This window comes from Pseudomonas sp. GW823-FHT05G12, from assembly GCF_058795575.1.
Genome location: NZ_CM179501.1, coordinates 1,370,001 through 1,426,957, shown reverse-complemented (window position 1 = coordinate 1,426,957; position 56,957 = coordinate 1,370,001). Strand labels below are relative to the sequence as shown.

49 protein-coding genes and 2 rRNA genes (2 of these 51 cut by a window edge) are annotated in these 56,957 nt (G+C 61.1%); 28 read left to right on the top strand and 23 right to left on the bottom strand.

What is annotated here, in order from left to right; genetic code table 11:
* Window positions 1–1,747: the 3' portion of a bifunctional lysylphosphatidylglycerol flippase/synthetase MprF gene (mprF, locus tag AC3RCM_RS06490; RefSeq protein WP_020189841.1), read on the top strand. It extends 896 nt beyond the left edge of the window; 1,747 of the gene's 2,643 nt are visible here — the last part of the coding sequence; its start codon lies beyond the left edge, outside the window; its stop codon occupies window positions 1,745–1,747.
* Window positions 1,747–3,039, top strand: coding sequence for a virulence factor family protein (locus AC3RCM_RS06485; protein WP_064492882.1), 1,293 nt, complete (start codon window positions 1,747–1,749; stop codon window positions 3,037–3,039). The genes mprF and AC3RCM_RS06485 overlap by 1 nt, the downstream gene beginning before the upstream one ends.
* A gap of 48 nt (window positions 3,040–3,087) precedes the next feature.
* Here the strand turns inward: AC3RCM_RS06485 and AC3RCM_RS06480 are convergent, their stop codons facing one another.
* Window positions 3,088–4,998, bottom strand: coding sequence for a potassium transporter Kup (locus AC3RCM_RS06480; RefSeq protein ID WP_064492881.1), 1,911 nt, complete (start codon window positions 4,996–4,998; stop codon window positions 3,088–3,090).
* 448 nt (window positions 4,999–5,446) lie between these two features.
* On the opposite strand from AC3RCM_RS06480, the gene AC3RCM_RS06475 reads away from it, so the two are divergent.
* From AC3RCM_RS06475 to rimO, 3 genes are all read left to right on the top strand, one after another.
* On the top strand, window positions 5,447–5,761 hold the full coding sequence (locus AC3RCM_RS06475; protein ID WP_049587984.1) for a hypothetical protein: 315 nt from the start codon (window positions 5,447–5,449) through the stop codon (window positions 5,759–5,761).
* Complete coding sequence (locus AC3RCM_RS06470; protein WP_049587986.1) at window positions 5,761–6,048, top strand: helix-turn-helix domain-containing protein; 288 nt, start codon at window positions 5,761–5,763, stop codon at window positions 6,046–6,048. The genes AC3RCM_RS06475 and AC3RCM_RS06470 overlap by 1 nt, the downstream gene beginning before the upstream one ends.
* Before the next feature lie 200 nt (window positions 6,049–6,248).
* Window positions 6,249–7,580: a 30S ribosomal protein S12 methylthiotransferase RimO gene (gene rimO / locus AC3RCM_RS06465; RefSeq protein ID WP_129933765.1), complete on the top strand. Its 1,332-nt coding sequence runs from the start codon at window positions 6,249–6,251 to the stop codon at window positions 7,578–7,580.
* Window positions 7,581–7,651: 71 nt separating this feature from the next.
* Here rimO and AC3RCM_RS06460 read toward each other — a convergent pair whose 3' ends face one another.
* The 4 genes from AC3RCM_RS06460 to AC3RCM_RS06445 form a co-directional block, all read right to left on the bottom strand.
* Window positions 7,652–8,401 carry a hypothetical protein gene (locus tag AC3RCM_RS06460; protein WP_336088579.1) on the bottom strand — a complete coding sequence of 250 codons (750 nt, stop codon included), beginning with the start codon at window positions 8,399–8,401 and terminating at the stop codon, window positions 7,652–7,654.
* A gap of 54 nt (window positions 8,402–8,455) precedes the next feature.
* Window positions 8,456–10,147 (bottom strand): DUF5666 domain-containing protein, encoded by a 1,692-nt coding sequence (locus tag AC3RCM_RS06455; RefSeq protein WP_492629439.1) that lies wholly within the window; start codon window positions 10,145–10,147, stop codon window positions 8,456–8,458.
* Window positions 10,144–10,989, bottom strand: a complete 846-nt coding sequence (locus tag AC3RCM_RS06450; RefSeq protein WP_104886575.1) for a DUF6502 family protein — start codon at window positions 10,987–10,989, stop codon at window positions 10,144–10,146. The genes AC3RCM_RS06455 and AC3RCM_RS06450 overlap by 4 nt, the downstream gene beginning before the upstream one ends.
* A 191-nt stretch (window positions 10,990–11,180) precedes the next feature.
* On the bottom strand, window positions 11,181–11,747 hold the full coding sequence (locus AC3RCM_RS06445) for a hypothetical protein (protein WP_492629438.1): 567 nt from the start codon (window positions 11,745–11,747) through the stop codon (window positions 11,181–11,183).
* Window positions 11,748–12,041: 294 nt separating this feature from the next.
* On the opposite strand from AC3RCM_RS06445, the gene AC3RCM_RS06440 reads away from it, so the two are divergent.
* From AC3RCM_RS06440 to tsaA, 4 genes are all read left to right on the top strand, one after another.
* Window positions 12,042–12,497: a GNAT family N-acetyltransferase gene (locus AC3RCM_RS06440; RefSeq protein ID WP_014755577.1), complete on the top strand. Its 456-nt coding sequence runs from the start codon at window positions 12,042–12,044 to the stop codon at window positions 12,495–12,497.
* Between the two features lie 119 nt (window positions 12,498–12,616).
* On the top strand, window positions 12,617–13,327 hold the full coding sequence (locus tag AC3RCM_RS06435) for an rRNA pseudouridine synthase (RefSeq protein WP_010952344.1): 711 nt from the start codon (window positions 12,617–12,619) through the stop codon (window positions 13,325–13,327).
* Window positions 13,328–13,376: 49 nt separating this feature from the next.
* On the top strand, window positions 13,377–13,838 hold the full coding sequence (locus AC3RCM_RS06430) for a YehS family protein (protein WP_010952343.1): 462 nt from the start codon (window positions 13,377–13,379) through the stop codon (window positions 13,836–13,838).
* A 6-nt stretch (window positions 13,839–13,844) separates the two neighbouring features.
* A complete protein-coding gene (gene tsaA / locus AC3RCM_RS06425) occupies window positions 13,845–14,537 on the top strand; it encodes a tRNA (N6-threonylcarbamoyladenosine(37)-N6)-methyltransferase TrmO (protein ID WP_064491547.1) in 693 nt (230 codons plus the stop codon).
* A 148-nt stretch (window positions 14,538–14,685) separates the two neighbouring features.
* Here the strand turns inward: tsaA and AC3RCM_RS06420 are convergent, their stop codons facing one another.
* The 4 genes from AC3RCM_RS06420 to AC3RCM_RS06405 all read right to left on the bottom strand — a co-directional run bounded on the left by AC3RCM_RS06420 (window position 14,686) and on the right by AC3RCM_RS06405 (window position 19,182).
* Window positions 14,686–16,008, bottom strand: coding sequence for a dicarboxylate/amino acid:cation symporter (locus AC3RCM_RS06420; RefSeq protein ID WP_010952341.1), 1,323 nt, complete (start codon window positions 16,006–16,008; stop codon window positions 14,686–14,688).
* Between the two features lie 351 nt (window positions 16,009–16,359).
* Window positions 16,360–17,706: an ATP-binding protein gene (locus tag AC3RCM_RS06415; RefSeq protein WP_064491548.1), complete on the bottom strand. Its 1,347-nt coding sequence runs from the start codon at window positions 17,704–17,706 to the stop codon at window positions 16,360–16,362.
* Window positions 17,703–18,380: a response regulator gene (locus AC3RCM_RS06410; RefSeq protein ID WP_010952339.1), complete on the bottom strand. Its 678-nt coding sequence runs from the start codon at window positions 18,378–18,380 to the stop codon at window positions 17,703–17,705. Before AC3RCM_RS06410 ends, AC3RCM_RS06415 begins: the two co-directional genes overlap by 4 nt.
* 196 nt (window positions 18,381–18,576) lie before the next feature.
* Complete coding sequence (locus tag AC3RCM_RS06405) at window positions 18,577–19,182, bottom strand: outer membrane beta-barrel protein (protein ID WP_010952338.1); 606 nt, start codon at window positions 19,180–19,182, stop codon at window positions 18,577–18,579.
* Between the two features lie 129 nt (window positions 19,183–19,311).
* Between AC3RCM_RS06405 and AC3RCM_RS06400 the strand changes: the two genes are divergently transcribed.
* Window positions 19,312–20,103, top strand: a complete 792-nt coding sequence (locus AC3RCM_RS06400; protein ID WP_004576834.1) for a dienelactone hydrolase family protein — start codon at window positions 19,312–19,314, stop codon at window positions 20,101–20,103.
* A gap of 247 nt (window positions 20,104–20,350) precedes the next feature.
* On the top strand, window positions 20,351–21,052 hold the full coding sequence (locus AC3RCM_RS06395) for a 4'-phosphopantetheinyl transferase family protein (RefSeq protein ID WP_064491549.1): 702 nt from the start codon (window positions 20,351–20,353) through the stop codon (window positions 21,050–21,052).
* A 3-nt stretch (window positions 21,053–21,055) separates the two neighbouring features.
* On the opposite strand, the gene AC3RCM_RS06390 is transcribed toward AC3RCM_RS06395, so the two are convergent.
* Window positions 21,056–22,663, bottom strand: coding sequence for an ATP-binding protein (locus tag AC3RCM_RS06390; RefSeq protein ID WP_104886576.1), 1,608 nt, complete (start codon window positions 22,661–22,663; stop codon window positions 21,056–21,058).
* Window positions 22,660–23,358 (bottom strand): response regulator, encoded by a 699-nt coding sequence (locus tag AC3RCM_RS06385; protein ID WP_019438844.1) that lies wholly within the window; start codon window positions 23,356–23,358, stop codon window positions 22,660–22,662. The genes AC3RCM_RS06390 and AC3RCM_RS06385 overlap by 4 nt, the downstream gene beginning before the upstream one ends.
* 1,226 nt (window positions 23,359–24,584) lie before the next feature.
* Here AC3RCM_RS06385 and AC3RCM_RS06380 point away from each other — a divergent pair.
* The 8 genes from AC3RCM_RS06380 (at window position 24,585) to AC3RCM_RS06345 (ending at window position 33,331) form a co-directional block, all read left to right on the top strand.
* Entirely contained in the window at window positions 24,585–27,464 is a 2,880-nt protein-coding gene (locus AC3RCM_RS06380; protein ID WP_100774421.1) for a ribonucleoside-diphosphate reductase subunit alpha, read from the top strand.
* A 139-nt stretch (window positions 27,465–27,603) separates the two neighbouring features.
* Complete coding sequence (locus tag AC3RCM_RS06375; RefSeq protein WP_003254821.1) at window positions 27,604–27,735, top strand: hypothetical protein; 132 nt, start codon at window positions 27,604–27,606, stop codon at window positions 27,733–27,735.
* A gap of 440 nt (window positions 27,736–28,175) precedes the next feature.
* Window positions 28,176–29,426, top strand: a complete 1,251-nt coding sequence (locus AC3RCM_RS06370; RefSeq protein ID WP_016488688.1) for a ribonucleotide-diphosphate reductase subunit beta — start codon at window positions 28,176–28,178, stop codon at window positions 29,424–29,426.
* Between the two features lie 512 nt (window positions 29,427–29,938).
* Window positions 29,939–30,292 carry a hypothetical protein gene (locus AC3RCM_RS06365; protein ID WP_064491737.1) on the top strand — a complete coding sequence of 118 codons (354 nt, stop codon included), beginning with the start codon at window positions 29,939–29,941 and terminating at the stop codon, window positions 30,290–30,292.
* A gap of 421 nt (window positions 30,293–30,713) precedes the next feature.
* Complete coding sequence (locus tag AC3RCM_RS06360) at window positions 30,714–31,250, top strand: BRO-N domain-containing protein (RefSeq protein WP_104886581.1); 537 nt, start codon at window positions 30,714–30,716, stop codon at window positions 31,248–31,250.
* A 340-nt stretch (window positions 31,251–31,590) separates the two neighbouring features.
* The gene (locus tag AC3RCM_RS06355) at window positions 31,591–31,854 is read left to right on the top strand and encodes a hypothetical protein (RefSeq protein WP_234546500.1); all 264 of its coding nucleotides are present in this window, start codon (window positions 31,591–31,593) and stop codon (window positions 31,852–31,854) included.
* Window positions 31,841–32,575, top strand: coding sequence for an ATPase (locus tag AC3RCM_RS06350; protein ID WP_457251370.1), 735 nt, complete (start codon window positions 31,841–31,843; stop codon window positions 32,573–32,575). The genes AC3RCM_RS06355 and AC3RCM_RS06350 overlap by 14 nt, the downstream gene beginning before the upstream one ends.
* A 426-nt stretch (window positions 32,576–33,001) precedes the next feature.
* Window positions 33,002–33,331, top strand: a complete 330-nt coding sequence (locus AC3RCM_RS06345; RefSeq protein WP_223843555.1) for a BRO-N domain-containing protein — start codon at window positions 33,002–33,004, stop codon at window positions 33,329–33,331.
* 259 nt (window positions 33,332–33,590) lie between these two features.
* Here AC3RCM_RS06345 and AC3RCM_RS06340 read toward each other — a convergent pair whose 3' ends face one another.
* Both AC3RCM_RS06340 and AC3RCM_RS06335 read right to left on the bottom strand, forming a co-directional pair.
* Window positions 33,591–33,920 (bottom strand): type II toxin-antitoxin system RelE family toxin, encoded by a 330-nt coding sequence (locus AC3RCM_RS06340; RefSeq protein ID WP_064492301.1) that lies wholly within the window; start codon window positions 33,918–33,920, stop codon window positions 33,591–33,593.
* Window positions 33,910–34,149 carry a type II toxin-antitoxin system RelB/DinJ family antitoxin gene (locus tag AC3RCM_RS06335; RefSeq protein ID WP_064492302.1) on the bottom strand — a complete coding sequence of 80 codons (240 nt, stop codon included), beginning with the start codon at window positions 34,147–34,149 and terminating at the stop codon, window positions 33,910–33,912. The genes AC3RCM_RS06340 and AC3RCM_RS06335 overlap by 11 nt, the downstream gene beginning before the upstream one ends.
* An 818-nt stretch (window positions 34,150–34,967) precedes the next feature.
* Between AC3RCM_RS06335 and AC3RCM_RS06330 the strand changes: the two genes are divergently transcribed.
* The 8 genes from AC3RCM_RS06330 to AC3RCM_RS06295 all read left to right on the top strand — a co-directional run bounded on the left by AC3RCM_RS06330 (window position 34,968) and on the right by AC3RCM_RS06295 (window position 43,084).
* The gene (locus AC3RCM_RS06330; RefSeq protein WP_198748087.1) at window positions 34,968–36,206 is read left to right on the top strand and encodes an OprD family porin; all 1,239 of its coding nucleotides are present in this window, start codon (window positions 34,968–34,970) and stop codon (window positions 36,204–36,206) included.
* A gap of 384 nt (window positions 36,207–36,590) precedes the next feature.
* Window positions 36,591–37,397 carry an NAD-dependent epimerase/dehydratase family protein gene (locus AC3RCM_RS06325; protein ID WP_064492304.1) on the top strand — a complete coding sequence of 269 codons (807 nt, stop codon included), beginning with the start codon at window positions 36,591–36,593 and terminating at the stop codon, window positions 37,395–37,397.
* 22 nt (window positions 37,398–37,419) lie between these two features.
* A complete protein-coding gene (locus tag AC3RCM_RS06320) occupies window positions 37,420–38,301 on the top strand; it encodes a glucurono-1,5-lactonase (protein WP_198748089.1) in 882 nt (293 codons plus the stop codon).
* A gap of 64 nt (window positions 38,302–38,365) precedes the next feature.
* On the top strand, window positions 38,366–39,337 hold the full coding sequence (locus AC3RCM_RS06315) for a TRAP transporter substrate-binding protein (protein WP_492629437.1): 972 nt from the start codon (window positions 38,366–38,368) through the stop codon (window positions 39,335–39,337).
* Between the two features lie 66 nt (window positions 39,338–39,403).
* Window positions 39,404–39,931: a TRAP transporter small permease gene (locus AC3RCM_RS06310; protein WP_003254832.1), complete on the top strand. Its 528-nt coding sequence runs from the start codon at window positions 39,404–39,406 to the stop codon at window positions 39,929–39,931.
* Entirely contained in the window at window positions 39,932–41,212 is a 1,281-nt protein-coding gene (locus AC3RCM_RS06305; RefSeq protein ID WP_003254833.1) for a TRAP transporter large permease, read from the top strand.
* A 54-nt stretch (window positions 41,213–41,266) separates the two neighbouring features.
* Complete coding sequence (locus AC3RCM_RS06300) at window positions 41,267–42,190, top strand: EamA family transporter (RefSeq protein ID WP_054889666.1); 924 nt, start codon at window positions 41,267–41,269, stop codon at window positions 42,188–42,190.
* Between the two features lie 24 nt (window positions 42,191–42,214).
* Complete coding sequence (locus tag AC3RCM_RS06295; protein ID WP_180688714.1) at window positions 42,215–43,084, top strand: aldose 1-epimerase; 870 nt, start codon at window positions 42,215–42,217, stop codon at window positions 43,082–43,084.
* Between the two features lie 72 nt (window positions 43,085–43,156).
* Here the strand turns inward: AC3RCM_RS06295 and AC3RCM_RS06290 are convergent, their stop codons facing one another.
* The 8 genes from AC3RCM_RS06290 to AC3RCM_RS06255 form a co-directional block, all read right to left on the bottom strand.
* Window positions 43,157–44,053 (bottom strand): LysR family transcriptional regulator, encoded by an 897-nt coding sequence (locus AC3RCM_RS06290; RefSeq protein ID WP_014589967.1) that lies wholly within the window; start codon window positions 44,051–44,053, stop codon window positions 43,157–43,159.
* A 108-nt stretch (window positions 44,054–44,161) separates the two neighbouring features.
* Window positions 44,162–46,198 (bottom strand): pyridoxamine 5'-phosphate oxidase family protein, encoded by a 2,037-nt coding sequence (locus AC3RCM_RS06285; protein ID WP_492629436.1) that lies wholly within the window; start codon window positions 46,196–46,198, stop codon window positions 44,162–44,164.
* A 27-nt stretch (window positions 46,199–46,225) separates the two neighbouring features.
* Window positions 46,226–46,855, bottom strand: a complete 630-nt coding sequence (locus AC3RCM_RS06280; RefSeq protein WP_492629435.1) for a glutathione S-transferase family protein — start codon at window positions 46,853–46,855, stop codon at window positions 46,226–46,228.
* A gap of 169 nt (window positions 46,856–47,024) precedes the next feature.
* A complete protein-coding gene (locus tag AC3RCM_RS06275; RefSeq protein ID WP_064492311.1) occupies window positions 47,025–47,576 on the bottom strand; it encodes a UPF0149 family protein in 552 nt (183 codons plus the stop codon).
* A gap of 91 nt (window positions 47,577–47,667) precedes the next feature.
* Window positions 47,668–48,657 (bottom strand): asparaginase, encoded by a 990-nt coding sequence (locus AC3RCM_RS06270; protein WP_492629434.1) that lies wholly within the window; start codon window positions 48,655–48,657, stop codon window positions 47,668–47,670.
* Entirely contained in the window at window positions 48,654–49,808 is a 1,155-nt protein-coding gene (locus AC3RCM_RS06265) for a hypothetical protein (protein WP_492629433.1), read from the bottom strand. The genes AC3RCM_RS06270 and AC3RCM_RS06265 overlap by 4 nt, the downstream gene beginning before the upstream one ends.
* Window positions 49,809–49,818: 10 nt before the next feature.
* Entirely contained in the window at window positions 49,819–50,715 is an 897-nt protein-coding gene (locus AC3RCM_RS06260) for a nitrilase family protein (RefSeq protein ID WP_020193031.1), read from the bottom strand.
* 551 nt (window positions 50,716–51,266) lie between these two features.
* Window positions 51,267–52,910: an acetolactate synthase large subunit gene (locus tag AC3RCM_RS06255; protein WP_004576806.1), complete on the bottom strand. Its 1,644-nt coding sequence runs from the start codon at window positions 52,908–52,910 to the stop codon at window positions 51,267–51,269.
* A 307-nt stretch (window positions 52,911–53,217) separates the two neighbouring features.
* Here AC3RCM_RS06255 and AC3RCM_RS06250 point away from each other — a divergent pair, with 307 nt between their 5' ends.
* Window positions 53,218–54,273 (top strand): IS110-like element ISPpu11 family transposase, encoded by a 1,056-nt coding sequence (locus AC3RCM_RS06250; protein WP_492629677.1) that lies wholly within the window; start codon window positions 53,218–53,220, stop codon window positions 54,271–54,273.
* An 827-nt stretch (window positions 54,274–55,100) separates the two neighbouring features.
* On the opposite strand, the gene rrf is transcribed toward AC3RCM_RS06250, so the two are convergent.
* A 5S ribosomal RNA gene (gene rrf, locus AC3RCM_RS06245) occupies window positions 55,101–55,216 on the bottom strand.
* A 131-nt stretch (window positions 55,217–55,347) separates the two neighbouring features.
* Window positions 55,348–56,957, bottom strand: a 23S ribosomal RNA gene (locus tag AC3RCM_RS06240); it runs 1,282 nt beyond the window's last position.

Genomic DNA, 56,957 nt, shown 5'->3' with positions numbered 1-56,957 from the left:
GGCCTTTGCCGACCAGCTCGGTGCCGCACCGCTGGCGGCAGCCTTGCTGCTGTACCGGCTGATCTATGTGGTACTGCCACTGCTGCTGGCCTGCGTGTTGCTGCTGGCCAATGAAGCCCGACGCCTGCTGTTTGCGCAACAGGCCATCAAGGCCGCTTCGGGTCTGGCCGCACCGATCCTGTCGATCCTGGTGTTCCTGTCCGGCGTGGTGCTGCTGTTTTCCGGTGCCACGCCCGAGATAGATACGCGCCTGGAGCATATGGGCTTCCTGGTGCCACACCGGCTGATCGATGCCTCTCATTTCGGCGCCAGCCTGATCGGTGTGCTCTGCCTGCTGCTGGCCCAAGGCCTGCGCCGGCGCCTGTCCGCCGCCTGGCTACTGACCACCGTGCTGTTGCTGGTCGGCGCCCTGCTGTCGCTGTTGAAGGGCTTTGACTGGGAAGAGGCTTGCCTGCTGACCTTTACCGCCGCCCTGCTCGCGCTGTTCCGCCGCTCGTTCTATCGCCCCAGCCGACTGCTGGAGCTGCCCTTCTCGCCGGTGTTCCTGGTGGCCAGCGCCTGTACGGTAGGCGCATCAGTGTGGCTTCTGCTGTTCGCCTATCAGGATGTGCCTTACAGCCATCAGCTGTGGTGGCAGTTCACCCTCGATGCCGATGCACCACGGGGCCTGCGCGCCGCCATGGGCAGTGCCTTGCTGCTGGCTGCCGTGGCACTGACGTGGCTGCTGCGTACAGCGCCGCCCGTGATCCACCTGCCTGACGAAGAAGAGTTGCAACGCGCCAACCGTATCCTGCAGGCCTCCGACCAGCCCGACGGTGGCCTGGCGCTGACTGGCGACAAGGCGTTGCTGTTCCACCCGCGTGATAACGCGTTCCTCATGTATGCCCGGCGCGGCCGCAGCCTGGTGGCGTTGTACGACCCGATAGGCCCGGCCCAGGAACGCGCCGAGATGATCTGGCAGTTCCGCGACCTGTGCGACCTGCACCACGCACGCCCCGTGTTCTATCAGGTGCGCGCAGAGAACCTGCCGTTCTACATGGACATCGGCCTGACCGCATTGAAGCTCGGTGAAGAAGCCCGGGTCGACTTGCGCCGCTTCGACCTTGAAGCCAAAGGCAAGGAGATGAAAGACCTGCGCTACACCTGGAACCGCGGCGGACGCGATGGCCTGAGCCTGGAGATCCATGAGCCCGGCCACGCCCCGCTGGCTGAGCTGAAGGAAATTTCCGACGCCTGGCTCGGCGGCAAGAACGTGCGCGAGAAAGGCTTCTCGCTGGGGCGCTTCAGCCCAGACTACCTGCAGCACTTCCGCATAGCCCTGATTCGCTTCCAGGGCCGCCCGGTAGCCTTCGCCAACCTGCTGGAAACCCATGGAAACGAACTGGCCAGCCTCGACCTGATGCGTGCGCACCCCGAAGCGCCAAAGCTGACCATGGAATTCATGATGATCGGCTTGATCCTGCATTACAAAAGCCATGACTACGGGCGTTTCAGCCTGGGCATGGTACCGCTGTCCGGCCTGCAACCAAGGCGCGGCGCACCCTTGACCCAGCGCTTGGGTTCGCTGGTGTTCCGCCGTGGTGAGCAGCTTTACAACTTCCAGGGGCTTCGACGCTTCAAGGACAAGTTCCAGCCGGACTGGGAACCCCGCTACATGGCCGTGCCAGCCGGGCTCGACCCGCTGGTGGCACTGGCCGACACCGCCGCCCTGATTGCAGGCGGCCTGACTGGATTGGTGAAACGCTGATGACCCGACGCTTTTGGTTGTACCTGCTGGTTCCCCTGCTGCTGGCCGCCCTGGGTGGTGCGCTGGCCTTCTGGCTGTGGACGCGCCCGGCGCCCGAGGCGCGCCTGGAACAGTTGAGCATCAATGACACCAGCATCACCCGTGTTACCCCTGGCGTGCACCCCAAGGCCCGGGTGGCCATCGGCGTGCCACAAGACCAGGCACTGACGGGCAAGCAACTGCTCGACCTGAGCCAGGCCGGTGAAGCCCAGCTGGTGCAGGTGATTCTGCCGCCTGGCGACTGCAGCAAGCAGCAACAGGCCATGGACCAGGCGCTGAACCAACTGCAGGAAAAACCGACCTTGGTCGCCGGTATCGGTCCCGGTGCCGCCCAAGCCTGGCGCTGGCTGGCCAGCCAGAACGATGACAAGGCCCGGGCCATTTCCGTGGGCTTCACCCTCGAACAGCCTGACTGCCAGGCACCGCTGCCCAAATCGGCTGCCCATGGCCACTGGAACGTCGCCTGGAACGACAACCCGGATGACGCCAGCGCCGCCTTCGTGCGCGACCAGGCCAACGCCGAAACCAGCATCAGCGACTACGACATCCACTTGCCACAAGTGCTCAAGGCGCAACTGACCCAAGCCCTGGTCGGCCGCGACGGTAACGCACTGGCCATCCCGGTGGTCGAAGTGCCGGCCGGGCAAACCACAGACACGGTTACCTTGTTCCTCTCTGGTGATGGCGGCTGGCGCGATCTGGACCGCGACGTGGCCGGGGAAATGGCCAAGCTGGGTTACCCGGTGGTGGGCATCGACACGCTGCGCTACTACTGGCAGCACAAGACCCCGGAACAAAGCGCCGCCGACCTTTCCGAGCTGATGCATCACTACCGGCAGAAGTGGGGTACCAAGCGCTTCGTGTTGACCGGGTATTCGTTCGGCGCCGACGTGCTGCCGGCGATCTACAACCGCCTGCCCGTCGAGGACCAGCAGCGTATCGATGCGGTGATGCTGCTAGCCTTTGCGCGCAGTGGCAGCTTCGAGATCGAGGTCGAGGGCTGGCTGGGCAAGGAAGGCCAGGAAGCGCCAACCGGGCCGGAAATGGCCAAGCTGCCGGCGTCCAAGGTCGTGTGCGTATATGGCGTCGAGGAAACCGACGAGAGCGGTTGCACGGAAAAGACGGCAGTAGGTGAGCGCCTGAAACTGCCTGGCGGGCACCACTTCGACGAGAACTACCCGGCACTCGCCAAGCGGTTGATTGGCGAGATCGAGACGCGCCAAGGCAAGTCCAGCGTAGCTGAGCAGAACTGACAAGGCTCAGGGCCGCTCTGCGGCCCTGAGCCTGCTGTATAAACCCATTCAGATCTCGACCTGGGTCCCCAGCTCGATCACCCGGTTCAACGGCAGGTTGAAGAAGCGCAAGTTGCCGTTGGCATTCTTCAGCAAGAACGCGAACAGGTTGCCCCGCCAGCGCGACATCCCCTCCAGCCGTGACGCGATCACCGTCTCGCGGCTGAGGAAGTAAGTGGTGCGCATGGGCGTGAAGTCCAGGCCATCCAGATGACACAGCTTCAACGCGGCAGGCACGTCCGGCTCATCCATGAACCCAAAGTGCAGCAACACCCGGAAGAATCCGTCGCCATAGGCTTCCACCTCGAAACGCTCATGTTCCGGCACACGGGGCCGGTCCTCGCTGACCACAGTCAGCAGCACCACTTGGCTGTGCAGCACCTGGTTGTGCAACATGTTGTGCAACAGCGCATGCGGCACGGCATCGGAGCGTGCAGTCAGAAACACCGCCGTACCCTCGACCCGGTGCGGTGGCTGAATGCGGATGCTGCTGATGAACAATGGCAATGGCAGCGCCCCTTCATCGATGCGCTCGACCAGAATCTGCTTGCCGCGCTTCCAGGTGCTCATCAGCAAGTACAGCACACCACCGGCCAACACCGGGAACGCACCGCCCTGAGCGATTTTCGGCACGTTGGCGGCGAAGAACAGCCCGTCGACCAGCAGGAAGCCGACCAGAATCGGCACTGCGAGCAGCGGCGGCCACTTCCACAGCAGCAGCATCACCGCTGACACCAGGACGGTGGTGATCAGCATGGTACCGGTCACCGCAACCCCGTAGGCAGCCGCCAGTGCGCCTGACGACTCGAAACCGATAACCAGCAACACCACGCCCACCATCAGCGTCCAGTTCACCGCACCAATGTAGATCTGCCCCTGCTCATCGCTTGAGGTGTGCTGAATCTGCATGCGCGGAATATAGCCCAGCTGGATGGCCTGGCGGGTCAGGGAGAAGGCCCCGGAAATCACCGCCTGCGAGGCGATAACCGTGGCCATGGTGGCCAGCCCGACCAACGGCAGCAGCGCCCAGCCCGGCGCCAGCAGATAGAAGGGATTGCGCGCGGCCTCCGGGTTTTGCAGCAGCAATGCACCCTGGCCAAAGTAATTGAGCACCAGCGCCGGGAGCACCAGGATGAACCAGGCCCGGGCAATCGGCTTGCGGCCAAAGTGCCCCATGTCGGCGTACAGCGCCTCGGCCCCCGTCAGCGCCAGCACGACCGCGCCGAGAATGGCCACGCCGATACCGGGGTGCACCACGAAGAAATTGACTGCCCAGGCCGGGTTGAACGCCTTGAGTACTTCCGGGCTCTGCGAGATGCCATGCACACCCAGCGCGCCCAGCGCCAGGAACCAGGTAACCATGATAGGACCAAACAGCTTGCCGATCTTCTCGGTGCCGTGCCGCTGTACCAGGAACAGTGCCACCAGCACCACCAGCGAAATTGGCACCACCCAGTGGTCGATACCGTCGAAGGCCAGGCCCACGCCCTCCACCGCCGACAGCACCGACACCGCCGGGGTGATCATACTGTCGCCATAGAACAGCGAAGCGCCGATCAAGCCACAGATCACCATCAGTGTGCGCAGCCGCGGGTACGCCGCCGTGGCCCGCCGCGCCAGTGCGGTCAGCGCCATGGTGCCGCCCTCCCCCTGGTTATCGGCGCGCAAGATGAACATCACGTACTTGAACGACACCACCCACAGCAGCGACCACAGGATCAGCGAGAGGATCCCCAGCACGCCATCATGGTTGACCGACACACCGTAGCCGCCGGTAAAGACTTCCTTGAGGGTATACAACGGGCTGGTGCCGATATCGCCATAAACCACCCCGACCGCCGCCACCAGCAGGCCCACCGACCGTGACGCACCCTGCTTCCCCTCGTGCCCGCCCTCAGCGTGACTGCTTGCCTGAACCATCGACCACTCCCGCAAACGGCCTTCACGGCCCTTGGTAATCACTCTGCCACCAGGCCCTGGAAGGTACCCCGGCACAACGGCGCGAAGCATAGCGCAGCGTTCGTCGTATTTCTGCTGGTCAAGCGCCCTTGCGCTCGCTAGAATTGCGCACTTTTTGATCAGAGGCGCCAAAAGCGCCCGTCAAGTTCGCCCCCGATTCCGGCCGGGCGACCTGCATTCAATACCGAGGTTAGTCATGCCCACCACACCCGCCACCCCCAAGGCAGGTTTCGGTTTGGAAGGCCTGGATTGCCCTGATGACTCTCAATCCATACTTGAACGTTGATCTCACCCTATACCGCTCATCCCCTGATCAAGAAGAATCACACGCTGACACAAGCGTCACCTTGTACAACGTAGATGAGCGCCCTATCATCCAGCTACGCCATTGACGCATAGCAGGGACTGCATGATCTTCATCGAGACCCCAGTATTCACCTCCGATCTCAAGGAGCACCTGGATGATGAAGAATACCGGGCTTTGCAGGCCTATCTGGCCGAGCATCCCGAAGCCGGTTCTCTCCTGGAGGAAACCGGCGGCCTCAGAAAGATCCGCTGGGCAGCCAAGGGCAAGGGCAAGAGTGGGGGTGTACGAGTGATCTACTACCACGTCACTGCAGCCCACCAGATCCGTATGATTCTGATCTATCGCAAGGGCATCGTAGATACCTTGACAAGCAGTCAGAAAGCGCAGCTTCGCGCACTAAACAAAGGGTGGAAATAATGGAAAAGCATCTCTTCGATCGTCTTGTGGAAAGCATGACTCAGATGGATGAGATCGATCGCGGTGAGCGTCAGCCCTCGCGTGAGTTCCACGTAGACGCACTTCAAGTCAAAAAGATTCGTCAAGCCACTGGCCTTTCCCAGGCTGCGTTTGCCAAACGTATCGATGTCGCAGTAGGAACTCTACGAAATTGGGAACAGGGCCGTCGCGAACCTGAAGGACCAGCTCGTGCCTTGCTTCGAGCGATTCATAACGATCCCGAACATGTACTTGCGGCCTTGAGCTAAGTACACGAAAGCCACCAGGCCCTTGAAGGTACCCCGGCACAACGGCGCGAAGCACAGCGCAGCGTTAGTCGTATTTCTGCTGGTCAAGCGCCCTTGCGCTCGCTAGAATTGCGCACTTTTTGATCAGAGGCGCCAAAAGCGCCCGTCAAGTTCGCCCCCGATTCCGGCCGGGCGACCTGCATTCAATACCGAGGTTAGTCATGTCCACCACGCCCGCCACCCCCAAGGTAGGTTTCGTAAGCCTGGGTTGCCCAAAAGCCCTGGTCGACTCCGAGCGCATCCTGACCCAGCTGCGCATGGAAGGCTATGAAGTCGTACCCACCTACGAGGACGCCGACGTGGTGGTGGTCAACACCTGCGGCTTCATCGACAGCGCCAAGGCCGAATCGCTGGAAGTGATCGGCGAAGCCATCAAGGAAAACGGCAAGGTGATCGTCACCGGCTGCATGGGCGTCGAAGAAGGCAGCATCCGTGACGTGCACCCAAGCGTGCTGTCGGTCACTGGCCCGCAGCAGTACGAGCAGGTAGTCAACGCCGTTCACGAAGTGGTGCCGCCGCGTCAGGACCACAACCCGCTGATCGACCTGGTGCCGCCACAGGGCGTCAAGCTGACCCCGCGCCACTATGCCTACCTGAAGATCTCCGAAGGCTGCAACCACAGCTGCAGCTTCTGCATCATCCCGTCGATGCGCGGCAAGCTGGTCAGCCGCCCGGTGGGTGAAGTGCTGAGCGAGGCCGAGCGCCTGGTCAAGGCCGGGGTCAAGGAAATCCTGGTGATTTCCCAGGACACCAGCGCCTACGGCGTCGACGTCAAGTACAAGACCGACTTCTGGAACGGCCGCCCGGTCAAGACCCGCATGCTCGAGCTGTGCGAAGCACTGAGCAGCCTGGGCGCCTGGGTACGCCTGCACTATGTGTACCCTTACCCGAACGTTGACGACGTGATCCCGCTGATGGCTGCCGGCAAGATCCTGCCGTACCTGGACATCCCGTTCCAGCACGCCAGCCCGAAAGTGCTCAAGTCGATGAAGCGCCCGGCCTTCGAAGACCGCACCCTGGCACGCATCAAGAACTGGCGCGAGCAGTGCCCTGAGCTGGTGATCCGCTCCACCTTCATCGTCGGCTTCCCGGGCGAGACCGAGGAAGACTTCCAGTACCTGCTGGACTGGCTGACCGAAGCCCAGCTCGACCGCGTGGGCTGCTTCCAGTACTCGCCGGTAGAAGGCGCCCCGGCCAACGACCTGGGCCTGGAAGAAGTACCGGACGACGTCAAGCAAGAGCGCTGGGACCGCTTCATGGCCCACCAGCAGGCCATCAGTGCTGCCCGCCTGCAATTGCGCATCGGCAAGGAAATCGACGTGCTGATCGACGAAGTCGAAGAACAAGGTTCGGTTGGCCGCAGCTTCTTCGATGCACCGGAAATCGACGGCAGCGTGTTCATCGATGGCGACCATGGTTTCAAGCCAGGCGACAAAGTGCGTTGCCGTGTGGTGGATGCCGACGAGTACGACATGTGGGCTGAACCCGTCTAAACCGGCTGAAGCCTGCAAAGCCCCTGCCCCGGCGTTCTCCATAGGGAATGACCGGCGCAGGGGCTTTTTTGTCAGAACGTGTGGAACAGCATCAGGCCGCCCTCGGCATCCGGGCTGGCATCCGAGAAGCCTTTGACTGCATAGAGTTGGACTTTCCACTGCTGGCTGAGCTTGTGGGTGAGGAACAGGGTAAGCTCCTTGATCTGCGCCCCGGTCGAGACCACTTTCTGCCGCCAATCGTAGGAGGCGCCGGCCGAAGTACCGACCGCCACCGGCAGGGCAAAGCCGAGACTGGCAAATACCGGGTCATCGAAGTCGCTATCGGGCGGGTCACCGAACTTCTTCCAACCCAGTGTCGCGAAACCGGTGACCGGGCCAAAGCCCTTGGCTATGTCGACCTGGGTGGTGTAGTCGTACTGGCCGGTGCCCAGGCACTGGTCTTCATCAGCGGTAGGGAATTTGACCTTGCCGATCAGGTCCAGCATCAGGCCGCCGTCACTACCATCGAGCAGTGCATAGGCGACGCTGGCAACCGTGTCACCCAACCCGCTTTCCACGTCTCGGCAACCACCGGGCAAGGGGTCACCATTGGGGCCGACTTCGGGGTTGGTGATACGCAACCAAGGCACGGTAACCTTGTAGGTCATGGGGCCGCTCTCATACTTGCCGACTACCGGCACATACCAGATTTCCGAAGTGGTGCCGGTACCATAGTCGCCACTTGAATAATCCATGCCAATGGCGGCACTGAAGGTATCGGCCAGCGCCGACACGCAGGTGCACGAGAGCAAACAGGCGAAAAGAGGGAGCGTGGGTCTCATTTGCAACTCAGTACTCTTTCGGGAGGCATGGCCAGACTTACCCAGCCTAGTTGGCTAACGCCCGGATCGCTCTGGATGCTCGACTTTTTCCACCGTCTCTGCCTTTTCCGGCCTCTCCACCTTTTCAACTTTCTCTGGTAACTCCAGCTTTTCGACCTTTTCGACCCGTTCAGGCTTTTCTACTTTTTCTACTTTCTCGACTTTCTCGGGCTTCTCGACCTTCTCGACCTTCTCGACCTTCTCGACCTTCTCGACCTTCTCGGGCTTCTCGACTTTCTCGACTTTCTCGACTTTCTCGACTTTCTCGACCTTCTCGACCTTCTCGATCTTGTCTACTTTTTCGACCTTTCCGGTGTTTTCGACTTCGACCTTCTCAACCCGATCGGAGCTTCCACTGTTACTGCGCGTCGATTGCTCCAATGCGTCGAGGTGTACCGACTTTCCCGACTTGTCACCGCTGCCATGGTCACTCGAGCCGTCAACGGCACTGCGCCCACTGTGATCATCACTGTTTTCATCGCGACCGTTGGCCCCATCGCTTGCGCCATGACCGCTGCTGGAGCCGCCGGAGCTGCTTCCGTCATGCTCACCACCGTGCCCCGACTGGCTTCTGTCAGTATTGTCGACACGGTCGTCCTGGAATTCCACGCGGGTTGCCCGCAGCTCGTGAGTTCCATTGAGCACCCCGCTCACCCGCACACGTTGATCAAGCGCCAACGCCGCTGGCTGCCGGCCGACAATTACGGTGCCCTGCCCCAATGTCACATTGAGACCTGCAACCACCAACTGCCGAGCTTGTGTGCGCTGTACCAGCCCTTCAACCACCGCCTGCTGGACACGACCAGCAAAAGGCAGGCTCGGGTCTGGACGGGTTTGCGCCACTTCAAGCTGGCGCCCGGTCCACTGGCCGCGCACCAGCACCTCACGAGCAGGCGCCACACGGGTACCCAACTTCAACCCCTGAAGGCTGCCAGTGCGATCAACCGCGCCGATGGCGCTGGCCTCCCTCAACCCCGGTGCCCGTTCGATACGGGTCGCCACGACTTCTCCCCGGGCATCGCGCAGGCCGCTGACCCTCACGGGCTCACCCGGGCGCAGCCCTTCAGCCACCCGCGCGCCAGCGGCCAGCCGCACGGGTTGCCCCATGACCCGCAGCGGGGCCGAGGCATTGGGCAGCGCCGTCAACGGCCCTTCGAAGACGTTGAGGATCGAAATGCGCCCCGCTTGCAGGCCGCGCTGGGTGGCGAATGCCTCCACCGCCACCACCTGCCCGATCGCCAGGTGACCACTGCTGGCAGGCGCACCGTTCTGACTCACCGGTACGTCCTTGCCATAGTGCACTTCCATGCCATTGACGCAGATCGAGGCGAAGCCGGTGATGGTACCGACGATGCCTGTACCCCCAGTACCACCCGGGCGCAGGATCGGCGTACCGGTACCACCTCCCCCCCCGTGGCGCTGATCAAAGTAGGTGCCGTCCACACCCTCCGCCACCGCGCCCGTGCCGCCTGTACCACCCGGGCGTTGCTGGACTGGGGCACCGGTGCCACCGACGCCGCCATTTTCATTGCGCACACCGGTGCCGCCCATACCGCCGGGAAACTGCAGGCCTGCGGCACCGGCCATACCCATCTCGTCACGGCTGACACACACCGGCGCTGCGGCCACCTCGGCCGGGGCCATCAGGTTCCCCCCGAAAACCAGGGCAAACATGACAGCACTGAGGTAGCGCACAAGAAGTGTCATGGGCCGGGTGTCTTCGACGGATCGGAATCGGTAGCTTCAGTGTAGAAATAAAGCCCGACAGTGATGCGCTGACGTTGTTCGATACCGGGCTCATCAGCACTCTCCAACGCTGCTGCAAGCCGGCTGAAGGCAAGTAGTGTCTGCATGCCATCTTTGGCCACCACATCTCGCAAATGCTCGACGCTGGCCGGGCTCAAGGCATCGTAGTGCACGCTACGCTCAAAAAATGGCGGGCCTTCGCCGCTGACGTTGTGCACCGCCGCACAGGCATGGTCATGCAGGTTGTGGCCGAAGTACGCAGCCTTTTCATCAAAACCCTTCTGTGGCACGAATGCATGGGCTTCCAGGTGCACGCAATCCTGCTCATCGAGCCGCACGACGCCCAGGCGCAACCATTCGTCCAGCACCACCCGGCCGCGAATATCGGTGCTGACCTTGGCGACCAGGGCGTCGAATGAGCAATCGCCACCCACACTGGCTAGCCGCGCAAGCGCCCTCGCCTGGCCGGGTGCCGAGCAGAATGGTGGGGTGTTGGTCCATACATTGACCAACTGTGCACCTAGCGTGATGTTATCCGGCAGGGCCGCAATTGCAGTGTCACCCTCATTACGCAGCCGCCGGACATCTTTACGATGTACGCCGGTAAGCAGGCTGATGCGGCTATCGGTTGGCGCGGTGTCGTTCAGGCGAAACTCGCGATGGGCCACATCGACGAACACCTCCTTGAGCAGGTCGGTGAACATCGTGTAGGTAACCCCTTTGCGCAGCATCAGGCGCACCAGCGGGCGCATCACACGCCGCAGCGCACTCAGCATCGACGGGGGTAAGACAGGCGATTGCATCGAGGGCATTCCTTGACAGAGGCACCCAGTATAAGACGCGGGAATTAATCCCACGCAAACCGCAATCATATCCCGGCATGGACGAGGAAAAAGCTGTCAGCACTCATTGGAAATGACGTGATAAAGGCAAGACAGGCCAGAACCTGCTCATACAAAACCCGTCCGCTGGGTTTTGTATGGGCCACCTCGGGTCAGCGCCAATCAGCTTCTGCTGTTGTCATCCCCGGCCTCGCCGCCGGCATGAACACCGTGGTCATCACCCGGTTCGCCACCCACATGGTTGCCGTGATCGTCACCAGGTTCACCACCAACATGATTGCCGTGATCATCGCCAGGCTCACCGCCGACATGATTACCATGATCATCCCCGGGTTCCCCACCCGCGTGATTGCCATGATCGTCACCCGCTTCAGCATGGTTACTGCTGCGCCCAGCGTTCGAATTACCGTCGTGGCCACTGCCGCTGTTGCCGGCATGGCCACCACCGTCACCGCCGCTGCCGTGGCCACCACTTCCGCTTCCGCTACCATGGCCACCGCCGCCACCACTTCCACCACCACCGTGGCCACCGCCACCGCCGCTTCCACCGCCACCGTGGCCACCGCCGCCGCCACTTCCACCGCCACCGTGGCCACCGCCGCCGCCACTTCCACCGCCACCGTGGCCACCGCCGCCGCCACTTCCACCGCCACCGTGGCCACCGCCGCCACCGCCACCGCCACCGCCACCGCCATCTTTAGCGTAGGCACTGAAGCCATGAGAAATCGAGTCAGGGATCAAGGCAATGGACATCGACAACACGCCAGCTACAGCAGCCGCGAGTAAAGCCTTCTTGAAAAGCAGGTGGATTTGCATAGTCCGTCTCCAGGTCTTCGCCACGAGAACGCTAAATCAGTCAGTAATCTTGCTTCAGATTGAACTTATACTTACGTGGGATTTTTTCCCACGCTTAATTAATAGACCGTCACTCCCCAGGTCTCAAGCGCCAAGCGAACCAGCCGACCGGTGGTTGGCCTGCTATGTTTTCCCTATCGCCCCAGAGGAACACCGGCATGGCTGCGCTACTGACGCTGCAAACCCCGCGCTTGTGCGACTACAGCGAGCTGGTACAGGTGTGGGAGGATTCAGTACGCGCCACCCACGACTTTCTGCCAGAGGGCTATATCCTGCTACTGCGCGAACATGTGCTGCGCCGCTACCTCGACGCAGTGATGCTGATCTGCTGCAAGGACCGCCAGCGCATCTGTGGCTTCGCCGGTGTCGCCAACGGGCGGGTGGACATGCTGTTCGTCGCACCTGGCTACCGCGGCCAAGGGGTAGGCAAGCGCCTGCTGCGCTATGCCATCAGTGAGCTGAATGCCGAGTACCTTGACGTCAACGAGCAGAACCCGAAAGCGCTGGGCTTCTACCTGCATGAAGGTTTCGAGGTCATCGGCCGTTCGGAAACCGACGGCCTGGGCCAGCCCTATCCTCTGCTGCACATGAGGCTGATGCGCACAGTGCCTTGAGGCGGCGCCTGAATGTGCCGCGCTATGTGTCCAAAATGGCGCATCTGACACAGATTCCCATCATCTACCGCTTGCAGGCAGGTACAATGGAGGCCTTTCCCTGCCTTGCGAATTGCCCCATGTCCGAACCCGTCCGCCTGTCCAAACGCCTCATCGAGCAGCTCGGCTGCTCCCGCCGCGAGGCCGAGCAGTACATTGAAGGAGGCTGGGTAACGGTCGATGGCGTGGTGGTCGAGCAGCCGCAGTTCAAGGTCGAGCAGCAGCGCGTCGAGCTGCTGCCAGGTGCCCGTGCCGAAACCCTGGAGCCAGTGACCCTGCTGCTGAACCAGCCAGCCGGCATGGACAGTGAAGATGCCCGCGCCAGCATGAACATGGGCAGCCTCAGCGAAGCCCACCGCGAAGGCGTGCGCGCCCTGCACGGGCATTTTGCCCGGCAGGCCTGCGTGGCACCGCTGGAGCGTGGCGCCAGCGGCCTGCAGGTGTTTACCCAGGACTGGCGGGTATCCCGCAAGATCGAGGCCGACCTGCGTCGCCTGGAGCAGGAGTTCATCATTGAAGTGCGCGGCGAAACCACCCCCCAGGCGCTGGAACGCCTGGCGCGTGGGGCCATGCGCAATGACCGCGAGTTGCCCAAGGCCAAGGCCAGCTGGCAGAACGAGACACACCTGCGCATGGTGTTGAAAAACCCACAACCAGGGCAGATTTCCGAGCTATGCGCCTACCTGCGCCTGGAGCTTTTAGGCATGCGACGCATTCGCCTGGGTGGTGTGTCGATGGGCAAGCTGCCCTTGGGCCAATGGCGTTACCTGGCTACCTCCGAACGTTTCTAAGCAATACGCCGCGCTGGAATGCGCGGCACCTGAACAGGATTCTGCTGCAATGAACCACAACGACGTCCTGCGCAGCCTGCGCTACATGCTCAAGGTGAACGACGCCAAGATGGCCGAAATCATCGGGCTCTCTGGCCTCGAAGTGCATCCTCTGGTGCTGGCCACCTACCTGAAAAAAGAAGAAGAGGAAGGCTTCGTGCGCTGCCCGGAACGGGTGATGGCGCACTTCCTTGACGGCCTGGTGATCTACCGCCGTGGCAAAGACGAGAGCCGCCCGCAGCAGCCGATCGAGCTGCCGGTAACCAACAACCTGATCCTCAAGAAGCTGCGTGTGGCCTTTGAGCTCAAGGAGGACGACCTGCACGCGATTCTCAAGTCGGTCAACTTCCCGGTCAGCAAACCGGAGCTCAGCGCGCTGTTCCGCAAGGCTGGCCACGACAACTACCGCCCGTGTGGCGACCAGTTGATGCGCAACTTCCTCAAGGGCCTGACCCTGCGCGTGCGCGGCTGAGTGGCCATGCAGCATACGGTTGTCCCGGTCGGCATCGTCCACTCCTGTTTCAAGGAAAAGTTCGCCATTCCGCGCCAGCCGCAGCTGGCGCCTGCCGCCCGTGGCGTACTCGAACTGTTGCCGCCGTTCGATCAAGGTGACGCGGTCGAGGGCCTGGAACAGGTCAGCCATGTCTGGCTGCTGTTCCTGTTCCACCAGGCCCTGGAAGAAAAGCCGCGTCTGAAAGTGCGGCCTCCGCGTCTGGGCGGCAACAAGAGCATGGGGGTGTTCGCCACCCGCGCCACCCACCGGCCCAACGGCATCGGCCAGTCGGTGGTACGCCTGGAGGGCGTGGAGCCCGGGCGCCTGCTGCTGTCCGGGATCGACCTGCTCGACGGCACGCCGGTGCTGGACATCAAGCCGTATGTGCCCTATGCCGACAGCGTCGCTGGCGCCAGCAACCAGATGGCCAACGCAGCGCCTGTGGCAATTGCCGTGCAGTGGGCGGACAACGCCTTGCTCCAGGCCCGCGAGCATGCGCTGCGTTTGAATGAGCCGCTGGTGCAACTGATCGAGCAATGCCTGGCGCAGGACCCACGGCCGGCCTACCAGATACCACCGTCCGAGCGGGTGTACGGGGTGAAGTTCTGGGATGTGCAAGTAAGGTGGCATTACCCGCAGCCGGACGTCATCCGGGTGTTGGAAGTGGTACTGGGCTGAGGGCCACGGGCTTCGCCCGTGTTCGCGGGCAAGCCCGCTCCCACAGTCCAATCGCGCCAGCTTTTCGAAATTGAGCAAGGCCCACACAAGGGACCGCGCTAACACGAAAAAGGCGACCTTTGGTCGCCTTTCTCATTTCAACCAGCTATCAACGAGCCGGGCCTTCAGCCACGCCCAGGTCGTCCGTCGGGCGGGTATCGATCAGCGGAGCACCACCGGAGTCCAGTTCCGAAGCCAGCTTGTCGTTGTCCATTTCCTTGACCCACTTGGCCACTACCACGGTGGCAACGGCGTTGCCCACCAGGTTGGTCAGGGCGCGGGCTTCGGACATGAAGCGGTCGATGCCGAGGATCAGCGCCAGGCCGGCAACCGGCAGGTGGCCAACAGCCGACAGGGTCGCGGCCAGCACGATGAAGCCCGACCCGGTAACGCCGGCAGCCCCCTTGGAAGCCACCAGCAGCACCAGCAGCAGGGTGATCTGGTGAGTGATGTCCATGGTGGTGTCAGTGGCCTGAGCGATGAACACCGCAGCCATGGTCAGGTAGATCGAGGTACCGTCCAGGTTGAACGAGTAGCCAGTCGGGATAACCAGGCCCACTACCGATTTCTTGGCACCCAGGCGCTCCATCTTGGCCAGCATGCGTGGCAGGGCCGACTCCGAGGACGAAGTACCCAGCACGATCAGCAGTTCTTCACGAATGTAGCGGATCAGCTTGATCACGCTGAAGCCGTGGGCACGGCAGATACCGCCCAGCACCACCAGCACGAACAGCAGGCAGGTGATGTAGAAGCAGGCCATCAGGTAGCCCAACTGCACCAGCGAGCCGACACCGTACTGGCCAATGGTGAAGGCCATGGCGCCGAAAGCGCCGATCGGGGCCAGCTTCATGATCATGTTGATGATGTTGAACATGACGTGGGCGAAGCGGTCGATCATGTCCAGTACCGGCTTGCCGTAGCTGCCCAGGCGGTGCAGGGCGAAGCCGAACAGTACCGAGAACATCAGCACTTGCAGGATGTCGCCGTTGGCGAAGGCGCCGACGACCGTATTGGGAATGACGTTAAGCAGGAAGCCGACGGTCGTCTGCTGCGCGCCGGCGGCGGCGTAGGCAGCCACGCTGCTGGCGTTCAGGGTGCTGACGTCGATGTGCATGCCAGCGCCTGGCTTGACCACGTTGACGACGACGAGGCCGATGATCAGGGCGATGGTGGAGACGATTTCAAAGTACAGCAACGCGTAGCCGCCGGTTTTGCCGACCGACTTCATGCTCTGCATGCCGGCAATGCCGCTGACCACGGTACAGAAGATGATCGGGGCGATGACCATCTTGATCAGTTTGACGAAGCCGTCACCCAGGGGTTTGAGGGCAACGCCCGTTTCCGGGTAGTAGTGGCCGAGCAGGATACCGATGGTGATGGCGACCAACACCTGGACATACAGGGATTTGTACAGCGGCTGACGTGTCGTCATGGCTAATTTTCCTCAAGTGTGCCGGTTCACCCTTCCCAGGGTGATGGGGGCACCTGAATCGCTAACCCTCCTGCACTTGGAGGGATTTGTCGTTGTGTTCGAGCTGCCTGGGCAGGCCTCTGCGAGGATCAATAGCAAGGGTGGTGCCAAAATGCCCATGAAGGGTGCAAGGTCCGTATTTGCTGGGGATAAATGCCCAACGACAGGGCGATACTCCCGGGACGGATTGGCGGATTTCCGCCCGATGGCGGAATTTGTACAAGGAGGAATGGCGGAAATCCGCCCTTTGTGGATTGCCTGTGCCGGCCCATTCGCGGATTGACCTGCGAACGGGCTGGTACAGGCTACGAATCAATCCAGGTGGAAGGTGATCCTGAACGCAGCGCCCCCCAGCGGCGAATCGCCAAGGCTCAGCTCGGCGTCATAGCTGTCGACGATATCCTTGACCACTGCCAAGCCGATGCCCTGCCCCGGGTGCTGGCTGTCCAGCCGCTCCCCACGCTCCAGAATGCGTTCACGCTGGTCGACGGGCACGCCCGGCCCGTCGTCTTCGATGCACAAGGTCAGATACCCCGGCGCCTTCACCAGGCTCACCCGCACTTGGCCCAGGCTCAGCCGGTAGGCGTTCTCCAGCAGGTTGCCGAGCATTTCCAACAATGCGCCCTGCTCCATCGGTACCTGCGCCGCGTCCGGCAACTCCAGCACCACGTCCACACGTTTTTCCCGGTAAACCTTGGCCAAGGTGCTGCACAGGCTGTCGAGCATCGGCCGCAGCAATACGCTGTGGCGGACCAGGCCACTCTTGCGCAGGCTGGCGCGTTGCAGCTGGTAGTCGATCTGCTGGCTCATGCGCTCGATCTGGCTTTGCAGCACCCGCGCCTGCTCGCGCTCGCCGCTGCGTTGCTGCAAGCTTTCACCCACACCCTGCAACACCGCCAGCGGCGTCTTCAGGCTGTGCGCCAGGTCGTCCAGCGAATCACGGTAGCGCGTGCGCTGCTCACGCTCACTGCGCAACAGACGGTTGAGCGAGCGGGTCAGGCGCAGCAACTCGCGTGGGTGCTCGCCGCTCAGGCCGTCACGTGCACCGGATTCCACTTCATCCAGTTCGTGGCTGAGGCGTCGCAACGAGCGCAGCCCCCAGGTCAGGCCTGCCCACAACAACACCATGAGCGCCAGCAATGCAGCGCCGAACCCCAGGTAGAGCTTTTCGCGCAGGCCATTGAGGGTGGCCTTGTACTCGCTCACGGGCTGCAGAGCGACAATGCTGTAGGCGGCGCTCTGCCCGCCCAGCAGCTTTATCTCGACGTCGTACACGAAGAACTCTTCGCCATCGGACTGGTGAATGCGGTCGAACTCGTTGCCGCGCCCGTCATAGCGCGGCTGGTAGTTGATGTGCCGGTCGGCGGTGGCACGCGACTGCCAGACCAGTTTGCCGTCGCGGTCAAAGATATAACCGAGCAGGCCTGTGTAGGGCAGGTTGTAGCGCTCGTCCGGCAGCAGCGTCGGCATCTGCAGCTGGCCATGCTCGATACGCGCAGCGGAAATCAGCGTGGTCACATCCGAGGCCAGACGCTGCTCGATCGATTCCTGCAGAGCCAGGCTGAAGGCCTTCTGCAAGGCCGGCAGCAGCGCCAGCATGAACAGCAGCGCCAACACTGCGGCGGCCAGCATCAGGCGCACCCGCAGCGAGCGGATCATCGGCAGCGCTCGGTGAACAGGTAGCCCAGGCCGCGCACCGTGTCGATGGGTTTGAAGCCGCGCTCGCCTTCAAGCTTGCGGCGCAGGCGGCCAACCAGCACTTCGATGACATTGGGGTCGCGCTCTTCGTCTCCTGGGTACAACTGCTCCATCAGGCGATCCTTGGCCACCACCTGCTGGTGATGGCGCATGAGGTATTCGAGGATGCGGTATTCGTAGGCGGTCAGGGCCAAGGCTTGTTCGTCGAGGGTGGCCTGCTTGCGGTTGAGGTCAAGCACCAAGGGGCCAGCGGCGATGGTCGACTGGGTGAAACCACTGGAGCGGCGCAACAGGGCATTGAGCCGTGCTTCAAGCTCCTCGAACTGGAACGGCTTGACCAGGTAGTCGTCGGCACCGGCGGCCAGGCCCTCGACCTTGTCTTGCCAGTTGCCACGGGCTGTGAGGATGAGAATGGGGAAGGTCTTGTCCTGGCTGCGCAGCCGCGTGATCAGCTCCAGGCCGCTGATACCGGGCAGGCCCAGATCGATGATGGCAAGGTCGAAATGGTACTGCTCGGCCTGGTACAGCGCCTCTTCGGCATCAGCGACCGCCTCGACCACATGGCCGCTTTCGCCCAAGCGGGTGTAGAGGTGATGGCGAAGCAGGGCTTCGTCCTCGACCACCAGCAGTTTCATGTGCAGCTCCTTATGTGTATTGCCTGTACCGGCCCTTTCGCGGGCACGCCCGCTCCCACAGTAATCGCACAGTCTCTGAAAGCTGTGTAGCACCTGCAGAAACCAAAGGCACTGCACAGGTTCTGAGGTTTGTGCAGCACCTGTGGGAGCGGGCGTGCCCGCGAAGAGGCCAGTACAGGATAACGCGGCTCGTCCGTCAGAACTTGTATGAAGCCGCCAGGTAGGTCTGGGCGCTGCTGGTCAGACGCAGGGTGCCGTCCTTCGGCCCGCCATGTGCGCCCACCTCGGTCGCGGCATTGGTGCGCAGGTAACGGTAGCCCAGTTCGACCGAGGCCTTGTCGGTGATGTCCTGGATCACACCGGCCTGCAAGCCGTAGGCATAACCGTAGTCAGTGTCCCGGCTGGCGCCTGGCGAGTCCTGGGTCAGCTTGGTCACACCCAGGCTGCCACCACCGAACAGCTTGGTGGTATCGCCCACCGGCAGGAACAAGTCGTAGCTGCCAAGCAGGTTTTCCTGGCGCAACTTCAGGCCACTGTGGTCGCCAGAGACGTTGTCATAGGTCATGTAGTAACGGCCCTGGTCGTTGATCTTGCCCAGACGCACACCCCAGGTATCGTCCTTGCCGATGATACCGTCGGCGTTGAGGTGGTCGGTGTTGCGTTGCAGCAGGCCGGACTTGCGGACTTTGTCGCTGGTCTGGCCGTAGGTGAGGCTGGCGAAGTTGTCGTCCGCAGCTTGGGCGGTGGTGATGCCAGCGGCACAGACGGCCATGGCGGCAAGCAGGGTATTGAAGGTTTTCATGGCTGGGTACTCCAGTTGGGTGCGCTGTTTCGGTCTGGAAGCTAGAGTAATCAGGGCACCCTGAACCGCGACTGAACCCTGGCTGAACCCCGGCTGAACGAACCGATAGCAAAACAAGGAGTTGTGAACATGCGAGCCCTGCTGGCCCTGACCCTGATGTGCAGCGCCGCCCTCGCCCAAGCGGCGGTAGTGACCCGTGAAATTCCTTATCAGGACGACGATGGCAACCGCCTCGTCGGCTACTACGCCTACGATGACGCGCTGGACGGCAAACGCCCAGGCATTGTTGTGGTGCATGAATGGTGGGGCCTGAACGACTATGCCAAGCGTCGTGCGAGAGATCTCGCGGCCCTGGGCTACAAGGCACTGGCCATCGACATGTACGGCGATGGCAAGCACACCGAGCACCCGCAGGATGCCCAGGCATTCATGGCCGCAGCGATGAAGGACCCGGCCGCAGCAGCAGCGCGCTTCGACGCGGGCCTGGAGTTGTTGAAAAAGCAGCCGAATGTGAACAAGCATCAACTGGGCGCTGTCGGCTACTGTTTTGGCGGCAAGGTGGTGCTCGATGCCGCACGCCGGGGAGAAAAGCTCGATGGCGTGGTGAGCTTCCATGGCGCATTGGCCACCCAGACCCCGGCAAAACCTGGCGTAGTGCGGGCCGATATCCTGGTCGAGCATGGTGCGGCGGACAGCATGGTCACCCCACAGCAGGTAGAGGCGTTCAAGGCCGAGATGGATGCGGCCAAGGTCAACTACCAGTTCGTCAGTATTGAAGGGGCCAAGCACGGGTTCACCAACCCCGATGCCGATCGGCTGAGCCATGGTGAACATGGTGGGCCGGACATTGGCTATAACAAGGCAGCGGACGAGCGTTCCTGGGCGGATATGCAGGCGTTCTTCAAGAAGGTGTTCAAATAAAAGATTGTGCAATCGTTGTAGGAGCAACTGTCTTGCTCAATTTCTAAAAGCTGGCGCGATCTGTGTGGGAGCGGGCTTGCCCGCGAACACGGGCGAAGCCCGTGCCATCCACCGCGGTGAATTCTTCGCGGGTAAACCCGCTCCCACACCAATCACGCTTTGATCTGCGCCATGTTGTCATGGCTGCGGTAAGTCATCCTGCCACGCCACCTCCCTTAGCGCCTGCACAGCTGGCACAATAGCCGCCATGAACACACTTCCCGCCTGCTGCGCCCCGCTCCGGCACCACTGGCCCCTGCCCCGCCCACTCCCCGGCGCGGTGCTGGTCAGTTGCGCCTTCGACCCTGCCCACCTGGCAACCGACGACTTCCAGCGCGCCGGTATCGTGCCCAGCGCCAGCCTGCAGCGCTCGGTCGCCAAACGCCAGGCCGAGTACCTGGCCGGTCGCGTATGTGCCCGCGCCGCGCTCCAGCACCTGGACGGTCGCGACTACGTGCCCGGCACCCACGAAGACCGCTCGCCCATCTGGCCCGCCGGTATTCATGGCTCGATCACACACGGCAAGGGCTGGGCCGCTGCGGTGGTCGCCGGCGAAAACAGCTGCCAAGGTCTGGGCCTGGATCAGGAAGCCTTGCTGGATGACGAGCGCGCCGAGCGGCTGATGGGTGAAATCCTTCTCCCGGCAGAGCTCGAACGCCTTGACCGCCGCCAGCTTGGGCTTACGGTCACCCTGACGTTCTCGCTGAAGGAAAGCTTGTTCAAGACCCTGTACCCACTGACTCGCCAACGCTTCTACTTCGAACACGCAGAAGTGCTCGACTGGTCCGCGGAAGGGCTGGCGCGCTTGCGCCTGCTCACCGACCTGTCACCGCAGTGGCAGCAAGGCGCAGAGCTGCAAGGCCAGTTCTGCCTGCAGGACGGCCACCTGCTGAGCCTGGTCAGCGTCTGACCTTTACAGCGGTGCCTGCTGCCTTGGCCAGTTCAGGCTGAAGCAGGCACCGCCCAACGCCTCGCTGCGGCCCACCGTGGCCCGGCCCGCGTGCCAGTAGATGATCCGCCGTACGATCGACAGGCCCAGGCCATGCCCGCCCGAGGCACGGGTGCGGCTGTCATCGAGGCGGGTGAAGGGCGTGAAAATGCGGTCCCAGAAGCCCTCGGGGATCCCCGGGCCGTCATCCTCCACATCGATGCGGCAACGTTGCTGGCCCAGCTGATAGCTCAGGCGCACTTCGCTCTCGGCATGGCGCATGGCATTGCCGACAAGGTTCTGCAGGGCCCGGTGCAAGTAGCGCGGCTCGGCCTCGACCCAGGCGCCTTCGGCATCCGCGCCCTGGCAGTCGCCGCGCACCACCCGCACCTCGGCACGCAAAGGTGCCAGCTCTTCGATCACCCGATCGAGCAAGGCATCCAGATCGACCCGCTGGAACTTCAAGGCCGGTGCGCCCTGCTCCAGGCGGGCGTAGGTCAGCATCTCATCGACCAGCTTGTCGAGGTCCTGAATATCCCCGTCCATGCCCGCCAGATGCTTAGCCCGCACCTGTTCAGTCGTGGCGCTTTCGATCATCTCCAGGCCAAAGCGCAGGCGCGCCACCGGCGTGCGCAGCTCGTGGGACACCGCTCGCACCAGCTCACGCTGCATGGTCAGCGAGCGCTGCAGGTGCTCGGCCATGCCATTGAAGGCAGCCGCCAGGCGCCCTACCGAGTCGGCGTCGCCGGCCGGCACGCGGGTATCCAGGCTGCCCTGGGCGATGCGCGTGGCAGCAATCTCCAGGCCCGACACACGACGTTCCAGCTGACGCACCAGCAGGTAGACCACCAGGCCGATCAGGCACAGCCCCAGGAAGGCAATCAGGATCAGCAACTGCGGCGGGTAAGGGTTGAGCTGGTACAGCGGGCCGATTTCCAGTACCCATGGCGAGCCCGTCAGCCCGGCGAACACCCGGATCGAGTCACCATCCTTGCCCAGCGCCATCACCGTGTCGCCCTCCTCCACCCGGCGCCGCTGGTCATCGTCCAGGCTGACCCGCTCGATACGTTGCAAGGCAACGCCAAAGCCGAAGCCTTTTTCCTGCTTGATCTGTGCCAGACGCTGCTGCTGTTCGGCTACCGGGTAGCGCACCAATTCGTCGGCCAATAGATAGAGGGTGGCCCGCGCCAACTGCTCGCTGATCTGTTTGATCTGCGCGACCAGCATCAGGTCTTCCTGGCCCACCTTGCGTAGCACTTGCGCCGTATGCGGGCCAATCTTCTCGACCACCACCAGGCCACGGTACAGGCGCGCCCGCTGGCCACCGTCAAGGCTGCGTGCGCTCATCGGCTGCAGCGCCAACGGCACGCCAAGCAGGCGTTCCCAGATCAGCAGCGAACGCTTGCGTTGGGTTTCATTCTGCATTGCCAGGTTGTCGGCCATCAGGCTGAAGGTGCCCTGGGCCAGGCCCTCGCGGTGCTGGGCAGCGCGCACTTCGTTGACCAGGTGCAGGCTGAGCACGCCAAGCAGGGCCACCAGCACCAGCACGGCCAGCATGCCGCCGTAGATGCGCAGGAAGATCGAATTGTTCATGGCGCCTCGCCCACGAACAGGTAGCCTTTGCTGCGCAGGGTCTTGATCAACCGCGGCTGAAGCGGGTCGTCGCCGATCTTGGGGCGGATTTTCGAGATGCGGATATCGATGGAGCGGTCTTGGCCGTCGTAGCCCACGCCACGCAGTGCGGTGAAGATCTGTTCACGGGTCAGCACGCGGCCAGCGTTGCTGGCCAACAGCCAGAGCAGGTCGAATTCGGCGCCGGTCAGCTCGATCAACTGCTCGCCCAGGTGCGCCTCGCGCAGGCGGTTGTCGATACGTAGCGCACCGAAGGCCAGGTCCTGGCGCTTGCTGTCCACGGTTTCGCTGCGGCGCAGCAGGGCCTGGATACGTGCCAGCAGCAAGCGTGGGCGCACGGGTTTGCAGACGTAGTCATCGGCGCCCAGGTCCAGGCCCTGGACCTGGTCGAGTTCATCGCTGCGCGCGGTGAGCATGAGGATAGGCCCCTGGTACTGGCTGCGCACCCGGCGGCAGATGCTCAGGCCGTCCTCGCCGGGCAGCATCAGGTCGAGGATGACCAGGTCGGGCTGGCTGTCGATGATGCGCCGGGCGGCGCGGGCACCATCACCCTCCACGCTGACCTCGAAGCCGTTGGCCTGCAGGTACTCGGCGGTCAGCTCGGCCAGGCGCTGGTCGTCTTCGACAATGAGGATGCGGGGTAGGGTTTGGTCCATGACTTTGGCCTTGTTTGTTCTTGGGATCGTGTCAGGGCAGCTGAGAGTATGACTGTAGATGGGTGGGGCCTGCGAGATCGAGCGCCGCCCGCACGGCGCATCGCGAGCGAAGCTCGCTACAACGGCCTGTGTCCAACCCCCGATGTGTGCCCACCACCGTGGTAGGAGCGGGTTTACCCGCGAATACGGTGGCGGCGGCAACGGTGAACGGCGGATGGAAATTGGCCAGCAGGGCCGGCCCTTTCGCGGGTGAACCCGCTCCTACACGGCGGCCTGTGCCCAACCACCGACATGTGTCCACCCTCGATCAGGCGTAGGAGCGGGTTTACCCGCGAATACGGTACCGGCGGCAACGGTGAACGGCGGGTGGAGATTGGCCAGAAGGGCCGGCCCTTTCGCGGGTGAACCCGCTCCTACACGGCGGCCTGTGCCTAACCACCGACATGTGTCCACCCTCGATCAGGCGTAGGAGCGGGTTTACCCGCGAATACGGTGGCGGCGGCAACGGTGAACGGCGGGTGGAGATTGGCCAGCAGGCTCGGCCCTCTCGCGGGTAAACCCGCTCCTACAGGCGACCGCGCGCGGGGGAACCAGGATCTTCAGGCATGCCCCTACCGCCCCCTCGACTGAACCGTTTTTTGTGATAGGGTTCGCGCCCGAAAAAAACTGCCCAAGGGCGTCACGAAGCAGAAAAATACTGCAAACCACTTGGCACAAGGCCTACAGCGAATACCCACCATTCACTCACAAAGTACGCACACGTTATCCACAGGCGATCGCCTTGCAAAGCCCCCAATACCGCATTATCTTGTATCCCGATCGCAGCGAACCACTAGATATAGGGGTTCGTGCAAAATCACACACAAAAGTCAACCCGCAAGATCAAGCGATTTTCCGGGTGGAACTTCAGGTGATTTCAGCAGCCAAACCGCTCCTGCGGAGGCGACCGAGGCAAGCCCTTCCAGGGCCTTGTTCGGGCATGGGTGTTGCAGGCCAGCCCTGGCATCCATCAGCAACAGATTTTGGGCTCGGCCCAGAACCTTTGACTTCGGCCAGGGAGCGGCAAGCCATTGCCCCTTATTCCTGAGTCTGTCCCGAAGTCGGTACGCCCGCGCGGGCGGATGCGCATGCATTGCGCATCCCCGCGAGGTTATCGAGCAAGTGGACGGAACGGTGGGCGCCCATAAGGCGCCTGAACAATATAGAAACTGTGGAGACACCCACCCATGCAAACCGACACAACTCGCGAGAACCCGCAGGCCCAGGTGCCGCAGGCCGCCGATTCCAACCAGGATCTGGCTGCCACCGCCCCCGGCCAACTGCGCGTGATCAAGCGTAACGGCACTGTCGTCCCTTACACCGACGACAAGATCACCGTCGCCATCACCAAGGCGTTCCTCGCAGTTGAAGGCGGTACCGCCGCCGCTTCGTCGCGCATCCACGACACCGTCGCGCGCCTGACCGAGCAGGTTACCGCCACGTTCAAGCGTCGCATGCCATCGGGTGGCACCATCCACATCGAAGAAATCCAGGACCAGGTCGAACTGGCCCTGATGCGCGCCGGCGAGCAGAAAGTCGCCCGCGACTACGTGATCTACCGTGACCAGCGCGCCAAGGAGCGTGCCACCCGCGCCAACACCGACGCCGTGGTCGAGCCGCACCCGAGCATCCGCATCACCCTGGCTGACGGCAGCCTGGCGCCGCTCGACATGGCCCGCCTGAACACCATCATCAGCGAAGCCTGCGAAGGCCTGGCCGAAGTCGATGGCGACCTGATCCAGCGCGAAACCCTGAAGAACCTGTACGACGGCGTGGCCATCAAGGACGTCAACACCGCCCTGGTGATGACCGCCCGTACCCTAGTGGAGCGCGAGCCGAACTACTCGTTCGTTACCGCCCGCCTGCTGATGGACACCCTGCGCGCCGAAGGCCTGGGCTTCCTGAATGTAGCCGACAGCGCCACCCACCACGAGATGGCTGACCTTTACGCCAAGGCCCTGCCGGCCTACGTCGCCAAAGGTATCGAGTTCGAGCTGCTGAACCCGGCCCTGGCCGACTTCGACCTGGAAAAACTGGGCAAGGCGATCAACCACGAGCGCGACCAGCAGTTCACCTACCTGGGCCTGCAGACCCTGTACGACCGCTACTTCATCCACAAGGATGGCGTGCGCTTCGAGCTGCCGCAGGTGTTCTTCATGCGTGTGGCCATGGGCCTTGCGCTGGAAGAAAAAGACAAGGAAGCCCGTGCGATCGAGTTCTACAACCTGTTGTCGTCGTTCGACTACATGGCCTCGACCCCGACCCTGTTCAACGCCGGCACCCTGCGCCCGCAGCTGTCCAGCTGCTACCTGACCACCGTGCCGGACGACCTGTCGGGCATCTACCACGCGATCCACGACAACGCCATGCTGTCGAAATTCGCCGGTGGCCTGGGCAACGACTGGACCCCTGTGCGCGCACTGGGCTCGTACATCAAGGGCACCAACGGCAAGTCGCAGGGCGTCGTACCGTTCCTGAAAGTGGTCAACGACACCGCCGTTGCCGTGAACCAGGGTGGCAAGCGCAAAGGCGCTGTATGTGCCTACCTGGAAACCTGGCACCTGGACATCGAAGAGTTCATCGAGCTGCGCAAGAACACCGGTGATGACCGCCGTCGTACCCACGACATGAACACCGCCAACTGGATTCCTGACCTGTTCATGAAGCGTGTCTTCGATGACGGCAAGTGGACCCTGTTCTCGCCTTCGGAAGTGCCAGACCTGCACGACCTGACCGGCAAGGCCTTCGAAGAGCGCTACGAGTACTACGAAGCCCTGACCGAGTACAACAAGATCAAGGTGTTCAAGACCATCCAGGCCAAAGACCTGTGGCGCAAGATGCTGTCGATGCTGTTCGAGACCGGCCACCCATGGCTGACCTTCAAGGACCCGTGCAACCTGCGTTCGCCGCAGCAGCACGTGGGCGTGGTCCACAGCTCGAACCTGTGCACCGAGATCACCCTGAACACCAACAAGGACGAGATCGCAGTCTGCAACCTGGGCTCGATCAACCTGCCGAACCACATCGTCGATGGCAAGCTGGACACCACCAAGCTGCAACGCACCGTGAACACCGCTGTGCGCATGCTCGACAACGTGATCGACATCAACTACTACTCGGTGCCGCAAGCGCGTAACTCGAACTTCAAGCACCGTCCGGTCGGCCTGGGCATCATGGGTTTCCAGGATGCGCTGTACCTGCAGCACATTCCTTACGGCTCCGATGCTGCCGTCGAGTTTGCCGACAAGTCGATGGAAGCGGTCAGCTACTACGCCATCCAGGCTTCTTGCGACCTGGCCGATGAACGCGGCGCCTACGAGACCTTCCAGGGTTCGCTGTGGTCCAAGGGCATCCTGCCGCTGGATTCGCAACAGATCCTGATCGAGGCCCGTGGCCAGAAGTACATCGACGTCAACCTGGAAGAAACCCTGGACTGGGCGCCGGTACGTGCCCGCGTACAGAAAGGTATTCGTAACTCGAACATCATGGCCATCGCGCCAACCGCGACCATCGCCAACATCACCGGCGTGTCGCAGTCGATCGAGCCTACCTACCAGAACCTTTACGTGAAGTCGAACCTGTCGGGCGAATTCACCGTGATCAACCCGTACCTGGTTCGCGACCTCAAGGCCCGCGACCTGTGGGACTCGGTCATGATCAACGACCTGAAGTACTACGACGGTTCGGTACAGCAGATCGAGCGTATCCCGCAAGAGCTGAAAGACCTGTACGCCACTGCGTTCGAAGTCGAGACCAAGTGGATTGTCGACGCGGCTTCCCGTCGCCAGAAGTGGATCGACCAGGCGCAGTCGCTGAACCTGTACATTGCCGGCGCCTCGGGCAAGAAGCTGGACGTGACCTACCGCATGGCCTGGTACCGTGGCCTGAAAACCACCTACTACCTCCGTGCCCTGGCCGCCACCAGCACCGAGAAGTCGACCATCAACACCGGCAAGCTCAACGCCGTTTCCAGCGGTGGCGACAGCGCCCCGGTCCAGGCAGCCGGCCCAGCGCCAGTGCCGAAGGCCTGCGCGATCGACGAGCCTGACTGCGAAGCCTGCCAGTAAGGCCTGAATGCCGTGCGGGGTGCCTACGGGTGCCCCGCGCGGCATTTTTGTATCCGCGTCTCAGAGAAACCTTGCCCTTTGCCCACTGTTCACGCAGCTCGGTAAAAGAACAGGACCTCTCAAAAAAGGATGTAAGCCCATGGCGCGGAAAAAACTGGCATCTCGCAAGATTGGTCGCAACGCCGAAACCGGCCGTTTCACCTCGGTGGAACAGGCACGCAAGCACCCCAAGACACACATTGTCGAAACGCTGTACACCCACCGTAGCTAGTGGTAGCTGGCCTCATCTCCGGCAAGCCCGCGGTGAGGCCGATTCCGCCAATACAGCCCTCAGAAACACCATATGATGTGCCTTAAAATTTAAACTGGCACAACATATAGGTTGGCGCTACACTCTCCCCCCGTAGAAGAAGCCACCCGCTTCGTGAACGGACGCACGCCAAACCGGTCAAAAAAGTTACCCTCGCCGGCAAGACACGCGCCCCGATCGAAGGTGAATTCCGGTATACTTTGCGCCCTCTGAAAAGAGCACCTATTCAATTGTCCTGGCCCCTCCCAGAGGCCTGGCCAGGCACAAGCCAGAACACATTCAGATGTAAACGAGAGTCAGCCTCTCGAGCTGTCCATTCGCCGTTACGGCCTTGCGTCAGGCATCACATTCTTAAAATCCAACCGGTTGCCCCAGGGCGACCCTCAAGCAGGAGCCAAACCATGCTGAGCTGGGACGAATTCGACAAAGAAGACGGCGAAGTAGCCGCCAAAGGCAACACCCCTGCGCAGGCCGCTGCCGCCGCCACCCTCGACAAGCTCGACAGCGCCGGTGGTGCCGCCGCCCTGGAGGCCCGTGCGGCCACCGCTTCTGACTCCGATGCCGTCAAACGTGCCAAGGCTGCCCTCGACGCCCTCGACGTTGCCGAAGGCCTGGCCGAGCTGGAAGGCTCCTCGGCCCGCGTTGCAGTCGATGAAAAGCGCATGATCAACTGCCGCGCCGACCTCAACCAGCTGGTACCGTTCAAGTACGACTGGGCCTGGCAGAAGTACCTGGACGGCTGCGCCAACCACTGGATGCCGCAAGAGGTCAACATGACCGCCGACATCGCCCTGTGGAAGAGCCAGGACGGCCTGACCGAAGACGAGCGCCGCATCGTCATGCGCAACCTCGGCTTCTTCTCCACTGCCGACTCGCTGGTTGCCAACAACCTGGCCCTGGCCGTGTACCGCCTGATCACCAACCCGGAGTGCCGCCAGTACATACTGCGCCAGGCCTTCGAAGAGGCGATCCACACCCACGCCTACCAGTACTGCATCGAGTCGCTGGGCATGGATGAAGGCGAGATCTTCAACATGTACCACGAGATCCCGTCGGTCGCTAAAAAAGCCGCCTGGGGCCTGAAGTACACCCGCGCCATCTCCGACCCGGAATTCAACACCGGCACCGTCGAAACCGACAAAGAGCTGCTGCGCAACCTGATCGCCTACTACTGCGTTCTGGAAGGCATCTTCTTCTACTGCGGCTTCACCCAGATCCTGTCCATGGGCCGCCGCAACAAGATGACTGGCGTTGCCGAGCAGTTCCAGTACATCCTGCGTGACGAGTCGATGCACCTGAACTTCGGTATCGACGTGATCAACCAGATCAAGATCGAGAACCCGCACCTGTGGGATGCGGCGATGAAGGAAGAAGCGACCCAGATGATCCTGCAAGGGACCCAGCTGGAGATCGAATACGCCCGAGACACCATGCCACGCGGTGTACTGGGTATGAACGCGGCGATGATGGAGGACTACCTCAAGTTCATCGCCAACCGTCGTCTGACCCAGATTGGTCTGAAAGAAGAATATCCGGGGACTACCAACCCGTTCCCTTGGATGAGCGAGATCATGGACTTGAAGAAGGAGAAGAACTTCTTTGAGACGCGGGTGATTGAGTATCAGACGGGTGGGGCGTTGAGCTGGGACTGATCTCCAAAGGGCTGCCGAAAGGCAGCCTTTTTTGTTGAGAAAATAAATCGAGGCCAAAATTGTCGAACAGCATGATCGATCTATTTTTAAAGCTACTCAATGAAAGGCACAATGAACTTAAAAGCAAGGTAGCCCACCTCCTTAAAGCATTGGCAAGCGAGGATTTAGGCACCAAAAAGAAAGCCGCTCAAGAAGCACTTTCCGCGGCCGAAAACCTGAAGCTCGTAATTCCCTCTACTGATGTACCAAACTGGTTACATAGCATAATACACTATATCAGTGGCCAGTTAGGACCGAATTGGAGAAGCTCTGTACTACTACAAAGCTTAATCCCGAAACTTCCTTCTCTCAATGAACACACTTGGAACATTAACGACAACAAAAGCTCAGCTATAGACTTCGACGGTGTCTTCGAACTTTACAGAAAATAAAGCAGACTGCCCGAGCTATTCTCAGAAATAGTAAAAATACTGGAAAGCATAAAGGATAGCGGGGATGTTGACAGCCTCAGTATGATTGAGGCTCTCGCAAAGGTCATATCTACAATTAAGAAATGCAGCAGCGGCTCCTACTTTTCAGTCAACGGTGCCTGGGCGTTCTTAACCAGTTTCTTGAACAACTATCTATGGGTAGAACTGGGGAAAATTCCTGTTTTAGGCAGTGCTTTTGAAGCCTTAAGAAAAACGATAGACGAGACTGAAGCCGAGATTGAAAAAGTAAACTCCCTAGTCAAGCAAGATCTTGACAAGCGAGCAAAAACAGAAATCAAGGCGATTGGAACCGCAAACTTTGAATTTGTCACCTATGGAAAATCAGGGACGTTGATTGAGCGCTCATCCAGTTCAAATTTAGAAACTGAGTCCTAAGCTTATCCACTGCTATCGAAGCGATCAAAACCAAACCGAAAAATAGGTATCGATGAGACAATTTCAGACATGGACTACAGCTTTTTTGTTTGACGGCTTCGCCTGATGGAATTACCTTTTTTATCGGCGCCTAAGAAACGCCTCACGTAGCGGTCAATCCGCCCCGACAGATGCGGCTTTTTTTTGCCTGTGGTTTAATCCTGCGCGCAGAAAACGTGTTATGTCGGGAGCGGACTAATACAAGACCCGCAAGGGGAATACGTCCGGTCCGCTACGTGGGATTTCTTAGCTCCCGACACCCAGCCCTAAGAAAGCTGTAATCACGTAGAGGTAATGGAAATGCCCGTCAAATCCGATAGTTACAGGCTTTTCGCACATGCGTCTCGCCTGTGCCATGCTCAAAGGACCACGGAGGCCAGCCATGACTGACCTTCAAAAACCCTCTCTCTTCATCCGCCACAACCGCCCTCTCCACACCCTCTGGCTCGAATCCCAAGCCTGGTTCTGCGCCCACGAACTCGGCAGACTGAGCGGTCACTTCTTCGACGAACACTGCATGCGCAAGCTCGACCCGGACCAGTACCGCACTGTGCCGCTAGTGCGCTATGGCAAATACCAGGAGACCACCATGGTCAGTGAGTCCGGGGCCTATACCTTGTTGGCGCATCACCATGTGCCAGAGAACCGCCATTTGCGCTGGTGGCTGACGCATGAGGTGGTGGCGGTGCTGCGTGATGCTCAGGCTGACGGGGCAGGCGATGCGCCCCGGCTGGGGCAGATGTGCTGGCCTGGTGGGCGGAGTGCGACGTTGCTTTATTGGCAGAGTGAGCCTTGGGTGAGGATGCGGGATATGCCGGTGGTGCTGGCTGGGGAAGTTGAGCTGCCGGGGCCGGTGGAGAAGCGCAAATTGAGTTGGCGCGAGTGTGCGCAGCGGGCGCTGCGGATGCATGGGGTTTAGCGGGCGATTTTTGTCTGTTCTGACCCTTTCGCGGGTGAACCCGCTCCCACACCGAACTCGGATGCCTGGACTGATTCCGTTAGCCTAAACAGCGTTTGCGTGCTCTGCTAATACGCGGTTCCGGCTATTGCAGAACCAGTGGGAGCGGGATCAGTCTACTGCAAGTCAGTGAGCCAATTGGGGCCGTTTTGCGGCCCTTTTTGGGCAGGCTCTGCTGCTTTTGTAGGATTTTGATTCAACACTGCCCGCAAAAACCACACTCGCGGCCTTCTGGTTATCTGCCAGGGCTATTACACTGATTAGCAATCAATCTACGCGTGTGATCGAATCAGGAAAAGCTATGGCAATCTTGCGCGAGAACCAGCTTAGCGACGAGGCTATCGAGAATCTGGAGAACCAGATCCCAGAGATGGCTGCAGCTGCTACACGCCTTGCGTATTTCCGGGCTGTTGCAGCGGGGCATACGGTTGTCACCGTCGACAACAACCACATCATCGCAACCCACGCTGATGGCCATGTTGAAGTGCTTGCAGAAACCAAACCGAGCCTGAAGGTGAAGACCGGACAGCGCTTCACCGTGCGCAAGCTTAGTGGGCGCGCCTAAGCTTCGCGTTTTTGCCCGCCCTAATGGGTCTCGCAAAAGCACCATCAAGGACCAGATTCCAGATCGGCTGGTCAACCTTTACGTCAATGCTGATGAACTTGAAAAGTCTGCCAAAACGACAGGGTTCATCGACCTGAGTGATTATGGCCTTGAGCTCACCGAGCAGGCATTACGGACCTATCTCACCCAGCATCCATTGATCATAAGGGCAGGACTGCAGGAGAGCGCAGGCCGGCTAACACTCGTAGGCCAAAAAATCGAATTCCGAGGCGTGGATGTAAATTCCTACCACGCTGCAGTCATTGCAGACCTCATCCGCCATCAATTGCTCGAACGCAGAATCAGCTTCACGTTCGAGACAGTGATGTCCTCTTCGGAGAAGGTTCGATTCATGGAAACGGCTCAGCAGATGGGCTACCGGACCTACCTGTATTTCGTAGCCACCGATTCACCGCAGATCAATATTCTTCGGGTAGCAAACCGGGTCGATGATGGCGGGCATGACGTCCCGAGAGACAAAATTACCCAGCGCTATGCTCGAACACTCTCACTGCTTCCAGAGGCCATTTCCGCAGCAAATCGGGCTTATATTTTCGATAACTCCGGAGATGAGTCTGTCTTTCTTGCAGAGATTACTGATGGCGCCACGCTGGAGTTTCATCAGGACGACATGCCAGATTGGTTCATCAACGCCTACCTGAGCCGGGTTTGGGAATCTTGATGAACTGGCTGAAGGCAAGAGGAGTGCGACGGCACAGCTTCTGCTTTCTTGCATGAACTGCTGGAGCTAGGGAGCGCTCGATCTCATCCGGTCAGTCGCTCCGCAAAAAAAGAGGCCCCGCCCACGCCGACAAGAGGGGTACGGCACAACGAGGTGCCGGGACTGGACATGCCAGTCTACGTGGTCGAGGGCGAGGCCAGATCTGAAAATAGCGCAGGGTTGCGGCCGGTCCACAGGCGATTGGATTGAATTTGTAAACCATGTCCTCTCCACACCCTCTGGCTCGAATCCCAAGCCTGGTTCTGCGCCCACGAACTCGGCCGGCTGAGCGGTCATTTCTTCGACGAACACTGCATGCGCAAGCTCGACCCGGATCAGTACCGCACGGTGTAACTGCTGCGCTATGGCAAGTACCAGGAGACCACCATGGTCAGCGAGTCCGGGGCCTATACCTTGTTAGCTCATCATCATGTGCCGGAGAACCGCCATTTGCGCCGGTGGCTGACACATGAAGTGGTAGCGGTACTGCGTGATATTCAGGCAGATGGGGCGGACGATGCGCCGAGGCTGGGGCGGATGTGCTGGCCTGGTGGACGCAGCGCTACGTTGTTGTATTGGCAGAGTGAGCCTTGGGTGAAGATGCGGGATATGCCGGTGGTGCTGGCTGGGGAAGTGGAGCTGCAGGGGCCGGTGGAGAAGCGCAAGTTGAGTTGGCGGGAGTGTGCGCAGCGGGCGCTGCGGATGCATGGGGTTTAGCGGGCATTGTGTTGCCTGTGCTGGCCTCTTCGCGGGTTCAAACCCGCTCCTACAGAGATCGCAGTTTGCCGGCGTTACCTAGCAAGCTGGTCTGCCTGACTTGGCAATGAGCCCTCTGGGCTGATGGGGGACCTGTGTGGGTTCATCGAGGCGTTGAACCGTCGCGAACACCGGCGAAGCCGGTGCCATTCACCGAGTCGGATTCTTCGCGGGCACGCCCGCTCCCACCGAAGCACAGCTCTAGCTTTGAGGCGGTGTTTTACCTTGAGATTTTGGCCTGGGGCTGCCAAACCCTATAGGCCCACTCAAGTCGCTCAGCAGCCTTTTTGTGAGCTTGGTCCCGCTCACGACGATCGACAGCGACGACAAGAACCACGATCTCTTGGTCAATGACCTGATAGACCAGCCTGTACCCACTGCTGCGAAGCTTTATTTTGTAGCAATCTGGCAGCGAGTGAAGGCGGTTTGCCTCGATTCGAGATTTCAGCAGGACCTCTGCCAGTTTCTTCTTGAACTGCTGACGCACGGTATCGCCCAGCTTCTTCCACTCCTTCAATGCGCGGGCATCGAAGTCGAGGCTATAGGTCATCCAGCTGGACCCTCACGCGCTGCGGAGAACCAAGACGCTCTTGTACGGTCGCAATGAGGTCTTCATCTTCCTCGGTCATAAGGACTGGCCTGAAGGGTAGCTTGCCCCGCTCAGCGACATATTGCAGAGCCTGCCGCATGAGCTCGGAGGGGGTTACACCGAGGCGCTCGAGCTCTTTGTAGGCGCGGGCTTTGAGATCATCGTCGACGCGGATGTTGATGGAAGCCATGGCTTGGCCCTCATGTAAAGACGACTGTCATTACAGCGCACTGATCTTGGTGATTCTGCAATGATGGATTGTTTGCCGGGGCCGCTGTGCGGCCCTTTCGCGGCACAAGGCCACCCAGGGAATCGCGTAGCACGGGAGATTTGCCAAGATAGCTGGCGGCCGTGGCGCCAGGGAGCGCTCGATCTTAGCCGGGAAGCGTTGCGGAAAAGGAAGAGGCCTCGCCCACGCCGACAGGAGGGGTACGGCACCAACGAGGATGCCGGGACTGGACATGCCAGTCTGAGTGGTCGAGGGCGAGGCCAGATCTGAAGATAGCGCATGCTCGCGGATGGGACCACTGCTGATTCGATTTGATTTGTAAACCATGTCCCCGGTTTGAGGTGCGAGGCAGGCAATGGGGGCATGCCCGCACAGAGGATCGCGTACGGCGCGAGAGCCCCAGTCGTAGTATGTCTGTACAGAGTCCACGGTAGAGCTTCTGCAGCCCGGATTTCGCGTCCTTGGATCCTTATTACTCAACTATCAGCCGTTGACAGCCCACCTTCCCCTTGCTAATAATCGCCCATAGTTGTACGACAACACATAACAAAAACAACAATCCGTGGACGAACCCATGTCGACACCCATCCCGCTGCACCCGCACCTGTTGCACACCCCTCTTCCCCCGGCCAGCTCGCGTACACCAGCCAGTACGTAGCGCCCGGTTACCGCGCATTCACCCCTGGCCCTGACCGGCCCGTTATCTACCCGCCCCTGCCGCAGGCCGCTTGCGCGTGCCCGGCGGACGGGCTGCCACACCCTTAGGGAGCACAACAATAATGAAAATCTGCCACACCCTACCCTTCGCCCTGCTTGGCGCCGGGGTTATCGCCGGCCTGCCGGGCACCAGCCTGGCTGCGGGATTTGTCGAGGACAGCAAGGCCACCCTCGGGCTGCGCAACTTCTACATCAACCGCAACTTCACCAACCCCAGCAACCCGCAAAGCAAGGCCGAGGAGTGGACGCAAAGCTTCATCCTCGACGCCCGCTCGGGGTTCACAGAAGGGCCAATCGGCTTCGGCGTGGACGTGTTGGGGCTGTGGTCGGTCAAGCTCGACGGCGGTGGCGGTACCTATGGCACGGCGTTGCTGCCTCGCCATGGCGATGGCCGGCCAGCCGACGATTACGGGCGCCTGGCGGTGGCGGGCAAGGCGCGTATTTCCAAGACCGAACTGAAGATCGGTGAATGGATGCCGGTGCTGCCGATTCTGCGTTCGGACGACGGGCGTTCGTTGCCGCAAACATTCCGTGGCGGGCAGGTTACCTCCAACGAAATCGCAGGGCTGACCCTGTACGGCGGCCAGTTCCGCGGCAACAGCCCGCGTAACGACGCGAGCATGGAAGACATGAGCTACGGCGGCGGCGTGTCGGACCGTTTCAACTTCGTCGGCGGCGAGTACAAGTTCAACCAGGACCGCACGCTGGTGGGGCTTTGGAATGCGGTGCTGAAGGACGTGTACCAGCAGCAATACCTGCAACTGAGCCACAGCCAGCCGGTGGGTGACTGGACCCTGGGTGCGAACCTCGGCTACTTCCATGGCGATGACGACGGCTCCAGGCGCGCTGGTGAACTGGATAACAAGACCTACTCGGGGATGTTCTCGGCCAAGTACGGCGGCAGCACCTTCTGGGTGGGGCTGCAGAAAGTCGATGGTGATACCTGGATGCGGGTGAACGGCACCAGTGGCGGGACCTTGGCCAACGACAGTTACAACTCCAGCTTCGACAATGCCAACGAGCGTTCGTGGCAGGTGCGCCATGACTTCAACTTCGTCACCGTCGGGGTACCGGGGTTGACCCTGATGAACCGCTACATCAGCGGGCGCGATGTGCACAGCGGGGGCGTGACCGATGGCAAGGAGTGGGTGCGTGAAACGGAGCTTGCGTATGTGATCCAGAGCGGGGCGTTCAAGGATTTGAGCGTGAAATGGCGTAACTCGTCGATTCGCCGGGATTACAGCAATAACGAGTTCGATGAGAACCGGTTGATCTTCAACTATCCGCTGTCGTTGCTCTGATCAAGAAATGCGGGTTTACCCGGGAATACGGTGGCGGCGGCGACGGTGAATGGCGGGTGGGGATTGGCCAGCAGGGCCGGCCCTTTCGCGGGTAAACCCGCTCCTACGGCGGCCCGTGCCCAACCACCGATGTGTGTAGGAGCGGGTTTACCCGCGAATGCGGTGGCGGCGGAGACGGTGGACGGCGGGTGGGGATTGGCCAGCAGGGCCGGCCTCTTCGCGGGTAAACCCGCTCCTACGGGCGACCGCGCAGGCCTTTCGCATTTCTTACCCGCGAAAAGGCCGGCAAAAGCCGCCCAAGCCTCATTGACAACACACAGAACCACCGCCAATAATCACCCAAGTCATACGACAACCTACAACAACTAACAACAAGAGCCGGCCATGACCACTACCCCCTTCAATCGCCTGCTGCTCACCGGAGCCGCAGGCGGCCTGGGCAAGGTCCTTCGCGAACGCCTGCAAGGCTACGCCGAGGTCCTGCGCCTGTCTGACATCAGCCCCATGGCCCCGGCCGCGGGCCCGCATGAAGAAGTCATTACCTGCGACCTGGCCGACAAGGCTGCGGTGCATGCCCTGGTCGAAGGCGTGGACGCCATCATCCACTTTGGCGGGGTTTCTACCGAACACGCCTTCGAAGAGATTCTCGGCCCCAATATCTGCGGCGTGTTCCACGTGTACGAGGCGGCGCGCAAGCACGGGGTCAAGCGCATCATCTTCGCCAGCTCCAACCACACCATCGGTTTCTATCGCCAGGATGAGCGCATCGACGCTCACGCGCCGCGCCGGCCCGACAGCTATTACGGGCTGTCCAAGTGCTACGGCGAAGATGTGGCCAGCTTCTACTTTGACCGCTACGGCATCGAGACCGTCAGCATTCGCATCGGCTCGTCGTTCCCGCAGCCACAAAACCTGCGCATGCTCTGCACCTGGCTCAGTTACGACGACCTGGTGCAGTTGATCGAACGCGGGCTGTTCACCCCCGGGGTTGGCCACACCATCGTCTACGGCGCCTCCGACAATCGCACCGTGTGGTGGGACAACCGCCATGCCGCGCACCTGGGCTATGTACCCAAGGACAGCTCCGAAACCTTCCGCGCAGCCGTGGAGGCCCAACCGGCACCCGCCGCCGATGACCCGAGCATGGTCTACCAGGGCGGCGCTTTCGCCGTGGCCGGCCCGTTCAACTGACCCCACGCCAGGAGGCACGGCCATGAACTGCGAACTGATCGTCGACGCCCGCAACGGTACCGGCGAAAGCCCTGTGTGGCACCCCGGTGAACAGGCCCTGTACTGGGTAGACATTCCCGCTCGCCAATTGCATCGCTGGCAAGCGGCCGATGGCAAATACCAGTTCTGGCAAGGCGACGAGATGCTGGCCTGCATCGCCCGCAGCGGTCAGGGCTGGGTTGCGGGTATGGAAAGCGGCATTTTCCAGCTCCAGGCCAAGGCGGACGGCAGCCTCGACAGCCGGCTGCTCAGCAACGTGCAGCACGCCCAGGCCGGCATGCGCTTCAACGATGGCCGCTGCGACCGTCAGGGCCGCTTCTGGGCCGGGACCATGCTGCTGGACATGCAGCAAGGTGCCCACGTGGGCGCGCTGTACCGGCATGACGGCGAAGGCCGCCTGCACCTGCAGCAGGATGGCATGATCGTGCCCAACGGCCTGGCGTTCAGCCCCGACGGCAAGCGCATGTACCTGTCCGACTCGCACCCGAACGTGCAGAAGGTATGGGCTTTCGACTACGACACCGACAGCGGCACACCGCACGGCAAGCAGCTGTTCGTCGACATGCGCAATTACCCCGGCCGCCCGGACGGCGCCGCCATCGACCAGGACGGCTGCTACTGGATCTGCGGCAACGACGCCGGGCAGATCCACCGTTTTACCCCCGAAGGTCGCCTCGACCGATCACTCAGCGTGCCGGTGAAAAAGCCGGCAATGTGCGCCTTTGGCGGCGCCAGCCTGGACATTCTGTACGTCACCTCGATCCGCCCCACGGACATCGACCTCAGCGACCAGCCCCTGGCTGGCGGGGTATTTGCCCTCGACCCTGGCACCAAGGGCCTGGAGGAACCTGCCTACCGGGGCTGACGCGCCGTGCCACACCCACACTTGCACCCACGAAACCAGATAATAAAAACCACGGAGTTTCATCATGACGTTCAAACGCAAGCTGCTTCTTGCCGTACTCCCGTTCGCCTTCAGCGTGGCCATGCCCGCCTCGGCGCTGGACATCAAGTTCGCCGAAATCCACCCGGCCGGCTACCCGACCGTGGTCGCCGAGCAGAACATGGGTAAAAAGCTGGAACAGGCCAGCAATGGCGACATTACCTTCAAGATGTTCGCCGGCGGCGTGCTGGGATCGGAGAAGGAAGTGATCGAACAGGCTCAGATAGGCGCCGTGCAGATGACCCGCGTCAGCTTGGGGATCGTCGGCCCGGTAGTACCGGATGTGAACGTGTTCAACATGCCGTTCGTGTTCCGCGACCATGATCACATGCGCAAGATTATCGATGGCGAGATTGGCCAGGAAATCCTCGACAAGATCACCAATTCCGATTTCAACCTGGTGGCCCTGGCCTGGATGGACGGCGGCTCGCGCAGCATCTACACGAAAAAGCCGGTGCGCAGCCTGGAAGACCTCAAGGGCATGAAGATTCGCGTACAAGGCAACCCGCTGTTCATCGACATGATGAATGCCATGGGCGGCAACGGCATCACCATGGACACCGGGGAAATCTTCAGTGCCCTGCAAACCGGGGTGATCGACGGCGCCGAGAACAACCCGCCGACCTTGCTTGAGCACAACCATTTCCAGAGCGCCAAGTACTACACCCTGACCGGCCACCTGATCCTGCCGGAGCCGGTGGTGATGTCCAAGACCACCTGGAACAAGCTCACTCCGGAGCAGCAGGTGCTGGTGAAAAAGGTCGCGCGCGAAGCACAGATGGAAGAGCGTGCGCTGTGGGACGCCAAGTCTGCCGCCAGCGAAGAGAAGCTCAAGGCCGCCGGTGTCGAGTTCATCACTGTCGATAAGAAACCGTTCTTCGAAGCCACCGCATCGGTACGCGAGAAGTACGGCGCGCCGTACGCCGACCTGATGAAGCGTATCGACGCCGTCCAGTAATACCAGCCCCTTCCAAGACGACCTCGGCAGTGCGGCCGCCGCCGCCCTGCCGCTTTGGTGATGCCTATGAAATCGCTTTTCCTGAGCGTGAACGACACGCTGTACCGCAGTTGCATCTGGATCGCGGGCCTGTCGATCCTGGCCATGACGCTGATCATCCCGTGGGGCATCTTCGCCCGCTACGTGCTGGGCACCGGCTCCAGCTGGCCAGAGCCAGTCTCTATCCTGCTGATGGTGGTATTCACCTTCGTTGGTGCCGCCGCCAGCTATCGCGCCGGGGCGCATATGGCGGTGGGGATGATTACCGACCGGTTGCCGCCGCTGCAGCGCCAGCTGGTCGCCCTGCTGGTACAACTGCTGATGATCGTGGTGTGCGTGTTCATGACCTATTACGGCACCCGGCTGTGCATCACCACCTGGAACCAGTCGCTGGCCTCGCTGCCCGGTGTGCGGGTCGGCATGACTTACGCGCCGATCCCGGTCGGCGGCGTGCTGACGCTGGTGTTCGTGCTGGAAAAACTCCTGCTGGGCGATCAGAGCAACCGCAAGGTAGTGCGCTTTGATCTGGTCGAAGAAAACGAAGGAGCTGCGTAAATGGAAGCGTTCATTCTGTTGGGCAGTTTCATCGTGCTGATTCTGATCGGCATGCCGGTAGCCTACGCCCTGGGCCTGTCGGCACTGATCGGCGCCTGGTGGATCGACATCCCGCTGCAGGCGATGATGATCCAGGTGGCCAGTGGGGTTAACAAGTTCTCGCTGCTGGCCATTCCATTCTTCGTGCTGGCCGGCGCGATCATGGCCGAAGGCGGCATGTCACGCCGGCTGGTGGCCTTTGCCGGTGTGCTGGTGGGCTTCGTGCGTGGCGGGCTGTCGCTGGTCAACATCATGGCCTCGACCTTCTTCGGTGCGATTTCCGGCTCGTCGGTAGCCGATACCGCCTCGGTGGGCTCGGTGCTGATCCCGGAGATGGAGCGCAAAGGCTACCCGCGTGAATTTTCCACCGCCGTGACCGTCAGCGGCTCGGTGCAGGCGCTGCTGACCCCGCCCAGCCACAACTCGGTGCTGTACTCGCTGGCGGCGGGCGGCACGGTGTCGATCGCCTCGCTGTTCATGGCGGGGGTGATGCCCGGCCTGCTGCTGAGCGCGGTGATGATGGGCCTGTGCCTGTTGTTCGCCAAGAAGCGCAACTACCCCAAGGGCGAAGTGATCCCGCTGCGCCAGGCGCTGAAAATTGCCGGTGAGGCGCTGTGGGGCCTGATGGCCATGGTCATCATCCTCGGCGGTATCCTGTCGGGGGTGTTCACCGCCACCGAATCGGCAGCCGTGGCAGTGGTGTGGTCGTTCTTCGTGACCATGTTCATCTACCGCGACTACAAGTGGCGCGACCTGCCCAAGCTGATGCACCGCACAGTACGGACCATCTCCATCGTGATGATCCTGATCGGCTTTGCCGCCAGCTTCGGCTACGTAATGACGCTAATGCAGATCCCGTCGAAGATCACCACGGCGTTCCTGACCCTGTCGGACAACCGCTACGTGATCCTGATGTGCATCAACTTCATGTTGTTGCTGCTGGGCACGGTGATGGACATGGCGCCGCTGATCCTGATCCTTACGCCGATCCTGCTGCCGGTGATTACCGGTATCGGCGTGGACCCGGTGCACTTTGGCATGATCATGTTGGTGAACCTGGGTATCGGGCTGATCACCCCGCCGGTGGGAGCGGTGTTGTTTGTCGGCTCGGCCATCGGCAAGGTGAGTATCGAGTCGACGGTGAAGGCGCTGATGCCGTTCTACCTGGCGCTGTTCCTGGTGCTGATGGCAGTGACTTACATTCCAGCGATCTCGCTGTGGCTGCCTAGCGTGGTGCTGTAATTATGACCGGGGGCCGCTTGGCGGCCCCTGGGCTCCTGCAAATGGATCCTGCACATGGCTGTCCCCTCCTCGGCTGTACCGCTTTTCCCCCGCAAACTGGCCATCGCCTTGCTCGCCCTGCTGGCCTGTTCATTCGCCGGCAACCACATCGCCGCGCGCATCGCCTTCGATGACGGCACCGGCGTGCTGCTGGCCATCCTCTGCCGCTCTGGCATCACCTTCCTGGTACTGGCCGGGCTGCTGCTGTGGCAACGCCAGGCCCTGGCCCTGCCCGCTGGTGCGCGCCGCTGGCAGCTGCTGCTCGGCTTGCTGATTGCCACCCAGAGCCTCTGCCTGTACTCGGCGGTGGCGCGTATTCCGGTGGCTCTGGCACTGCTGGTGGGCAACACCTTCCCGATGCTGTTGGCGCTGCTCACCTGGGCGCTGGGCGGCGCACGCCCCACGGGCCGCACCGTACTGTTCATGGGCCTGATCCTGTGCGGCCTGGTGCTGGCGCTGGATGTCCCGGCACGCCTGGCCGACAGCGGTGCGGCCAACCCGCACTGGGTGCCAGGGGTCAGCCTGGCCTTCGGCGCCGCCTGTGCCTTTGCCTGCGCCTTGTGGATCACCGACCATAAACTGGCCAGCGTGCGCGGCCCCGTGCGCAGCCTGCTGACTTTGCTGATCGTGTTCTCCAGCATGCTGGTTGCAGGCGCAAGCGGCGTGATGCCGTCCGGTTTGTCACTGCCAGGCAGCAGCAGTGGCTGGGCGGCCTTGGCCAGCCTGGTAGTGCTGTATGGCTTGGCCTTCACCTTGCTGTTCGTTTGTGTGCCAAGGCTGAACATGGCGCAGAACGCCCCCGTGATGAACGTCGAACCCATCGCCACGCTACTGCTGGGCTGGGCCTTGCTCGACCAGCAACTGGGCACCCTGCAATTACTCGGCGGCGCGGTGGTGGTGTGCGGCATCGTGCTGCTCACCTACCGTCGGGCCAATTGATCGTTCATTTAAATGGAGCCTTGAATGTCTGTGACCGAACTGCACCTGCAGGACCGCCTGACCCGCCTGAGCCTGGCTCCGGAGTTGGGCGCCAGCCTGGTCAACTGGGAAGTGAAAGCGACCGGGCAAGCGCTGCTGCGCCATTCCGACCTGGCCGCACTGAAAAGTGGTACGCCACGACGCCTCGCCTGCTACCCACTGGCGCCTTGGTCCAACCGCATTGGCGAGGGTGGCTTTGCCCGGCCCGAGGGGTGGCAGGCACTGGCACCGAATACCGGGCATGACCCTTACCCGATCCATGGCAGTGCCTGGCAACAGGCCTGGCAGGTGGAGCATCACAGTGAACAGCGAGCACGGCTGACGCTAGACAGTGCTGTGCCGTTTGCTTACCGGGCCACGCTGGATGTGCATCTGCATGAGGGGTGCCTGAACCTGGACCTGCATGTAACCCATCTGGATGAGTCGGCCAACTGGTACGGGTTGGGGTTGCACCCTTACTTTCCGAGGTATCCCGATACCAAGTTGTACGCATCGGCACGCAAAGTGTGGCTGGCAGAGGATGGGCGGTTGCCGTCGTACCAGGCCGAGGTGCCCGAACAATGGCGCTTCAATGCCATGGGGCGTTTACCCGAGACAGTGGTTGATCACGCCTTCAGTGGCTGGCCAGGGGAATGTGTGATCGAACAACCCAGCGCGGGTTATCGACTGGCGTGCAGTGCCAGCGGGGCTGAACACTTCTTGCTGTTTTGCCCGCAAGGGCAAGGCTTTTTCTGCTTTGAGCCGGTTAGCCACCCCATCAATGCGCACCACCTGCCAGGGCGACCAGGATTGCGGTTGCTGCACCAGGGGGAGGCAATGAACCTGGGGTTCAGGATGCAGTATCGGGCGTTGTGAGCAGGTTGCCTGAAAAAGGGCCGCCACGATAGCGAACATTGTCTGGCATCCTTTTCGACCCGCTGTACGACGTTAATCCAGCTGCTGATCGCGCAATCCTTGCGCCAGCATGTCGATAAAGGCCCTGACCTTGGCCGACCCGTACTTGCTTTCGCGGTGCAGCACATGAATGGGCCAGGGCGCCTCTTCGTACTCGGCCAGCAGCACCTGCAACTGCCCGCTGGCCAGTTCGTCTGCCACCTGGTACGACAGCAGCCGGGCAATCCCCAGCCCGCCGCTGGCAGCTGCGATTGCCCCGTCATTGCTGGTTACCGTCAGCCGTGGCTTCATGCGCACCAAGGTCGGCTCGTCGGTCACTCCGAAGCGCCAACCCGCACGCGGCGACAGGTTGGTGGTGCCGATTATCGCATGCCCGGCCAGGTCCGACGGATGCTTCGGCACACCATGGCGCGCCAGGTAGTCGGGCGAGGCACACAACATGCGCCGCACCCTGCCCACCCGCAACGCCTTCAACCCGGAGTCGGGCAACGGCCCGATGCGCACGGCCACGTCCATGCCCTCCTCGACCATGTTCACCACGCGGTCGAGAAAAAACGCGGAAACGTCGACTTCCGGGTACTGCTGCAGGTAACGGACGATGCACGGCATGACGAACTTCTTGCCGAACAAAATCGGCGCGGTCACCGCCAGGTCGCCCCTGGGCGTCGCGTTGATGCCGGCAGCGGCTTCATTGGCCTCGTGAATACTGGCGAGAATGTGCCGGGTGTCTTCCAGATAGCGACCGCCGGCCTCGGTCAGACGCACGCTGCGTGTTGTGCGCAGCAACAGTTTGACCCCGAGCTGCTCTTCCAGGGCGCTGACGGCGCGGGTGACGGCGGCCGCAGAAATGTCCAGACGGCGGGCAGCCGCGGCGAAGCTTTCCAGCTCGCCGACGGCGACGAATACCTTCATCAGGTGGATCTGGTCCATGCGGGCTCCTGAGGGTAATGGGGCGTGCGGATTATCGTTCATCTGGATGCGTGGTGTTAGCTGTGCCGGCCTCTTCGCGGGCAAGCCCGCTCCTACGACTGGCTTCAATCAGACATCCAGCACCAACGCCTGCATCCCCTCCTCCCCCTTCGCTGGCACAGCACAACAGATCAGCACCGACCCTGCCTCCGGCAACTCTGCCGGCGGATTCGGATAATGCACCTGGCCGCTCACCAGCCGGGTCTTGCAGGTACCACACGAACCACCCCGGCAACTGAACTCCGGTGCCAGCCCACGCGCCTCGGCCAGTTCCAGCAAGGTGCCGCTACCGGGAACCCAGCGAGCCTCCTTGGCCGACGCAGCAAAATACACCGGCACCGGTTCGTCGGCGGCAGGCGGCTGTTGCAAGATTGGCTGGTCTGCGTCGGTGTGCCGCCGCAGCGTCGACGGGCCAAACGCTTCGGCGTGAATCCGCGCATCCGGCACATGCACCCCACGCAGCCCTTCGTAAAGCTGCTGGGTGAAGCTGCCCGGACCACACAGGTAGAAATCGTAGTCGTCCAACGCCAGCGTTGCCTTGACCTGTTCGATACCCAACCGGCCGGCAAACTCGTAATCACGACCGACCTGCGCGTGCCCGTCAGGCTGGCTCAGGGCGCGGTGTATATGCAGTAGTTCGCCAGCCTGTTGCTGCAAGGTCGCCAGTTCCTGCTGGAACGGCAAGTCGGCCAGGCTGCGTGCGCCATGGAACAGATGAATGCGCCGGGCCTGCCCCGTCCTCAACTGCTGACGCAGCATGGCCAGCAACGGCGTGATGCCCACGCCCGCGCCGATCAGCACCAACGGGCGCGTGCTTTGCTGATCAAGCGTGAAGCTGCCCATCGGCGGCCGCACATTCAACACCTCGCCGGCCACAACGTGCTCATGCAAATACCGCGAAGCCGGGCCCTGGGCTTTGACGCTGATGCGCAAGAATCCATCGTCGGGGGCACTTGAAAGGCTGTAGGTGCGGATCAGCGCCGGCTCGCCATCACGCGTCACCTGCACAGGCAGATGCTGGCCAGGGGCAAAGGCCACACGGCAGCCTGCCGGTGGTTCGAGATAGAACGAGCGGATGTCGCGGCTTTCCTGCTCCACCCGCAGCACCCGCCAGGCCAGCCATTGGCGCTGTTGTCGCCGCTGCTCCAGGCGCGCATCGGCCTCGGCCCAGGTACCGGTCATCAGACTGGTCGGCGCGTATTCCTTGAAAGCCCAGCGCAGGGCAACGGCTGCCGGACGCCACACCACCTGCTCGACCTGCAGTGTCCATAACCGCTCAGCCCCTTCAAAGGCCTGGATGGCCGGGCTGTCCAGCAGCACCTCGGCACGCCCGTACAGTTGCAACACATTGCCATTATTGAAGTCGATGAACAGCAAGCCGGCCCGCGGGTTGACCACCAGATTACCCAAGGTGTTGAAATGCAGATTGCCAGCATAGTCGGGAATCGTCAGCCGATTGCCTTCGACCTTGATGAACCCTGGCCGGCCACCACGGTGAGAGACATCTACCGAGCGCTGGCCGTCAGCATGCTCGACATAGCTGGCGACGAAGAAGGTATCGGCCGCCTGGATCATGCTGACGGTCGAGGTATCCAGTGTTGTCGCATCGATGCGCCCGAGGGCGGGTTCGGTGACGCGGGTGTAGTCACGCAACTGGATGTACTGCGGGCAGTTGCCAAACGCCTGCTCTACGGCCACTTGCAGTTGCCCTTGGGCAGCGTGGCGGATCTGCCCATTGATGCGATTGCGCCGACGGGTGTGTAGTTCGATCCCCAGCAGGCCGACCGCCTGCCCGGCTGCCAACCCGGGGGTGGCGGGGTCATCTGCTGGCAACGTGGTGTGGATCGTCAGCATACGAGGGTCAGGCGAGCTTACGAACCCTTCCGGCCCTTCCAGCAGCGTGGCCCAAGGCCGACCCTGGGCATCCACACTGGCGGCGACCATGAACGGTAACTGGTGATAGAACGTCCGGTGCTGGTCGGGCATGTGGTCACGAATGACCTTTTGCCCGAACGCCTCCATGCGTTCTGCTACACCGACCTTTTCCTGCAGGGTCTTTTCACCCGCATGCCAGGGCGAGGGGCGGTGATCAGGAGATTGTTGCATGGCGGCGTTCCTCGCGATGGCGGGGTTTCAGGCGTGGGTTTGCAGCCCGATCACGGTGCGCGGCATGGGGACGAAACGCGGCAGCGCCTCGATCCGCGCCAGCCAGTTGCGCACATTGGCATAGGGCTCCAGCGACACATTGCCTTCGGGGGCGTGAGCGATGTACGAGTAGTTGGCAATGTCCGCGATGGTGGGTGTGCTACCCGTCAGGAATGGCGTGTTGGCCAACTCGGCATCGATCACCTTGAGCAAGGTGTGGGCGCGGGAAATCACTTCGTCGGTATTGAACGAAGCCCCGAACACCGTGACCAGGCGGGCGGCGGCCGGGCCAAAGGCCAGCGGGCCGGCAGCGACTGATAGCCAGCGTTGCACCCGGGCGGCGGCGGCAGGTTTTTCGGGCAGCCAGGCACCGTTGTCATACTTTTTGGCCAGGTAGACGAGGATGGCGTTGGAGTCGGCAATCACGGTGCCGTTGTCATCGATGACTGGAACCTGGCCGAACGGGTTGAGGGCGAGGAAGTCCGGCTGCTTGTGCGCGCCTTTGGCCAGGTCGACGAACACCAGCTCGGTGGGCAGGTTCAGTAGCGAGAGCATCAACTCGATGCGATGGGCATGGCCAGACTTGGGGAAGTTGTAGAGCTTGATCGGGTTCGACATGGGCTTGGCTCCTGGTCAGCGCCGGGATGGGGCTGATGGAGCACATGCTGCACTGGATCGGCTGGCAGCAGAATCAGTGCGCAGGGGAAACCATAATTTCGCAGGGCGGAATAATGGTTTCCAAACACTTGCGCTGGCGCCTGCAGGTGAGCGCTAGCCAACGATCCGATCAGTGCAGCTTTTTGAAATGTCGGTACAGCCCACGCGCAGCCTCGACCACCTGCGGTACACAGGCCTGGATATCCTCTTCGCTCATCTGGTCCAGCAGCTCGAAATTATCTTCCAGCCCATGTAGCGAAATGGCCTTGAGCAGCAGGTCCTGCTCCGGTGGCAACTCGCCCCAACCGGCAATCTGGGTACCGCGCATGTAGCCGAAACACCACTCCTCCATCACGATCACAGTGCCCTGTTCGCCCTCGCTTTCCTCGAACAGCGGCTCGAACTGGTCGACACCATTGCTGAGTTCTTCTGCCACCTGGCTGGCATAACGCAGCATCAATGCCGTGTAGGCCTCCTCATGCGCGGGCTTCTTGAACTTCGGTACCTTGCCACCCGCCACCGCGGGCAGCCATTGCTCCGGGATGACAGTGATCGGCGAACTGGCCAGCGCGACGAAAAAGCCATTGAGCTCGGCCAGGTTCAGCACCGAGTAGTCATTGCCATAGGTGATCAGCAGGTCTTCGAGGCGGTCGAGTTCTTTTTTGCTGAGTACGGGGAGCATGGGTAAAAATCCTGGGGAGCAAAAGTGTGTGCACCCTAGCACAGCAACGCCGGAAGGGCTGCCCGCGCGAACGACTGCGCGGGCAGATGGTTCAGGGCTGCAACCAGTCCTGCAGCTCATGTTGCCGGTCGGTGCCTATCAGCAGCCACAGCAAGATGCGGCATTTGCGCGGGCAGAGTTGCCCAGCCATGTAGACGCCTTTTTTCTGCAGGTCGATCTCTGCACCAGCAAACCCGTAGGTTGCCCGGGCTGTAGGCCCCCTACCTGTGCGCGTAGCAACCATTACCGGCAAGGTGGGCGCCAGGTGTTCCAGCACTTCGGACCAACTGGCGGAAACATGCCCAGCACCGAAACCGGCGATGACCAACCCCTCATAACCCAAGGTGGCCACAGCCCGCAGCAGCGCCGTGTCTGCGTCCAGGCAGGCTTCCAGCAGGGCAACGCGCTGGTCGGTGCGATACGGTAACGGCAACACTTCCCGTCGCCCGGGCGGATAGCGATACAACACAACACCCTCCACAACGTCGCCCAACGGGCCACATCCGGGCGACTCGAATGCCGCCATCGCCAGGCTGGCCGTCTTGCGAACCCTTGCCGCGCAGTGGACCTGATCATTCATGACCACAAGCACACCTCGCCCACGGCTGTCTTGTGCCAATGCAACCTGAGCCGCAGCCAACAAGTTGGCCGGCCCATCATTGCCCGGCTGACTCGCCGAGCGCATGGCACCGGTCATCACCAATGGCACATCGAATGGCCAGAGCAGATCCAGGAAATAGGCCGTTTCTTCAAGGCTGTCGGTCCCTTGGCTCAATACCAGGGCCTGAGCCCCGCGCTCCACCTCGCCCCGGGCCCATGCCAGCACCTCCAGCAACGTCGCGAAGCCCAGCGATGCACTGGGGAGCAGGCACAATGAAGCAACGTTCAACTGCGCCATCTCGCGCAACTGTGGAACCTGAAGCAATTGCCGCTCACAATCCAGGCTTGGCGTTACACCATCCCCGACAGCACAGGCCTGCATACTGACCGTGCCGCCCAGAGTAGCGATCGACAGCCTGGGCAGGCTCGAATGTTCGCTCATGCTTCTCCCCCCACAAGCAACCCGACTACCGGCACGATGCCAAGCGTGCAGATGGCCATCGACACCACATTGCCGATGTAGCCATGCACATAGGCCGGCAACCGCTGAGTGATCGCCACTGCCAGCGGCGGAGCCACCAGTGCACCCAGCACTGCACTGGCCACCACCACTTGCCAGCTGCCGCCATGTGTCAACACCGCGGCCGGGACGATCGACACAATCGGAATGTAGGTAGGGTACCACCCACGGGCTTTCCACTGTCCACGCCAGAGTAGAACCCCGACCAGGGATGCCAGGGCCTGCCCGGCCACTATCTGCATCACCAGCATAGAACCGTAGGACAGTGCAGCCGGGCTCAACAGGTATGCCAGCAACACACCCAGCAATAGCCCGAGGCTGGCCAGCTCATTACCAAAGAATGGGGCTTCGCTGAAGTCGGCCAGAACGCGCCGCAAAGTCCAGACCACACCGTAGTCAGGCTGATTGACAACCGGCGCCACGACGGTGGGTTCACCGCATTGGCGTACCCATGAAGGAAAGCGCTTGCACAGGATGAAGGCCACCACGCTTGCCACTGCCATGCCACTCACATTGCCCATTACCACTGGTAACTGCAGGGGATAACACAGGTAATTGACCATCAGCAGGCTGGCCGGTGTTACCAGTAGTGCCCCCAGTAGCGCCCCTGTGATCGTCACCCGCCAGCCCGCACCAAAAAGCAAGACCATGGCTGCCGGCAATGACACGAAGGCAACGAACGTTGGTTGCCAGGTGCCACTGGCCAAGGTCCATCCCCACAACACATGGCTAAGCAGCAAACCCAAAAACGAGCTGGTAAACACCCATGGCCATAATCCGCTGCCATAACAGATGGCAAAGCCCTGCCAGCGGTACCCTCGCAGCTGCGCCCAGTGCGCCAGGCAAGCCCCCAGCAGCAAGCCCAGCGCGGGCAGTTCGTGCTTGTAGAAAGCCACTTCACTGATATCACCAACAATCCAGCGCAAGCGGCTGAGCGGCTCATCGAGCGTCGCCACCCTCTGTGCATAATCCAGCCATTGGCCATGGCCAAGGCTTGCAGCGAGAAACACCAGCAGGCAGCCGAAAATCAACGCAAGCCAATACTGCTGTCGTGAGAAGAAGAGCGTGTTCATTCGCAACTCCTCAACGTGGCATAGGTGCATGCAAGCGATAGCCAAGGGTGGCATCGTAGAGGTCGGTGCGCCGGTCTCTTGGCAGGTCGTTGAGGCTGTTCCAGATCGGTGCCGAGCGTGCACTGCTCAAATCGACATCGGCATAGATGATCTCCTCGGCTTCTGCACTGCCCACCTCGCCGATCGGCCAGCCATTGGTACCGGCGATCAGCGAGCAGCCCAGGAAGCGCCCGCCCCGCTCGCTGCCGACACGGTTCGCGGCGGCGATATAAACGTTGTTGACATGCGCTGCCGTCATGGTCAGGTACGAGGCCATGCAGCGCCCTGCATCATCGAACAACGGCGGCGGGGTCCATACCCAGTTGTTGAGGCTGCAGATGATGTCGGCACCTTGCGCGGCCATCACCCGTGGTACTTCCGGGAACCAGATGTCCCAGCAGATCAGCAGGCCGATACGGCCGATAGGCGTCTCGAATACCGGGAACCCCAGGTCACCGGGGGTGAACCAGAGCTTTTCCTGGTTCCACAGGTGCGCTTTGCGGTAATGCCCAAGCAGGCCTTCGGGGCCAAACAGGACAGCACTGTCGTAGAGCTTCAGCCCGTCGCGTTCAGCAAACCCCGCAGCCAGGTATACCTGGTATTGCCTGGCGAAGTCCGCCCAGGTTTTCAGGCAAGGGCCGTCCTGCAGCACCTGCGCATGGGAATAGGCTTCGGCACGGGAGTTGAAGGTGTAGCCCGTGTTGGCCAGTTCAGGCAGTACGATCAGGTTCGCACCTTCGCGTGCTGCGCGCCGGGCCAATGCCAGGCCTCTGCTCACGTTACTCTCACAGTGCTCAAGACCGACCTGAGGGTCGTACTGGATGACAGCGATACGTACGGGGCTGACGGGGGAACAGGATTCAGACATGGCGGCTTCCTTTTTGTGGTTGTTTTGGAAGGACGCCAGTAAAGCGATGTTGGGTCAGGGAGCGACAGTCAGGAGAGTCCTATGGGACCAGAGGAAAGTCACATAATGGCAGTAGGACTCCCCCTACAAAATGGCCCGTACGCCGTTATTTCCCAACCTGATAGTGGGGGTAGTACTCGAGGGTAAAGCCGCCATTGAACTGGGCTGAAGCAACCCAGTAACTCAGGCGCCGACATGCAAGTGCGGTGAATGGAGTGTGTGGCACGTGCGGCAACCGGCCTCTTGTTCGATAAGACGGCGGTAGTCGAGATCCGGGGGGTTAGGGAAACGCGCGGCCCACGGCTGCGTGGGCAGTAATGGGTCGATGGCCAGATCGGCAGGATGGTTGTGTGTTGAACCAATAGTCATGTTCTCGTGTTCTCCATGAGTAGAGAACCTGAGAATGATCAATTGCGAGAGGCGTAAAGTGGTTGCTATGCACCACCCGACGGCACCTACAGGATCGTGAGATACCTGTGGGTGCCGGCTTACAGCGATAAGGTCGTCAGGGCTTACACCGCCAGGGCGCGCTCACGCAGCTCGCTGTTGAGGATGCGGTCGTTCTCGCTGTAATCGACCGGGCAGTCGATCACGTGCACACCCGGGGTCTTGATGCAGTGCTCCAGCAGCGGCAGCAGGCCTTCGGCGCTTTCCACACGGTGGCCGTTGGCGCCGTAGGCTTCGGCATATTTGACGAAGTCCGGGTTGCCGTAGTCCAGGCCGAAATCGGTGAAGCCCATGTTGGCCTGCTTCCAGCGGATCATGCCGTAGCCGTCGTCACGCAGGATCACCACGGTGATGTGCATGCCCAGACGTACTGCAGTTTCCAGTTCCTGGCTGTTCATCATGAAGCCGCCGTCGCCACACACCGAGATTACCGGGCGGTCCGGGTGCACCAGGTGCGCAGCCATCGCCGATGGCAGGCCGGCGCCCATGGTCGCCAGGGCGTTGTCCAGCAGCACGGTGTTTGGCTTGTGCGCTTTGTAGTTGCGGGCGAACCAGATCTTGTAGATGCCGTTGTCCAGGGCGACGATGCCTTCGGACGGCAGTACACGACGGATGTCAGCCACCATGCGCTGTGGGTAGACCGGGAAGCGGTCGTCGTCGGCGCCTTCGGCGATCTGTGCTTCGTTGGCTTCACGGATGGCCATCAGGCGGGTGAAGTCCCAGTGCGACGTGTCGTTCAGCGCTTCACTGATCTGCCACACGGCGTTGGCGATGTCGCCGATCACTTCTACTTGCGGGAAGTACACGGCATCGACTTCGGCAGAGCGGAAGTTGATGTGGATGACTTCGGTGCCGCCACGGACCATGAAGAACGGTGGCTTCTCGATCACATCGTGGCCGATGTTGATGATCAGGTCGGCGGCTTCGACAGCGCGGTGAACGAAGTCGCCCGACGACAGCGCAGCGTTGCCGAGGAAGCGCGGGTGGCGCTCGTCGACCACGCCTTTACCCATCTGGGTGGTGATGAACGGGATGCCGGTCTTGTCGATCAGCTGCTTGAGGACCTTGGCGGTCATCTTGCGGTTGGCACCGGCACCGATCACCAGGATCGGGTTACGCGCGTTCTGCAGTTTTTCGACGGCAGCTTCGATGGCCACATGCTCGGCCAGGGGGCGGCGGTGCAGGCTGCGCGGGATCGGCAGCGCGTCGGTCTGCTCGGCGGCGATGTCTTCCGGCAGCTCCAGGTGCACCGCACCCGGCTTTTCTTCTTCGGCCAGGCGGAAGGCTTCGCGCATGCGGGCCGGGATGTTGTCGGCCGAGGCGAACTGGTGGGTGTACTTGGTGATGGGGTCCATCATGCCGCACACGTCAATGATCTGGAAGCGACCCTGCTTGGACTTCTTGATCGGCTTCTGCCCGGTGATCATCATCATCGGCATGCCGCCCAGGTAGGCGTAGGCGCTGGCGGTCACCAGGTTGGTGGCACCAGGGCCGAGGGTCGACAGGCTGACGCCGGTCTTGCCGGTCAGACGACCGTAGGTGGCAGCCATGAAACCTGCAGACTGCTCGTGACGGGTCAGTACCAGCTTGATCTTCGACTTGCGCAGGGATTCGAGCAGGTCGAGGTTTTCCTCACCGGGAATGCCGAATACATACTCGACACCTTCGTTTTCCAGGCATTGCACAACGACATCGGCGGCCTTGGCCATCTTGCTTGCTACCTCAAGTGATGGGACGGGGAAGTCCAGAAATGCGCAGCACGGTACGCTGGCATCGCCAGGTCCAGAAGCAAAAGTGCCCCGAACCAAAGTCTTGACGTAGGGGGGGTGCGGGAAAGTCACGTTAATGCTGCGTTGAGGCCATTCTAACCTGGCTTCGCACCATCCTCTGTAATCGATGGACTCGCCCCCGCCGAGGCATCACAGTGCCACGGTGGTGTTCGAAGAAGCCAACGGCAGCGAGGGCGAGACCATGAAAAAGCATAGTTCGAAACACGATTCCCTGTCTTCCACTGATGTGGAGCTTTGCACAACCATCTGCGTAGACCTGGCCAAACAGGTCTTCCAATTAGCAGGCGAGGACGCTACTGGTCGGGTGATCTACGAAGATCGCATCAAATCCCGCCAAGCGTTCCACGATTTCCTGCTCAGGCTGCCAACGACCGTGGCCGTCTTGATGGAGTGCGGTCCAGGTGCACAAGCCTGGGCCAGACTGCAGGCCAAAGGTAATCCGGTTCGCATCCTGCCGGCGCAACGTGTCGCCGAACATCGCAGCGGTGCAAAGAACGATCGTAACGACTGCTATGCCATTTTGCGTGCCGGTCGCGATACGAGCATCGCTTCGATACCGATCAAGAGCACCACAGCACTGGCTATTCAAGCGCTGCACCGTATCCGGCGCGGTAACATCAAGCGACATACCGCGCTGGGTAATCAGATCCGTGGTTTGCTACTTGAGCATGGCGTATCCATGCCCCAGGGCGATGCTGCGATCAATAAGCATGTGCCTCAGGCGCTTGAGGATGCTTCCTTGCCTCTACCCGACCTGTTGCGCGAGTTGCTCGATGAGTTGCTGATGGACTGGTTGTCTCTAGGTGAACGCATAGCGGCGCTGAGCCGCCGGCTCGAAGCGACTGCCCAAGAGGATAAAGTCGCTCAGCGACTGATCACCATTCGCGGCGTCGGCCCTATCATTGCCACGGCGATCGTGGCGAAACAGACCGACCCCAGCCGCTTCGCCAGTGGCCGAATGTATTCCGCCTTCTTCGGCATCGTGCCCGATCAGCACAGCAGCGGAAACAAAATCAGATTGGGCAAGATGAGCAAGCGCGGTGACGGCTACATACGCAGCCTGATGATCCAGGGCGCGCATTCCGTCTTGAGCCAGCTAAGGCCTGATTCCGATCAGCCAGATGATCGCCGCCTCTTGCGCTGGCTATCCCGCCTTGGGCGCAAGGAGGCGGCGATCAGGCTGGCTAATCGAAATCTGCGGATTATCTGGGCCCTGTTACAGAGCGATCAGGTTTACCAACGCAAACCGAACGAAAAACCGGAGGCGGCTATGAGCCTCTGACCAACCGGGTAATGCCACCGGGGCGCTAGGCGCTCCAACCCCTGCTAGTGAACATTGACCCTAGGTAAGACCGTCGCAGACCGATGCCTCCGCTCCTACAGGCCTGATAGTGGCCTCAATGTAAACGGCACACTGCGAGCTCACCACGATGTTGGCCAGAAGCAAAAAGCTTCCTCGAACAGGCCTGATACATAGATGCAACCGGGTTCCTATGTTCAAAAAAGCAGCTAGACAGTGTGGGCGAGTCCATACATAGGAGCGGGTTTACCTGCGAAGGGGCCGGACCTGCTGGCCAATTTCCACCTGCCGTTCACCGTTGCCGCCGCCACCGTATTCGCGGGTAAACCCGCTCCTACACAGATCGGTGGTAAACACACATCGGTGGTTGGACACAGGCCGCTGTAGGAGCGGGTTTACCCGCGAATGGGCCGGCCCTGCTGGCCAATCCCAACCCGCCGTTCACCGTTGCCGCCGCCACCGTATTCGCGGGTAAAACCGCTCCTACACAGATTGGTGGTGGACACACATCGGTGGTTGGACACAGCCCGTCGTAGGAGCGGGTTCACCCGCGAATGGGCCGGACCTGCTGGCCAATCCCCACCTGCCGTTCACCGTTGCCGCCGCCACCGTATTCGCGGGTAAACCCGCTCCTACACAGATCGGTGGTAAACACACATCGGTGGTTGGACACAGGCCGTCGTAGGAGCGGGTTTACCCGCGAACACCGGCGAAGCCGGTGCCATCTCCGCTCTCGAGCAGGTCCAGTTTTTTGCCCACAAAGACAAAACCCCTACCTGCATGCGCAGATAGGGGTTTTGCGAAATGAATCTTGACGATGACCTACTCTCACATGGGGAAACCCCACACTACCATCGGCGATGCATCGTTTCACTACTGAGTTCGGGATGGGATCAGGTGGTTCCAATGCTCTATGGTCGTCAAGAAATTCTGTTGCCAGAATGTCCAGATGGACAGCCCAGCGAATTCGGATATGCGATATTTGTGGTCTTACGAATTTTCGGGTCTTTCGTCTTCACCACCGCAATCTGCGTCAGCAAATTGCTTGGGTGTTATATGGTCAAGCCTCACGGGCAATTAGTATTGGTTAGCTCAACGCCTCACAGCGCTTACACACCCAACCTATCAACGTCGTAGTCTTCGACGGCCCTTTAGGGGATTCAAGATCCCAGTGAGATCTCATCTTGAGGCAAGTTTCCCGCTTAGATGCTTTCAGCGGTTATCTCTTCCGAACATAGCTACCCGGCAATGCCACTGGCGTGACAACCGGAACACCAGAGGTTCGTCCACTCCGGTCCTCTCGTACTAGGAGCAGCCCCTCTCAAATCTCAAACGTCCACGGCAGATAGGGACCGAACTGTCTCACGACGTTCTAAACCCAGCTGCGTACCACTTTAAATGGCGAACAGCCATACCCTTGGGACCGGCTTCAGCCCCAGGATGTGATGAGCCGACATCGAGGTGCCAAACACCGCCGTCGATATGAACTCTTGGGCGGTATCAGCCTGTTATCCCCGGAGTACCTTTTATCCGTTGAGCGATGGCCCTTCCATACAGAACCACCGGATCACTAAGACCTACTTTCGTACCTGCTCGACGTGTTTGTCTCGCAGTCAAGCGCGCTTTTGCCTTTATACTCTACGACCGATTTCCGACCGGTCTGAGCGCACCTTCGTACTCCTCCGTTACTCTTTGGGAGGAGACCGCCCCAGTCAAACTACCCACCATACACTGTCCTCGATCCGGATAACGGACCTGAGTTAGAACCTCAAAGTTGCCAGGGTGGTATTTCAAGGATGGCTCCATGAGAACTGGCGTCCCCACTTCAAAGCCTCCCACCTATCCTACACAAGCAAATTCAAAGTCCAGTGCAAAGCTATAGTAAAGGTTCACGGGGTCTTTCCGTCTAGCCGCGGATACACTGCATCTTCACAGCGATTTCAATTTCACTGAGTCTCGGGTGGAGACAGCGCCGCCATCGTTACGCCATTCGTGCAGGTCGGAACTTACCCGACAAGGAATTTCGCTACCTTAGGACCGTTATAGTTACGGCCGCCGTTTACCGGGGCTTCGATCAAGAGCTTCGCTTGCGCTAACCCCATCAATTAACCTTCCGGCACCGGGCAGGCGTCACACCCTATACGTCCACTTTCGTGTTTGCAGAGTGCTGTGTTTTTAATAAACAGTCGCAGCGGCCTGGTATCTTCGACCGGCATGGGCTTACGGAGCAAGTCCTTCACCCTCGCCGGCGCACCTTCTCCCGAAGTTACGGTGCCATTTTGCCTAGTTCCTTCACCCGAGTTCTCTCAAGCGCCTTGGTATTCTCTACCTAACCACCTGTGTCGGTTTGGGGTACGGTTCCCAGTTATCTGAAGCTTAGGAGCTTTTCTGAAGCATGGTATCAACCACTTCGTCGCCTGAAGGCAACTCGTCATCAGCTCTCGGCCTTGAAATCCCGGATTTGCCTAAGATTTCAGCCTACCACCTTAAACCTGGACAACCAACGCCAGGCTGGCCTAACCTTCTCCGTCCCTCCATCGCAATAACTGGAAGTACAGGAATATTAACCTGTTTTCCATCGACTACGCTTTTCAGCCTCGCCTTAGGGACCGACTAACCCTGCGTCGATTAACGTTGCGCAGGAAACCTTGGTCTTTCGGCGTGCG

What these genes read in the sequence shown, in the direction of transcription:
- AC3RCM_RS06485 (WP_064492882.1), top strand. Translation starts at nt 1,747, where the DNA reads ATGACCCGACGCTTTTGGTTGTACCTGCTGGTTCCCCTGCTGCTGGCC.
- AC3RCM_RS06480 (WP_064492881.1), bottom strand. Translation starts at nt 4,998, where the DNA reads ATGGTTCAGGCAAGCAGTCACGCTGAGGGCGGGCACGAGGGGAAGCAG.
- AC3RCM_RS06475 (WP_049587984.1), top strand. Translation starts at nt 5,447, where the DNA reads ATGATCTTCATCGAGACCCCAGTATTCACCTCCGATCTCAAGGAGCAC.
- AC3RCM_RS06470 (WP_049587986.1), top strand. Translation starts at nt 5,761, where the DNA reads ATGGAAAAGCATCTCTTCGATCGTCTTGTGGAAAGCATGACTCAGATG.
- rimO (WP_129933765.1), top strand. Translation starts at nt 6,249, where the DNA reads ATGTCCACCACGCCCGCCACCCCCAAGGTAGGTTTCGTAAGCCTGGGT.
- AC3RCM_RS06460 (WP_336088579.1), bottom strand. Translation starts at nt 8,401, where the DNA reads ATGAGACCCACGCTCCCTCTTTTCGCCTGTTTGCTCTCGTGCACCTGC.
- AC3RCM_RS06455 (WP_492629439.1), bottom strand. Translation starts at nt 10,147, where the DNA reads ATGACACTTCTTGTGCGCTACCTCAGTGCTGTCATGTTTGCCCTGGTT.
- AC3RCM_RS06450 (WP_104886575.1), bottom strand. Translation starts at nt 10,989, where the DNA reads ATGCAATCGCCTGTCTTACCCCCGTCGATGCTGAGTGCGCTGCGGCGT.
- AC3RCM_RS06445 (WP_492629438.1), bottom strand. Translation starts at nt 11,747, where the DNA reads ATGGCTTCAGTGCCTACGCTAAAGATGGCGGTGGCGGTGGCGGTGGCG.
- AC3RCM_RS06440 (WP_014755577.1), top strand. Translation starts at nt 12,042, where the DNA reads ATGGCTGCGCTACTGACGCTGCAAACCCCGCGCTTGTGCGACTACAGC.
- AC3RCM_RS06435 (WP_010952344.1), top strand. Translation starts at nt 12,617, where the DNA reads ATGTCCGAACCCGTCCGCCTGTCCAAACGCCTCATCGAGCAGCTCGGC.
- AC3RCM_RS06430 (WP_010952343.1), top strand. Translation starts at nt 13,377, where the DNA reads ATGAACCACAACGACGTCCTGCGCAGCCTGCGCTACATGCTCAAGGTG.
- tsaA (WP_064491547.1), top strand. Translation starts at nt 13,845, where the DNA reads ATGCAGCATACGGTTGTCCCGGTCGGCATCGTCCACTCCTGTTTCAAG.
- AC3RCM_RS06420 (WP_010952341.1), bottom strand. Translation starts at nt 16,008, where the DNA reads ATGACGACACGTCAGCCGCTGTACAAATCCCTGTATGTCCAGGTGTTG.
- AC3RCM_RS06415 (WP_064491548.1), bottom strand. Translation starts at nt 17,706, where the DNA reads ATGATCCGCTCGCTGCGGGTGCGCCTGATGCTGGCCGCCGCAGTGTTG.
- AC3RCM_RS06410 (WP_010952339.1), bottom strand. Translation starts at nt 18,380, where the DNA reads ATGAAACTGCTGGTGGTCGAGGACGAAGCCCTGCTTCGCCATCACCTC.
- AC3RCM_RS06405 (WP_010952338.1), bottom strand. Translation starts at nt 19,182, where the DNA reads ATGAAAACCTTCAATACCCTGCTTGCCGCCATGGCCGTCTGTGCCGCT.
- AC3RCM_RS06400 (WP_004576834.1), top strand. Translation starts at nt 19,312, where the DNA reads ATGCGAGCCCTGCTGGCCCTGACCCTGATGTGCAGCGCCGCCCTCGCC.
- AC3RCM_RS06395 (WP_064491549.1), top strand. Translation starts at nt 20,351, where the DNA reads ATGAACACACTTCCCGCCTGCTGCGCCCCGCTCCGGCACCACTGGCCC.
- AC3RCM_RS06390 (WP_104886576.1), bottom strand. Translation starts at nt 22,663, where the DNA reads ATGAACAATTCGATCTTCCTGCGCATCTACGGCGGCATGCTGGCCGTG.
- AC3RCM_RS06385 (WP_019438844.1), bottom strand. Translation starts at nt 23,358, where the DNA reads ATGGACCAAACCCTACCCCGCATCCTCATTGTCGAAGACGACCAGCGC.
- AC3RCM_RS06380 (WP_100774421.1), top strand. Translation starts at nt 24,585, where the DNA reads ATGCAAACCGACACAACTCGCGAGAACCCGCAGGCCCAGGTGCCGCAG.
- AC3RCM_RS06375 (WP_003254821.1), top strand. Translation starts at nt 27,604, where the DNA reads ATGGCGCGGAAAAAACTGGCATCTCGCAAGATTGGTCGCAACGCCGAA.
- AC3RCM_RS06370 (WP_016488688.1), top strand. Translation starts at nt 28,176, where the DNA reads ATGCTGAGCTGGGACGAATTCGACAAAGAAGACGGCGAAGTAGCCGCC.
- AC3RCM_RS06365 (WP_064491737.1), top strand. Translation starts at nt 29,939, where the DNA reads ATGATTGAGGCTCTCGCAAAGGTCATATCTACAATTAAGAAATGCAGC.
- AC3RCM_RS06360 (WP_104886581.1), top strand. Translation starts at nt 30,714, where the DNA reads ATGACTGACCTTCAAAAACCCTCTCTCTTCATCCGCCACAACCGCCCT.
- AC3RCM_RS06355 (WP_234546500.1), top strand. Translation starts at nt 31,591, where the DNA reads ATGGCAATCTTGCGCGAGAACCAGCTTAGCGACGAGGCTATCGAGAAT.
- AC3RCM_RS06345 (WP_223843555.1), top strand. Translation starts at nt 33,002, where the DNA reads ATGGTCAGCGAGTCCGGGGCCTATACCTTGTTAGCTCATCATCATGTG.
- AC3RCM_RS06340 (WP_064492301.1), bottom strand. Translation starts at nt 33,920, where the DNA reads ATGACCTATAGCCTCGACTTCGATGCCCGCGCATTGAAGGAGTGGAAG.
- AC3RCM_RS06335 (WP_064492302.1), bottom strand. Translation starts at nt 34,149, where the DNA reads ATGGCTTCCATCAACATCCGCGTCGACGATGATCTCAAAGCCCGCGCC.
- AC3RCM_RS06330 (WP_198748087.1), top strand. Translation starts at nt 34,968, where the DNA reads ATGAAAATCTGCCACACCCTACCCTTCGCCCTGCTTGGCGCCGGGGTT.
- AC3RCM_RS06325 (WP_064492304.1), top strand. Translation starts at nt 36,591, where the DNA reads ATGACCACTACCCCCTTCAATCGCCTGCTGCTCACCGGAGCCGCAGGC.
- AC3RCM_RS06320 (WP_198748089.1), top strand. Translation starts at nt 37,420, where the DNA reads ATGAACTGCGAACTGATCGTCGACGCCCGCAACGGTACCGGCGAAAGC.
- AC3RCM_RS06315 (WP_492629437.1), top strand. Translation starts at nt 38,366, where the DNA reads ATGACGTTCAAACGCAAGCTGCTTCTTGCCGTACTCCCGTTCGCCTTC.
- AC3RCM_RS06310 (WP_003254832.1), top strand. Translation starts at nt 39,404, where the DNA reads ATGAAATCGCTTTTCCTGAGCGTGAACGACACGCTGTACCGCAGTTGC.
- AC3RCM_RS06305 (WP_003254833.1), top strand. Translation starts at nt 39,932, where the DNA reads ATGGAAGCGTTCATTCTGTTGGGCAGTTTCATCGTGCTGATTCTGATC.
- AC3RCM_RS06300 (WP_054889666.1), top strand. Translation starts at nt 41,267, where the DNA reads ATGGCTGTCCCCTCCTCGGCTGTACCGCTTTTCCCCCGCAAACTGGCC.
- AC3RCM_RS06295 (WP_180688714.1), top strand. Translation starts at nt 42,215, where the DNA reads ATGTCTGTGACCGAACTGCACCTGCAGGACCGCCTGACCCGCCTGAGC.
- AC3RCM_RS06290 (WP_014589967.1), bottom strand. Translation starts at nt 44,053, where the DNA reads ATGGACCAGATCCACCTGATGAAGGTATTCGTCGCCGTCGGCGAGCTG.
- AC3RCM_RS06285 (WP_492629436.1), bottom strand. Translation starts at nt 46,198, where the DNA reads ATGCAACAATCTCCTGATCACCGCCCCTCGCCCTGGCATGCGGGTGAA.
- AC3RCM_RS06280 (WP_492629435.1), bottom strand. Translation starts at nt 46,855, where the DNA reads ATGTCGAACCCGATCAAGCTCTACAACTTCCCCAAGTCTGGCCATGCC.
- AC3RCM_RS06275 (WP_064492311.1), bottom strand. Translation starts at nt 47,576, where the DNA reads ATGCTCCCCGTACTCAGCAAAAAAGAACTCGACCGCCTCGAAGACCTG.
- AC3RCM_RS06270 (WP_492629434.1), bottom strand. Translation starts at nt 48,657, where the DNA reads ATGAGCGAACATTCGAGCCTGCCCAGGCTGTCGATCGCTACTCTGGGC.
- AC3RCM_RS06265 (WP_492629433.1), bottom strand. Translation starts at nt 49,808, where the DNA reads ATGAACACGCTCTTCTTCTCACGACAGCAGTATTGGCTTGCGTTGATT.
- AC3RCM_RS06260 (WP_020193031.1), bottom strand. Translation starts at nt 50,715, where the DNA reads ATGTCTGAATCCTGTTCCCCCGTCAGCCCCGTACGTATCGCTGTCATC.
- AC3RCM_RS06255 (WP_004576806.1), bottom strand. Translation starts at nt 52,910, where the DNA reads ATGGCCAAGGCCGCCGATGTCGTTGTGCAATGCCTGGAAAACGAAGGT.